General features: G+C 71.7%; 47 protein-coding genes (2 of these 47 cut by a window edge). 39 read left to right on the top strand and 8 right to left on the bottom strand.

Going from position 1 to position 57,671, the window contains the following annotated elements; genetic code table 11:
* The 11 genes from ACWGPE_RS05420 to ACWGPE_RS05370 all read left to right on the top strand — a co-directional run.
* Positions 1-4,829 carry the 3' portion of an Ig-like domain-containing protein gene (locus tag ACWGPE_RS05420; protein WP_452048291.1) on the top strand. 526 nt of this gene lie to the left of the window's left edge, so the window shows 4,829 of its 5,355 coding nt (coding positions 527-5,355); the start codon falls outside the window, past its left edge; it ends in the stop codon at positions 4,827-4,829.
* 46 nt (positions 4,830-4,875) lie between these two features.
* Complete coding sequence (locus ACWGPE_RS05415) at positions 4,876-5,844, top strand: AAA family ATPase (protein ID WP_231430706.1); 969 nt, start codon at positions 4,876-4,878, stop codon at positions 5,842-5,844.
* Positions 5,841-7,151, top strand: a complete 1,311-nt coding sequence (locus ACWGPE_RS05410) for a DUF58 domain-containing protein (protein WP_452048290.1) — start codon at positions 5,841-5,843, stop codon at positions 7,149-7,151. Before ACWGPE_RS05415 ends, ACWGPE_RS05410 begins: the two co-directional genes overlap by 4 nt.
* Positions 7,148-9,454: a transglutaminase family protein gene (locus tag ACWGPE_RS05405; RefSeq protein WP_231430708.1), complete on the top strand. Its 2,307-nt coding sequence runs from the start codon at positions 7,148-7,150 to the stop codon at positions 9,452-9,454. The genes ACWGPE_RS05410 and ACWGPE_RS05405 overlap by 4 nt, the downstream gene beginning before the upstream one ends.
* Before the next feature lie 9 nt (positions 9,455-9,463).
* Complete coding sequence (locus ACWGPE_RS05400; protein WP_452048289.1) at positions 9,464-10,027, top strand: FHA domain-containing protein; 564 nt, start codon at positions 9,464-9,466, stop codon at positions 10,025-10,027.
* A gap of 199 nt (positions 10,028-10,226) precedes the next feature.
* Positions 10,227-11,675, top strand: coding sequence for a 3-isopropylmalate dehydratase large subunit (leuC, locus tag ACWGPE_RS05395; protein WP_231430710.1), 1,449 nt, complete (start codon positions 10,227-10,229; stop codon positions 11,673-11,675).
* The gene (leuD, locus tag ACWGPE_RS05390; RefSeq protein ID WP_376931476.1) at positions 11,675-12,295 is read left to right on the top strand and encodes a 3-isopropylmalate dehydratase small subunit; all 621 of its coding nucleotides are present in this window, start codon (positions 11,675-11,677) and stop codon (positions 12,293-12,295) included. Before leuC ends, leuD begins: the two co-directional genes overlap by 1 nt.
* Entirely contained in the window at positions 12,292-13,662 is a 1,371-nt protein-coding gene (gene murA / locus ACWGPE_RS05385; RefSeq protein ID WP_231430712.1) for a UDP-N-acetylglucosamine 1-carboxyvinyltransferase, read from the top strand. Before leuD ends, murA begins: the two co-directional genes overlap by 4 nt.
* A 7-nt stretch (positions 13,663-13,669) precedes the next feature.
* Positions 13,670-14,446 carry a lysophospholipid acyltransferase family protein gene (locus ACWGPE_RS05380; protein ID WP_231430713.1) on the top strand — a complete coding sequence of 259 codons (777 nt, stop codon included), beginning with the start codon at positions 13,670-13,672 and terminating at the stop codon, positions 14,444-14,446.
* Positions 14,436-15,569: an NAD(P)H-dependent glycerol-3-phosphate dehydrogenase gene (locus ACWGPE_RS05375; protein ID WP_231430714.1), complete on the top strand. Its 1,134-nt coding sequence runs from the start codon at positions 14,436-14,438 to the stop codon at positions 15,567-15,569. Before ACWGPE_RS05380 ends, ACWGPE_RS05375 begins: the two co-directional genes overlap by 11 nt.
* Positions 15,469-16,557 carry a D-alanine--D-alanine ligase family protein gene (locus ACWGPE_RS05370; RefSeq protein ID WP_452048288.1) on the top strand — a complete coding sequence of 363 codons (1,089 nt, stop codon included), beginning with the start codon at positions 15,469-15,471 and terminating at the stop codon, positions 16,555-16,557. Before ACWGPE_RS05375 ends, ACWGPE_RS05370 begins: the two co-directional genes overlap by 101 nt.
* A gap of 28 nt (positions 16,558-16,585) precedes the next feature.
* Here ACWGPE_RS05370 and ACWGPE_RS05365 read toward each other — a convergent pair whose 3' ends face one another.
* Both ACWGPE_RS05365 and ACWGPE_RS05360 read right to left on the bottom strand, forming a co-directional pair.
* A complete protein-coding gene (locus ACWGPE_RS05365) occupies positions 16,586-17,113 on the bottom strand; it encodes a DUF3515 domain-containing protein (protein ID WP_231430716.1) in 528 nt (175 codons plus the stop codon).
* A gap of 144 nt (positions 17,114-17,257) precedes the next feature.
* Positions 17,258-18,934, bottom strand: a complete 1,677-nt coding sequence (locus ACWGPE_RS05360; protein ID WP_231430717.1) for a substrate-binding and VWA domain-containing protein — start codon at positions 18,932-18,934, stop codon at positions 17,258-17,260.
* A gap of 200 nt (positions 18,935-19,134) precedes the next feature.
* Between ACWGPE_RS05360 and thiL the strand changes: the two genes are divergently transcribed.
* Positions 19,135-20,142, top strand: coding sequence for a thiamine-phosphate kinase (thiL, locus tag ACWGPE_RS05355; RefSeq protein ID WP_231430718.1), 1,008 nt, complete (start codon positions 19,135-19,137; stop codon positions 20,140-20,142).
* On the opposite strand, the gene rsmD is transcribed toward thiL, so the two are convergent.
* Complete coding sequence (gene rsmD / locus ACWGPE_RS05350; RefSeq protein WP_376931480.1) at positions 20,112-20,702, bottom strand: 16S rRNA (guanine(966)-N(2))-methyltransferase RsmD; 591 nt, start codon at positions 20,700-20,702, stop codon at positions 20,112-20,114. The two genes, thiL and rsmD, sit on opposite strands and share 31 nt — an antisense overlap.
* Positions 20,703-20,804: 102 nt before the next feature.
* Between rsmD and ACWGPE_RS05345 the strand changes: the two genes are divergently transcribed.
* The 10 genes from ACWGPE_RS05345 (at position 20,805) to mutM (ending at position 31,565) form a co-directional block, all read left to right on the top strand.
* Positions 20,805-21,635: a tetratricopeptide repeat protein gene (locus ACWGPE_RS05345; RefSeq protein ID WP_231430720.1), complete on the top strand. Its 831-nt coding sequence runs from the start codon at positions 20,805-20,807 to the stop codon at positions 21,633-21,635.
* The gene (locus ACWGPE_RS05340; RefSeq protein ID WP_231430721.1) at positions 21,632-23,851 is read left to right on the top strand and encodes an ATP-dependent DNA helicase RecG; all 2,220 of its coding nucleotides are present in this window, start codon (positions 21,632-21,634) and stop codon (positions 23,849-23,851) included. The genes ACWGPE_RS05345 and ACWGPE_RS05340 overlap by 4 nt, the downstream gene beginning before the upstream one ends.
* Before the next feature lie 51 nt (positions 23,852-23,902).
* On the top strand, positions 23,903-24,394 hold the full coding sequence (coaD, locus tag ACWGPE_RS05335; protein WP_231430722.1) for a pantetheine-phosphate adenylyltransferase: 492 nt from the start codon (positions 23,903-23,905) through the stop codon (positions 24,392-24,394).
* A 47-nt stretch (positions 24,395-24,441) separates the two neighbouring features.
* The gene (locus ACWGPE_RS05330; protein WP_231432311.1) at positions 24,442-25,416 is read left to right on the top strand and encodes an AAA family ATPase; all 975 of its coding nucleotides are present in this window, start codon (positions 24,442-24,444) and stop codon (positions 25,414-25,416) included.
* 1 nt (position 25,417) lies between these two features.
* On the top strand, positions 25,418-26,782 hold the full coding sequence (locus ACWGPE_RS05325) for a DUF58 domain-containing protein (RefSeq protein WP_231430723.1): 1,365 nt from the start codon (positions 25,418-25,420) through the stop codon (positions 26,780-26,782).
* Entirely contained in the window at positions 26,769-29,099 is a 2,331-nt protein-coding gene (locus tag ACWGPE_RS05320; protein ID WP_231430724.1) for a transglutaminase family protein, read from the top strand. The genes ACWGPE_RS05325 and ACWGPE_RS05320 overlap by 14 nt, the downstream gene beginning before the upstream one ends.
* Before the next feature lie 11 nt (positions 29,100-29,110).
* Positions 29,111-29,680 carry a YceD family protein gene (locus ACWGPE_RS05315; protein ID WP_231430725.1) on the top strand — a complete coding sequence of 190 codons (570 nt, stop codon included), beginning with the start codon at positions 29,111-29,113 and terminating at the stop codon, positions 29,678-29,680.
* A 2-nt stretch (positions 29,681-29,682) separates the two neighbouring features.
* Positions 29,683-29,886 (top strand): 50S ribosomal protein L32, encoded by a 204-nt coding sequence (gene rpmF / locus ACWGPE_RS05310; protein ID WP_106564619.1) that lies wholly within the window; start codon positions 29,683-29,685, stop codon positions 29,884-29,886.
* Positions 29,887-29,962: 76 nt separating this feature from the next.
* The gene (gene rnc / locus ACWGPE_RS05305; RefSeq protein ID WP_376931531.1) at positions 29,963-30,628 is read left to right on the top strand and encodes a ribonuclease III; all 666 of its coding nucleotides are present in this window, start codon (positions 29,963-29,965) and stop codon (positions 30,626-30,628) included.
* 1 nt (position 30,629) lies between these two features.
* Positions 30,630-31,565: a bifunctional DNA-formamidopyrimidine glycosylase/DNA-(apurinic or apyrimidinic site) lyase gene (gene mutM / locus ACWGPE_RS05300; RefSeq protein WP_452048287.1), complete on the top strand. Its 936-nt coding sequence runs from the start codon at positions 30,630-30,632 to the stop codon at positions 31,563-31,565.
* 31 nt (positions 31,566-31,596) lie between these two features.
* Here the strand turns inward: mutM and ACWGPE_RS05295 are convergent, their stop codons facing one another.
* The gene (locus tag ACWGPE_RS05295; RefSeq protein WP_452048286.1) at positions 31,597-32,664 is read right to left on the bottom strand and encodes a GNAT family N-acetyltransferase; all 1,068 of its coding nucleotides are present in this window, start codon (positions 32,662-32,664) and stop codon (positions 31,597-31,599) included.
* 182 nt (positions 32,665-32,846) lie between these two features.
* Here ACWGPE_RS05295 and smc point away from each other — a divergent pair, with 182 nt between their 5' ends.
* Positions 32,847-36,365, top strand: coding sequence for a chromosome segregation protein SMC (smc, locus tag ACWGPE_RS05290; RefSeq protein WP_452048285.1), 3,519 nt, complete (start codon positions 32,847-32,849; stop codon positions 36,363-36,365).
* Positions 36,366-36,399: 34 nt separating this feature from the next.
* Here the strand turns inward: smc and ACWGPE_RS05285 are convergent, their stop codons facing one another.
* Both ACWGPE_RS05285 and ACWGPE_RS05280 read right to left on the bottom strand, forming a co-directional pair.
* Positions 36,400-38,061, bottom strand: coding sequence for an alpha-amylase family protein (locus tag ACWGPE_RS05285; protein ID WP_231430731.1), 1,662 nt, complete (start codon positions 38,059-38,061; stop codon positions 36,400-36,402).
* Positions 38,058-39,026 (bottom strand): TIGR03885 family FMN-dependent LLM class oxidoreductase, encoded by a 969-nt coding sequence (locus ACWGPE_RS05280; RefSeq protein ID WP_231430732.1) that lies wholly within the window; start codon positions 39,024-39,026, stop codon positions 38,058-38,060. Before ACWGPE_RS05280 ends, ACWGPE_RS05285 begins: the two co-directional genes overlap by 4 nt.
* Positions 39,027-39,172: 146 nt before the next feature.
* On the opposite strand from ACWGPE_RS05280, the gene ftsY reads away from it, so the two are divergent.
* The 3 genes from ftsY to ffh all read left to right on the top strand — a co-directional run bounded on the left by ftsY (position 39,173) and on the right by ffh (position 42,236).
* On the top strand, positions 39,173-40,048 hold the full coding sequence (gene ftsY / locus ACWGPE_RS05275; RefSeq protein ID WP_231430733.1) for a signal recognition particle-docking protein FtsY: 876 nt from the start codon (positions 39,173-39,175) through the stop codon (positions 40,046-40,048).
* Positions 40,049-40,073: 25 nt separating this feature from the next.
* Positions 40,074-40,562, top strand: coding sequence for a DUF2004 domain-containing protein (locus tag ACWGPE_RS05270; protein ID WP_231430734.1), 489 nt, complete (start codon positions 40,074-40,076; stop codon positions 40,560-40,562).
* Positions 40,563-40,655: 93 nt separating this feature from the next.
* Positions 40,656-42,236: a signal recognition particle protein gene (gene ffh, locus ACWGPE_RS05265; protein ID WP_231430735.1), complete on the top strand. Its 1,581-nt coding sequence runs from the start codon at positions 40,656-40,658 to the stop codon at positions 42,234-42,236.
* 47 nt (positions 42,237-42,283) lie between these two features.
* Here the strand turns inward: ffh and ACWGPE_RS05260 are convergent, their stop codons facing one another.
* Positions 42,284-43,429: a glutamate--cysteine ligase gene (locus tag ACWGPE_RS05260; RefSeq protein WP_231430736.1), complete on the bottom strand. Its 1,146-nt coding sequence runs from the start codon at positions 43,427-43,429 to the stop codon at positions 42,284-42,286.
* Positions 43,430-43,612: 183 nt separating this feature from the next.
* On the opposite strand from ACWGPE_RS05260, the gene ACWGPE_RS05255 reads away from it, so the two are divergent.
* From ACWGPE_RS05255 to ACWGPE_RS05195, 13 genes are all read left to right on the top strand, one after another.
* Positions 43,613-44,275, top strand: coding sequence for a GntR family transcriptional regulator (locus ACWGPE_RS05255; RefSeq protein ID WP_376931487.1), 663 nt, complete (start codon positions 43,613-43,615; stop codon positions 44,273-44,275).
* 188 nt (positions 44,276-44,463) lie between these two features.
* Positions 44,464-45,648: a branched-chain amino acid ABC transporter substrate-binding protein gene (locus tag ACWGPE_RS05250; protein ID WP_231430738.1), complete on the top strand. Its 1,185-nt coding sequence runs from the start codon at positions 44,464-44,466 to the stop codon at positions 45,646-45,648.
* A 77-nt stretch (positions 45,649-45,725) separates the two neighbouring features.
* The gene (locus ACWGPE_RS05245) at positions 45,726-46,613 is read left to right on the top strand and encodes a branched-chain amino acid ABC transporter permease (RefSeq protein WP_231432314.1); all 888 of its coding nucleotides are present in this window, start codon (positions 45,726-45,728) and stop codon (positions 46,611-46,613) included.
* A 1-nt stretch (position 46,614) separates the two neighbouring features.
* Positions 46,615-47,814, top strand: coding sequence for a branched-chain amino acid ABC transporter permease (locus ACWGPE_RS05240; protein ID WP_231430739.1), 1,200 nt, complete (start codon positions 46,615-46,617; stop codon positions 47,812-47,814).
* Entirely contained in the window at positions 47,811-48,689 is an 879-nt protein-coding gene (locus ACWGPE_RS05235) for an ABC transporter ATP-binding protein (RefSeq protein WP_231430740.1), read from the top strand. Before ACWGPE_RS05240 ends, ACWGPE_RS05235 begins: the two co-directional genes overlap by 4 nt.
* Entirely contained in the window at positions 48,686-49,396 is a 711-nt protein-coding gene (locus ACWGPE_RS05230; protein ID WP_275506841.1) for an ABC transporter ATP-binding protein, read from the top strand. Before ACWGPE_RS05235 ends, ACWGPE_RS05230 begins: the two co-directional genes overlap by 4 nt.
* 40 nt (positions 49,397-49,436) lie before the next feature.
* On the top strand, positions 49,437-50,597 hold the full coding sequence (locus tag ACWGPE_RS05225) for an NAD(P)/FAD-dependent oxidoreductase (protein ID WP_231430741.1): 1,161 nt from the start codon (positions 49,437-49,439) through the stop codon (positions 50,595-50,597).
* Positions 50,594-50,836, top strand: a complete 243-nt coding sequence (locus tag ACWGPE_RS05220; RefSeq protein ID WP_231430742.1) for a (2Fe-2S)-binding protein — start codon at positions 50,594-50,596, stop codon at positions 50,834-50,836. Before ACWGPE_RS05225 ends, ACWGPE_RS05220 begins: the two co-directional genes overlap by 4 nt.
* Entirely contained in the window at positions 50,833-52,212 is a 1,380-nt protein-coding gene (locus tag ACWGPE_RS05215; RefSeq protein ID WP_231430743.1) for an FAD-dependent oxidoreductase, read from the top strand. The genes ACWGPE_RS05220 and ACWGPE_RS05215 overlap by 4 nt, the downstream gene beginning before the upstream one ends.
* An 87-nt stretch (positions 52,213-52,299) precedes the next feature.
* Complete coding sequence (locus tag ACWGPE_RS05210; protein ID WP_231430744.1) at positions 52,300-53,616, top strand: MFS transporter; 1,317 nt, start codon at positions 52,300-52,302, stop codon at positions 53,614-53,616.
* A 78-nt stretch (positions 53,617-53,694) separates the two neighbouring features.
* A complete protein-coding gene (locus ACWGPE_RS05205; protein WP_231430745.1) occupies positions 53,695-54,627 on the top strand; it encodes a dihydrodipicolinate synthase family protein in 933 nt (310 codons plus the stop codon).
* Positions 54,627-55,628 carry a proline racemase family protein gene (locus ACWGPE_RS05200; RefSeq protein WP_231430746.1) on the top strand — a complete coding sequence of 334 codons (1,002 nt, stop codon included), beginning with the start codon at positions 54,627-54,629 and terminating at the stop codon, positions 55,626-55,628. The genes ACWGPE_RS05205 and ACWGPE_RS05200 overlap by 1 nt, the downstream gene beginning before the upstream one ends.
* A gap of 28 nt (positions 55,629-55,656) precedes the next feature.
* A complete protein-coding gene (locus ACWGPE_RS05195; protein ID WP_231430747.1) occupies positions 55,657-57,156 on the top strand; it encodes an aldehyde dehydrogenase (NADP(+)) in 1,500 nt (499 codons plus the stop codon).
* Between the two features lie 116 nt (positions 57,157-57,272).
* Here the strand turns inward: ACWGPE_RS05195 and ACWGPE_RS05190 are convergent, their stop codons facing one another.
* Positions 57,273-57,671 carry the 3' end of a proline racemase family protein gene (locus ACWGPE_RS05190; protein WP_275506845.1) on the bottom strand. The gene runs 585 nt beyond the window's last position, so 399 of the gene's 984 nt are visible here — the last part of the coding sequence; its start codon lies off the right edge, out of view; its stop codon occupies positions 57,273-57,275.

Raw genomic sequence — 57,671 nt, 5'->3', positions numbered from 1 at the left:
CCCGACCGGGCAAGAAGGCGCTGTACACGATCGCCGTGGGCGCCGACCCGCAGAAGCGCAGCACGCCGAAGCTCGGCGAGCACCAGCTCGCCGCCGTGGGCGAGCGCGCCGTCATCCTCGACGAAGACCAGAACCGCCTGATCTCGGGCGACGTCGCCGTCGACCTGCCCGAGCAGGGCCTGCGACTGCAGCAGTCCGGCGCCGAGCACGACGTCGCCCTCGTCGCGAGCGCGGGTGCACTGCTCGAGGCACCGCTCGCCGGGGGAGAGGTCCGCGTCATCCCGAGCGGTGGCGAAGTCGAAGCCGAGAAGGCGTCGCAGGTCGCGGCACCGGTCTGGCTCAACGGCTGCGCGCACGGCGCCTGGGCGAATTCGGCGAGCTACCTCGCCTCCTGCGACGGCGAGGACCCCCGGTCGCAGGAGATCGAGCAGAAGACGGCGGGCGGGCGGCTCGAGTTCCGCGTCAACCGCAACGTCATCGTGCTCAACAACCTCTCGAACGGCAACGCCTGGCTGGTCGACTCCGACCTCCGACTCGTCGACAACTGGGAGGAGGTCACCCCGCCCGAGGAGTCGGACGACGAGGAGGGCGAGGAGAAGAGCTCCCGCCAGAACTTCGAGGACACGCTCGCGGAACGGGGGCCCGTCAACCGTCCCCCGGTCGCGCGCGACGACGAGTTCGGCGTACGGCCAGAACGCACGACGATCCTCGAGGTGCTCGAGAACGACACCGACCCCGACGGCGACGTGCTCACCGTGGCCGAACTGCCGGCCGTGAGCGGTGCGCAGGGCCGACTTGAACTCATCGACGGCGGGCGAGCGCTCCAGTTCACCCCCGATGACGGTGCGGCGGGCACCGCCTCGTTCCGGTACTCCGTCGACGACGGACGCGGGGGCGTCGCCGAGGCATCCGTGAACGTGCGCATCACGCCCGAGAGCGAGAACGAGGCGCCCGTGTCGATGCGCACCGCGGCGACGAGCGTCGAGCAGAACCGGCAGATCTCGTACAACGTGCTGGCCGACTGGAACGACCCCGACGGCGACGACGTGTACCTCGTGAACGCGTCGCCGACGAGCGGCGACTCCGTGCGGTTCAGCCCCGACGGCCAGGTCACCTTCGGGCACCGCTCGGGCGAGCTCGGCACGAAGGAGGTGCAGTACGTCGTCTCCGACGGGCAGACCGAGTCCGCCGGCACCCTCGAGGTCGAAGTGAAGCCCACCGGCACCCTCAACCCGGTCGGCACGCCCGACTTCGCGCAGGTCTTCGTCGGCGAGGCGGTCGCGATCGAGCCGCTCGCGAACGACCTGACGCCCTCGGGCGCGCCGCTGTCGCTCGCCGGCGTCGAGGAGGTGCCCGACGGTGCGACGGTGACCCCGAACCTCGAACGCGGCACCATCACGTTCTCGGCCGACGAGCCGGGCGAGTACGTCTTCCTCTACGACCTCGCCGCCGACACCGCCGTGAGCGTCGGCCTCATCCGCGTGCAGGTCGCCGAGACGCCCGACGACGAGCCGAAGCCCATCGCCGTGAAGGACACGGCCTACCTCCGGCCGGGCGAGCCGACCACGGTGCCGCTCCTGGCGAACGACGTCTCGCCGTCGGGCCGGGTGCTCGCCGTGCAGTCCGTCGACGACTCGGCGACCGACGACCTCGTCTCCGTCGAGATCCTGACGAACACGGTCGCACGCGTCACGGCCTCCGAGGCGATCGACCGCCAGCTCGAGTTCGAGTACACGATCTCCGACGGCGTGAACACCGCGACCGCGAGCGTCGCCGTCGTGCCCGTGCCGCCGCTCGTCAAGCACCAACCGCCCGTCGCGGCCGACGACAGCGTGAACGTGCGCGCGGGCGACATCGTCACCGTCCCCGTGCTGCGCAACGACTACCACCCCGACGCCGCGGCGATCCACGTGCTGCCCGAGCTGTCGAAGGTCGACGCCGAGGGCGGCCTCGCGTTCGTCAACGGCGACGAGGTGCGGTTCCAGGCTCCGAAGACGCCGGGCGTCTACAGCGCGGTCTACACGGTCGGAGACGACTTCGAGCAGACCGCGCGCGCGACGGTGCACTTCACGGTGGTCGGTCCCGACCCCGCCAACAACCGTGCGCCGCTTCCGACGCCGCTCACCTCGCGCACCTTCGAGGGTTCGGCGGTCAAGATCGACGTCCCGCTCGACGGCATCGACCCCGACGGCGATTCGGTGACGCTGACGGGCATCGCCTCGGCGCCGTCGCTCGGGCGCATCCTCGAGCGCACGAGCACGTCGATCACCTACGAGGCGTTGACCGGATCCGCGGGCACCGACACCTTCCAGTACGAGGTCGAAGACACGCAGGGCGCGAAGTCGAAGGGCACCGTGCGCATCGGCGTCATCCCGCGGCCGGCGGTGCAGCTGCCGCCGAAGGCGGTCGACGACACGATCGAGATGAAGCCCGGCCGCACCGTCGGCGTCGAGGTGCTGCTCAACGACTCCGACCCGTCCGGCTACCAGCTGCGCGTCGCGGGGCTCCCCGACGTCGACGAGGGCATCGAGGCCGAGGTCCGCGACCGGCGGCGCGTCGTCGTGACGGCCCCCGAGACCGAGGGCGCGTACACCGTGCGGTACGAGATCTCGAACGGTCACGGCGGCGCCGATGCCGCCTTCCTGCAGATCGCGGTCTCGAAGGACGCCGTGATCCCGCCGCCCACCGCCGAGGACCAGGTCATCGAACCCGAAGAGGTCGTCGACGTCGACAAGGTCAACGTTCGCCCGCTCAACGATGCGACGAACCCCGGAGGACTCGTCGAGGACCTCAAGGTGAGCGTCGAGGGCCCCAACGCCGATCGCGCCGAGGTGCTCTCCGACGGCAGCATCGACGTGAAGCCGGGCCGCGATCGGTTCGCGGTCGCCTATCGACTGACCAACGAGCTCGACGAACTCGATGCGATGGCGTTCGTCATCGTGCCGCCGATCCCCGGCGGAGACGAGGAGCCCGTCGTCGAGGAGACCCAGCGGCCGAAGACCCCCGAAGAGCTCGCCGCCGAAGAGAAGGCGAAGTTCCCCGCACCGCACCTCGCCGACATGGAGCCGGTCGTCGTGCCGATGAACGGCAGCATCACCTGGGACGTCGACGACATCGTCGTGGTGCCCTCCGGCCAGCCGCCGCTCATCCTCACGGCGTCGGCGACGAACGCGGGCGAGGCGCCCATGGTCGACGGCCAGACGCTGCAGTACGTGCCCGAGCAGGATTACCGGGGCTCTGCCGCCGTGACGTTCCAGGTGACCGACGGCAAGAGCGCGACCGACCCCATCGGCCGCGTCGCGATCCTCACCATTCCCATCACGGTCGGCGATCCGAACTTCAACGACACCCCGCCGACGTTCACGCCGCGCACCGAGACGATCGAGGCCGGTGAGGCGCCGCTCGACGTCGACCTGCGCTCGTCGACCTACCAGCCGAATCCCGACAACATCGAGCGCGTCGAGTACACGAACCTGTCCGGGACGACGGACGAGATCCAGGCGTCGATCGACGGCGGAACGCTGAAGGTCTCGTCGGAGCTCGGCGTGCAGCCGGGCACCTCGACCCGCCTGACCTTCGACCTCAAGTTCGAGTCGTTCACGGTTCCGGGCTATGTCGACGTGAAGGTCGTCTCCTCGACGCGCGCGAAGCCCATCGCCAAGGACGACGGTCCGATCGAGATGGTGCGCAGCGACTCGAAGCTCGTCGACGTCCTCGAGAACGACTTCAACCCGTTCAACGCGGAGGGCGAGAAGCTGCGCGTCGTCGCAGCCGAGATCGACTCGGCGAGCGTGGGCTCGAACGCGTCGGTGAGCCACACCGAGTCCGACATCACGGTGCGCACCGGTGCATCGTTCACGGGCGAGCTCAGCGTCATCTACCGCATCGGCGACGCCACGATGGACCCGGCGCGCGAGGTGCAGGGACGCGTCACCGTGATCGTCAGGGATCGGCCCGACCCGCCGACGCTCACCGCCGCGACGAGCGGAGACGGCAACATCCAGGTGACATGGCGCGCCAACGCCACGAACAACTCGCCGATCACGGGCTACATCGTGAGCTACGACGGCGGCTCGAGGGAGTTCGGCGAAGCCGCAGCCGGCACGCCGCAGACGATCGACGGCCTCCGCAACGGTGCGGCGTACACGTTCACCGTGCGCGCGGTCAACGCGAAGGGCACGTCCGACGCGTCGAACAGCATGACCCAGACGCCGTACGGCACGCCGACCCAGCCTACGAACCTGCGCACGGGCGGCATCGGCTACGCGCCCGCCGACGTCACGGTCGCGTGGGATCCGCCCGCCGACACGGGTGGCGGAGGCGTGCAGTACTCGTGGCGCATCGACGGCGGCGGCTGGTCGGATTGGTCGACCGCGCAATCCCACACGTTCGGCAACCTCGGCGCCGGCAGCCACACGGTCGACGTCAAGGCGAGGAACAACGGCAGCGGCAAGGAGGGCCCCGCGAACTCCATCAGGTTCAGCGTCGAGAACCGTCCGCCGCCCCAGGCTTCGGGCTCGATCGGCAAGGGCGGGAGCCGCGCCTGCGACAGCGGCGGCAGCGGTTGCGCCAACGTGCGCATCAGCTGGAGCAACATGGACCCGGGCCGCTACCAGGTGTACGTGACCGTCAACGGCTCGTGGGGCAACTACAAGGGGACCTACGACGTCGGCGCGGACGGCCGACTCGAGCTGCAGAACCACCTCGGCCGGCGTGCCGCGGGCGAGACGATCGCGGTGCGCTTCGAGAACGTCAGCGGCGGCACCTCGAAGACCCTCGGCGCGATCAGCGGCAGCCAGTGGAACAGCATCCCGTACAACACGTGGTGACGCGTGTGACCCGACGGCAACGAAGCAAGAGAGAGACGAAACCCGCATGTCAGTGACCCAAGAACAGGCCCTGTGGTTCCAGGACGCGTTCTCGAAGCTCGTCGACAACGTCGACCGCGCCATCCTCGGCAAGCGCGAGGTCATCGAGCTCGTCGTGACGGCACTGCTCTCCGACGGGCACGTCCTGCTCGAGGACTTCCCCGGCACGGGCAAGACGGTGCTCGCGAAGGCCCTCGCGAACACCCTCGACGGCACGAACTCGCGCATCCAGTTCACGCCCGACCTGCTGCCGTCGGACGTCACCGGCGTCACGATCTACGACCAGGGCAAGGGGCAGTTCGAGTTCCATCGTGGCCCCATCTTCGCCTCGATCGTGCTGGCCGACGAGATCAACCGGGCGAGCCCGAAGACGCAGTCGTCCCTCCTTGAGGTGATGGAGGAGGGCCGGGTCACGGTCGACGGCGTCTCGTACGAGGTGGGGTCGCCCTTCATGGTGATCGCGACGCAAAACCCGGTCGAGCAGGCCGGCACGTACTCGCTGCCCGAGGCGCAGCTCGACCGGTTCCTGATCAAGACCTCGCTCGGGTACCCCGACCACGACACCGCCGTGACGTTGCTGCTCGACTCGGCGAACCGTGCGCGGGCGTCGAAGGTGTCGCCGATCATCGCCCCCGAGTCGATCACCACGATGTCCGCGCTCGCGAGCGACGTGTACGTCGACGCGGCCGTGCTGTCGTACCTGAACGAGCTCGTCGCGGCGACCCGGGACGACCGGGATTCGGCCTTGGGCGTGAGCATGCGCGGCGCACTGGCCCTCGCACGGGCGGTGAAGACGCGAGCGATCTCGCGTGGCCGCACGTTCGCCACGCCCGATGACGTGCGCGACCTGGCCGTGCCGGTGCTGGCCCATCGCATCATCGTGGATCCCGAGTCGGAGTTCGCGGGCGTGACCGCGACGGACATCGTGAACAGGGTCCTGGTCGAGGTCGCTCCGCCGGCGTACCGGGCGGCATGAGCGTACCGGCCGGCACGCGGGAGGCCCAGGCGCAGGCGCCCTCGCAGACACGCATCGCACTCAGGACGGTCTCGCGTTCGCTCGGGACGTCGCTGACGGCGGCTCGGCGCGCCGTCGTGCGCGCGGCGCGCGCGGTGGCCGCCTTCTGCGAGCCGGTCACGGGCGTGATCTCGACGACGGGATGGCTCGTGCTCGCCGCCGCCGTCGTCTCGCTCGTGCTCGCGTGGGCCTTCGGCTGGATCGAGTTCGCGTTCCTCGGGTTCACCCTGCTCGCGGCGGTGCTCGTCTCGATCGCGTTCGTGTTCGGTCGGATGCACTTCGACGTCGGCATCGAGCTGCAGCCCGCCCGAGTCGTCGCCGGTGAACGCGCACTCGGACGGCTCGCCGTCCGCAACGCGGGCGGCGCGCCGTCGGCGCCCGCGCGCATCGAGCTCCCGGTCGGCGCCGGGCTCGCCGAGTTCGTCGTGCCGCAGCTGGCACCGGGCGAGGAGCACGAGGAGCTCTTCGCCGTGCCGACGAACCGCCGCGCCGTGATCGTCGCCGGCCCTGCGGTCTCCGTCCGCGGCGACCAGCTCGGCATGCTGCGCCGGACGGTGCGCTGGACCGACCCGGTCGAACTCTTCGTGCACCCGGTGACCGCGCGCCTGCTGCCGTCGGCCGCGGGCCTCGTCCGCGACCTCGAGGGCGAGATCACGAAGGTCATCACGAACAACGACATCTCGTTCCACGCCCTGCGCGCCTACGAGCCGGGCGACCCGCTGCGCAACGTGCACTGGCGCACGTCGGCCCGCACCGGGCAGCTCATGGTCCGCCAGTACGAGGAGACGCGTCGTTCGCAGCTCGCGCTCCTGCAGTCGACCGAGCGGGCGCACTACGCATCCGAGGACGAGTTCGAGCTCGGGGTGTCGGTGCTCGCCTCGATCGGCGTGCAGGTCATCCGCGACAAGACGCGGCTCTCGGTCGCGACCGAACGGGTCTCCCTGCGCACGGCGACGCCGACGACCTTGCTGGATGACTCGTGCCGCATCGAGCCGGTCGACCGCGCCTACCCGACGATGCGCGACTTCGTGCGCGAGGCGACGAAGCGCCTGCCGGCCCCGAGCGTCGTGATCGCGGTCGGCGGTTCGCAGCTCCCGCTCGCCGAGTTCCGCGCCGTCGAGACGGTGTTCGGCAACGACACCCAGACGGTCGCCGTGCGCATCGACCTCGGCGCGCCGAGCTCGCTCACGAAGATCGCGGGCATGACCGTCGCAACCATCGGCGAGCTCGCCGACCTTCCTCGGCTGATGCGGAGGGTGCGCCCATGAGACGCCTGCCCCGCAACGTCGTCAGCGACCTGCTCGTGCTGAGCCTCCTGTCGCTGCTCGGCATCGTCGGCTACGAGACGAGCTTCGGCGACCTCAACTTCCTCGTCGCGGCGATCGCCGGGCTCGTCGTCGGCACCCTCGCGGCCGTCGCCGGCGCGGTCTGGCGGCTCGGCGTGCTCACGACCGTGCTCGTCGCCGTCGCCGCCTACTTCATCCTCGGCACGCCGTTCACGATGCCCGAGACCGGACTCTTCGCCGTGCTGCCCTCGCTCACGTCGCTCGCCGGGCTCGCCTACGGGGCCGTCTTCGGCTGGGCCGACATCGTCACGATCGGCACACCGGTCGAGGCGCCGTACTACATCGCGGCGCTGCCCTACTTCGCCGCCTGGCTCGTCTCGCTCGTCGGCACGATGCTCGCGACCCGATGGCTGCCCAAGCGTCGAACCGCACTGCGTGCGAGCGTGCTCGTCATCGGCCCAGCCCTCCTCTACCTCTCCGGCATCCTGCTCGGCACCGACGAGCCGTACTTCGCGGGTGTCCGCGGCGTCGCCTTCGCGGTCATCGCCCTGGTCTGGATCGCGTGGCACCGCGGGACGACCGTCGAGGCGACGGGAGAGGGGGCGAAGCGCCTGCGCCGGCAGAAGATCACCGGCACGAGCGCGGTCGTCGCCGGAGCCGTCGCCATCGGCGCGATTGCGGGCGTCGCGTTCGCACCGGTGAGTCCCGAGCGCTTCGTGCTGCGCGACGAGGTCGTGCCGCCCTTCGACCCGCTCGAGTTCCCGAGCCCGCTGTCGGGATTCCGCAAGTACACGAAGGACCTCGCCGAGGAGACGCTGTTCACGGTGCGCGGCCTCCAACCGGGCGACACCCTGCGGCTGGCCACGATGGACTCCTACACCGGCCGCCTTTGGAACGTCGCCGGTCCCGAGGACGCCGGGTCCGACGCGGGGTACGGCATCGTGGGCGAGTCGCTGCCCGAGCCCGGACTCGCCGACCTCGGCTCGAAGCGCGACGTCGAGATCGAGGTCGGCGCCTACTCCGACGTCTGGCTCCCGACCGTCGGTTACGGCAGTAGCCTGCACTTGCAGGATGCCGCCAGCGCCGCCCGCGCGGGCGACCTGCGCTACAACCCCGACGCGGGCACCGCTGTGCTCACGAGCGGCATCGGCGAGGGCACCCGGTACGAGCTCACGGCGAACGTGCAGCGCGAGCCCGACACCGACGACATGCTCGACGTGCCCGTCGCCGACCTCACCCTGCCGATCGTCGAGAACTCGCCCGACGTGGCCGAGGCCAAGGCGAGCGAGCTCGCCGGCGACGCCGCGAGCCCGATCGAGCAGCTGCGCGCGATCGAGAAGGCGCTCAAGACGAACGGATTCCTGAGCCACGGCCTCGCCTCCGACGAGGTGGCGTCGCGCGCGGGGCACGGCGCCGATCGCATCACCGAGCTCTTCACGCGATCGCAGATGGTCGGCGACGCCGAGCAGTACGCCGCCGCGATGGCGCTCATGGCCCGCGATCTGGGCTATCCGGCGCGCGTCGTGATGGGGTTCGCACCCGACGTCGCGGAAGGACAGGACGAGGTGGAGGTCGTCGGCGACGACGTCACCGCGTGGGTCGAGGTCGCGTTCGACGGCATCGGCTGGGTGAGCTTCCACCCCACGCCCGACCAGGTCGACGTGCCGAAGGAGGAGACCCCGAAGCCGAAGTCGGAGCCGCAGCCGCAGGTGCGCCAGCCGCCGCGCGCCGAGCAGACCGAGGACGAGCTGCTCGCCACCGTCGAGATCGACGACACGGACGACGACGACAAGGATCGGCCCTTCCAGATTCCGGGATGGGTGTGGATCGCACTCGGGTCGATCGCGATCCCCGCGGCGCTCGTCTTCCTGCCGATGCTCGCCGCGGCGCTGATCAAGGCGGCACGGCGCCGGCGGCGTCGCTCCGGCCCCAACGACCGGCAGGCCGCGGCCGCCTGGGACGAGCTCGTCGACCGCTACGCAGAGCTCGGCTTCGAGCCGCCGACGCGAGCGACGCGCCTGCAGTCCGCGAGGGCCCTCGAGCAGCAGGTCGTCGAGCAGGGGCTCGGCGATGCGATGCAGGGCGCGGATGCCGCGGCCGAAGGCGTGCCGTTGTCGACGCTCGCCTCCACGATCGACCGGGACGTCTTCGACGGCCGCCCCGTGTCCGACGAGGTCGTCGCCCGTCGCTGGACCGAGGCCGAGGCGGCGACGGCCGCGGTGACCGCGGCCGTCGGCAGAGCCCGGCGATTCATCAGTCGCTATCGGATCCGTCGTCGTCGGTAGGCTGGGACGGTGGGTGAATCGGACTTCATCGTTCCCCCGCCGGGGATCGTGCCCTCGGCGCCGCAGCCGCATGCGCCCGATCGCACGGTTCGGGCCGTCCCGAGGACGCTGCCGACCTTCGCCCCGGGCGGGCCGGTCATCGGCGCGCCCGGAACACCGCTTCCGGCGCCGCCGCAGCATCCCGCACCGGTGGTGGCGGCGGGGCCGGCGGCTCCGCCTCCGCGGCCCGGTGCGCCCGCACGGCGTCTCGTCGCGGCATCCGGGTTCGAAGCCGTCATCGACCAACCGGTCGTGCTCGGCCGCGACCCGGCGCCGTCCGCGGTGCCCGGCGCTCGCGCCGTCGCGGTCGACGATCCCGCCCGTACCGTCTCGAAGACGCATGCGTACGTCGAGCCCGTCGAGGCGGGCGTGCGCGTCACCGATCTCCGGTCGACGAACGGGGTGCGAGTCGAGGCGCCGGGCGCACCGGTGCGTGAGCTGCCACCGGGCGAGGCGACGGTGGTGCCCCTCGGGTCGGCGCTGTACCTCGGCGAGTTCGGGCTGCGGGTCGACGGCGCCGGGACGCACCGCTGATCGCGGATCCCTCGGCGTGACGCCCGATGACCGCCACATGTCCGCTCGCGGCCGAAGCGCCGGCGGCGAGGTGTTAGCCTGATGGGCATGCGCGCGCCACGACTTCTCCTTCGTCGCCGCGACGGGGCTTCGATCTGAGGCCGTCCCCGTCGCGGAGTCCGTCGTCGGCCGAAACCGATCCTCGAAGGAAGACGAACGAATGAACGCTGCGCACGACGCTGTCGCACGTCCCCGCACCCTGGCCGAGAAGGTCTGGACCGACCACTTGGTCAAGCAGGGCGAAGACGGCACCCCCGACCTCATCTACATCGACCTGCACCTCGTGCACGAGGTCACGAGCCCCCAGGCGTTCGACGGCCTGCGGATGGCCGGGCGCCCGGTGCGCCGCCCCGACCTCACGATCGCGACCGAAGACCACAACACGCCGACGCTCCAGATCGACCGACCCATCGCCGACCCGACGAGCCGCACGCAGATCGAGACCCTCCGCAGGAACGCGAAGGAGTTCGGCATCCGCCTGCACTCCCTCGGTGACAAGGAGCAGGGCATCGTCCACGTCGTGGGGCCCCAGCTCGGCCTCACGATGCCCGGCATCACGGTCGTCTGCGGCGACTCGCACACGTCGACCCACGGCGCCTTCGGCGCGATGGCGTTCGGCATCGGCACGAGCGAGGTCGAGCACGTGCTCGCCACGCAGACGCTGCCGCTGAAGCCGTTCAAGACCATGGCGATCAACGTCGACGGCGCCCTGCGGCCGGGCGTGACCGCGAAGGACATCATCCTCGCCGTCATCGCGAAGATCGGCACGGGCGGCGGCCAGGGCTACGTGCTCGAGTACCGCGGCTCGGCGATCCGCGAGCTGTCGATGGACGGTCGCATGACGATCTGCAACATGTCGATCGAGGCCGGCGCGCGCGCCGGCATGGTCGCCCCCGACGAGACCACCTTCGCGTACCTGAAGGGTCGCGCGCACGCGCCCGAGGGGGCCGAGTGGGATGCGGCCGTGGAGTACTGGAAGACGCTGCCGACCGACGAGGGCGCCGAGTTCGACGCCGAGGTGTTCATCGACGCCGACGCGCTCGAGCCGTTCGTCACCTGGGGCACGAACCCGGGCCAGGGCGTGTCGCTCTCCGAGTCGGTGCCCGATCCCGCCGCCATCGCGGACCAGCACGAGCGGGCGGCCGCCGAGCGCGCGCTCGAGTACATGGACCTCGAGCCGGGCACGCCGCTCAAGGACATCAAGGTCGATGCGGTGTTCATGGGCTCGTGCACGAACAGCCGCATCGAAGACCTGCGCGCGTTCGCGTCGGTCATCGAGGGCAAGCAGAAGGCCGACGGCGTGCGGGTGATGGTCGTGCCCGGCTCGGCACGCGTGCGCCTCGAGGCCGAGGCCGAGGGGCTCGACAAGGTGTTCGAGGCGTTCGGCGCCGAATGGCGCTTCGCCGGCTGCTCGATGTGCCTCGGCATGAACCCCGACCAGCTCGCCCCGGGCGAACGTTGCGCCTCGACCTCGAACCGCAACTTCGAGGGCCGGCAGGGCAAGGGCGGCCGCACGCACCTCGTCTCGCCGCTCGTCGCGGCCGCGACCGCCATCAGGGGCACGCTCTCGAGCCCCTGGGATCTGCAGACCGAAGGGGAGGCCCGCTGATGCAGAAGCTCACGACCGTCACCGGCGTCGCCGTGCCGCTGCGCCGCTCGAACGTCGACACCGACCAGATCATCCCCGCGGTCTTCCTCAAGCGGGTCACGAAGACCGGCTTCGACGACGCGCTGTTCCACGCCTGGCGCCAGGACCCCGAGTTCATCCTCAACCGGCCCGAGTACGCGGGCGCGAAGGTGCTCATCGCCGGCCCCGACTTCGGCACCGGATCGAGCCGAGAGCACGCCGTCTGGGCGTTGCGCGACTACGGTTTCGACGTCGTGATCAGCTCGCGGTTCGGTGACATCTTCCGCGGCAACTCGGGCAAGCAGGGCCTGCTCGCCGCACAGGTCGCCTACGAGGACATCGAGCGCCTGTGGGCGGTCGTCGAAGCCGACCCGGGAATAGCGGTGACCGTCGATCTCGTTGCACGAACGGTGAGCGCGGGCGCGCTCACCGTGCCGTTCGACATCGACGACTACACTCGGTGGAGGCTTCTGGAGGGCCTGGACGACATCGGCCTCACCCTCCGGGACGAAGCGGCCATCGCCGAGTTCGAGACACATCGAGCGGCATGGCGGCCCAAGACGCTCCCCATCAGGGAGCCGGCGGAATCAGGGAGTCTGTGAACACACTCGGGCAAGATGCCAAGAACCATGGAACGGCAGTCGGGTTGAACGTCGACAAGATCACGATCAACGGAGGCAAGCCGCTCCGCGGCAGGATCGAGCTGAAGGGCGCCAAGAACCTCGTCACGAAGGCGATGGTGGCGGCGATCCTCGGCGACACCCCGAGCGTGTTGAAGAACGTGCCGAACATCAGCGACGTGCGCATCGTGCGGGGGCTGCTCGAGGTGCACGGCGTGAGCGTCACGCACGGCATCGAGGAGGGCGAGCTCATCCTCGACCCGTCGGGCGTCGCCACCGCGCACATGGCCGACATCGATGCCCACGCGGGCTCGAGCCGGATCCCGATCCTGTTCTGCGGACCGCTCCTGCATCGCCTCGGCGAGGCGTTCATCCCCGATCTCGGCGGCTGCCGCATCGGCGACCGGCCGATCGACTACCACCTCGAGGTGCTGCGCAACTTCGGTGCCATCGTCGAGAAGCTGCCGAGCGGCATCCGCATGTCGGCGCCCGGCGGCCTCCACGGCGCCAAGGTGTCGCTGCCGTACCCGAGCGTCGGCGCGACCGAGCAGGTCCTGCTCACCGCCGTCCTCGCCGACGGCATCACCGAACTCTCGGGTGCCGCGATCGAGCCCGAGATCATGGATCTCATCAACATCCTGCAGAAGATGGGCGCGATCATCACGGTCGACACCGACCGCGTCATCCGCATCGAGGGCGTCGACAAGCTCGACGGCTACACGCACCGCGCGCTCTTCGACCGCAACGAGGCCGCGAGCTGGGCGGCCGCGGCACTCGCGACCGACGGCGACATCTTCGTGGGCGGTGCCCGACAGGCCGAGATGCTCACGTTCCTCAACGTCTTCCGCAAGGTCGGCGGCGCCTTCGAGATCGAGGAGGAGGGCATCCGCTTCTACCACCCCGGTGGTGAGCTGAAGCCCGTGATCATCGAGACCGACGTGCACCCCGGCTTCATGACCGACTGGCAGCAGCCGCTCGTCGTCGCCCTCGCGAAGGCCAAGGGCGTCTCGATCGTGCACGAGACGGTCTACGAGCAGCGTTTCGGCTTCGTCGACGCCCTCGTCGAGATGGGCGCGTCGATCGAGGTGCACAAGGAGTGCCTCGGCGGTCGGCCCTGCCGCTTCGGCCAGCGCAACTTCAAGCACTCCGCGGTCATCTCCGGCCCGGCGACCCTCACCGGCGCCGACATCGAGGTGCCCGACCTGCGCGGCGGTTTCAGCCACCTGATCGCGGCACTCACGGCCGAAGGGCGTTCGACGGTCTCGAACGTCGGCATCATCGCCCGCGGGTACGAGGACTTCATCACGAAGCTCGAGCTGCTCGGGGCGGATTTCGAACTCGAAGGATAATAGGGGCGTGCCACACGACACCTCCGAGGCGATCACCCCTGCCAAACCGCGGTCCGAGACCCGTCGACCGTCGTTCTTCTGGGTGCTCGCCGTCCTCATCCTGCCGATCATCAACCTCGGCATGCGCTTCCGGTTCCACCATCGAGAGCGCATGCCCGCTTCGGGTGCGTTCGTGCTCGCGCCGAACCACTACAGCGAGATCGACCCCGTCGTGATGGGCGCCGCGAGCTGGAAGCTCGGTCGCGCGCCGCGGTTCCTCGCGAAGGCGTCGCTCTTCAAGAACCCCGTGCTCGGCTGGTTCCTGCGCACCTCGGGCCAGATCCCGGTCGAACGAACCGGAAGCAACGGCCACCAGGCGCTGCGTGCCGCCGAGGAGCTCGTCGAGAAGGGCCGGATGGTCATCGTCTACCCCGAGGGCTCGCTCACCCGCGACCCCGACCTCTGGCCCATGCGCGGCAAGACCGGCGCGGTGCGCATCGCACTTGAGCGAGGCATCCCGATCGTGCCGGCCGCCCACTGGGGCACCCAGGCCGTGCTGCCCCGCTACGGCAAGAAGATCAGCCTGTTCCCTCGCAAGACGATCGACGTCATCATCGGCGAGCCCTTCGACCTCAGCGCCTACCGCGACAAGCCCATCGACCAGGCGATGCTCGTGAAGGCGACCGGCGAGCTCATGGACGCGATCGCCGAGCTCCTCGCCGAGGTGCGCGGCGAGCCCGCACCCGCCGAGCGCTGGAACCCGGCCGCCCACGGCCAGAAGGAGACGGGGCGCCTTGAAGAGTAGACAGAAGCCGCCGCACGGCACTCGTGTGGCCGTGCTGGGCGCCGGCAGCTGGGGCACGACCTTCGCGAAGATCCTCGCCGACGGCGGTGCCGACGTCGTCCTGTGGGCCCGGCGGCCCGAGATGGCCCGCGAGATCCAGGAGGCGAAGCGCAACAGCGACTACCTCCCGGGTGTCAATCTGCCGCTGAACCTCCGTGCGACGAGCCGGCTCGACCTCGCCCTCGCCGGGGCCGAGCAGGTGTTCGTGTCGGTGCCCAGCCAGTCGCTGCGCGACAACCTGAAGACGATCGCGCCGCACCTGCACGCCGAGGCGAAGGTCGTCTCGCTCATGAAGGGCGTCGAGAAGTCGACGGGCCTTCGCATGAGCGAGGTCATCGCCGAGGTGCTGCACATCGACGAATCGCAGATCGCCGTCATCTCGGGCCCCAACCTCGCGCTCGAGATCGCGAAGGAGCAGCCGACGGCCGCCGTCGTGTCGTCGACGAGCCTCGAGACCGCGCAGGCCGTCGCCAGCGTCGCGCGCAACCGCTACTTCCACTCGTTCGTCAACACCGACGTCATCGGCACCGAGTTCGGCGGCGTGCTGAAGAACCTCATCGCCGTGGCGATCGGCATCGTCGACGGTGCCGGCTACGGCGACAACACGAAAGCGTCGATCATCACGCGCGGCCTCGTCGAGATGAGCGACTTCGCCGTCGCCTTCGGCGCCCACCCCGAGACGCTGTCGGGCCTCGCCGGACTCGGCGACCTCATCGCGACGAGCCAGTCGCCCCTCTCGCGCAACAACACGGCCGGGCGGTTGCTCGGCCAGGGCTACCACCTCAACGACGTGGTCAACCGCATGCAGCAGACGACCGAGGGCCTCGCCTCGGTCGGGCCGATCCTCGAACTCGCGCGGGCGAAGGGCGTGGAGATGCCCATCGTCGAGCAGGTGCGACAGGTGCTCGCGGGCACCCTCGACCCCAAGGACATCGCGCCGCACCTCACGACCGACGACGAGCCGCAGGGCGAAAGGACGAAAGATGGACAAGCTCACGGTGGTTCTGCTGTTCGGCGGGCGCTCAAGCGAGCATTCGATCAGCTGCGCCACGGCGGGCGGGGTGCTGGGGGCGATCGACCGTAGCCGGTTCGAGGTGATCCCCGTCGGGATCACGCGCGACGGCGCCTACGTGCTCGAGGCCGACGACCCGACGCGATTCGCGCTCGATCCGGCCCACCTGCCCGAGGTCGTCGACAACGGCACCCGGGTGCGTTGGCCCGAGTCGGCCTCGTCGCGCGAGCTCACCGTGTCGGATGCCTCGGGCACGCGCTCGCTCGGCGACGTCGACGTGGTCTTCCCGATCCTGCACGGCCGGTTCGGCGAGGACGGCACCGTCCAGGGCCTCCTCGAGCTCGTCGGCCTGCCCTACGTCGGCAACGGCGTGCTCGCCTCGTCGCTCGGCATGGACAAGCACTTCACGAAGACGGTGCTCGAGGGTGCCGGCATCCCCGTCGCGCCGTGGGTGACCGTGACGCGCGCGGCGATCGACCGCGACCCCGAGCTGTGGCATCGCCGGGTGCACAGCCTCGGCCTCCCGGTGTTCGTGAAGCCGGCCCGGGCCGGCTCGTCGGTCGGCGTCACGAAGGTCGACGACTGGGCGAAGCTGCACGAGGCCCTGGACGTGGCGTTCGCCGAGGACGGCACCGTGCTCGTCGAGTCGGGCGTCGTCGGCCGTGAGATCGAGTGCGCCGTCCTCGAGGGGCGCGACGGAACGCCGCAGGTCAGCGTCGCCGGCGAGATCGTCGTGACCGGGCGGGAGTTCTACGACTTCGAGGCGAAGTACCTGGACGCGCCGGGCGTCGAACTCGTCTGCCCGGCCGACCTCGGCGACGGCGAGCTGTTCGAGCTGCAGCGCGTCGCGCGCCGAGCCTTCGAGGCGATCGGCGGCCAGAGCCTCGCCCGCGTCGACGTCTTCCTCACCGGCGAGGGGTTCGTCGTCAACGAGATCAACACCATGCCGGGGTTCACGCCGATCTCGATGTTCCCGACGTGCTGGCTGAACTCGGGCCTCAGCTATCCCGAGCTCATCACCGAGCTCATCGAGGTCGGGCACGCGACCGGTGCCCGGTAGCACGCGAAGTGCGGCCCCCGGTTCCGGCTCAGCCGTCGGTGCCGGGCGCGGTGGTCGCGTCGTCGACCGACGTGCACTCGGTCTCCGAGGGGATGACCGAGACGGCGGATGAGAGTTCGGTGATGGCCGTGGTGCCCGAGACGACGTCGTTGTCCACGAGCACCTCGACCGCCGGGGTGCGCCCGTAGGTGGTGAAGCGGTAGTTCGGGGCGTCGGTCTCGTCGATGATCCAGTCGACGCCGTTGACGGTGACGCAACGGTCGGTCGTCGGCCCGGGAGGCTCGACGCCGCAGCGCAGCAGCACCGAGGCGGGGGAGCCCCAAGCGCCCGTGCCCTGGGCGTTCGTCTCGCGCTCGGCCTGCTCCTCGCCGGTGCCCTTCGCGAGCACGTCGGGCAGGCGTACGACGACGGCCGCGCAGTCGGGCGAGCTCGCCTCGTCGGCGGGGTCGATCGGCACGGGCTGGCTGCAGCCGGTGAGCGAGATCGCGAGCGCGGCGGCGCAGGCGGCGACGAGGGGCAGGCGGGCGCGACGCAGACGCGCGTTCGGGTGGTCCATCCCCTTCAGGTTAGCCGCGCGCGGCCCACCGCGCCCGACGGCGGTCGCCCGTCGCCCGAGCGTGGCCGTTCGAGCCGAGCGTCGCCCGCCGCACGGCAACACCCGGTCGGAACGGCAACATTCGATGGGTTCGACGTGCATGACTCAGCAGTTCGGACGGCAGGCCCGCTGCGAGAGGGCGTCGGTGAGCACGGTGCTCAGGTCCTGCGGCTTCGCGGCCGAATAGGCGGCGCCGCCCGTCGCCTTCGCGATCGCTCGCATGGCCTTCACGTCGGTGTCGGGCCCAATGCCGACCATGACCACGGGCACGGGCTTCGACGGGTCGTCGAGCTGCTTCAGCTTCTCGAGCAGCGTCTCGAGCGAGATGCCGTGCTCGTCCTCGTTGCGGCCGTCGGTGAGCAGCAGCACGGAGTTCACGCGATCGGCGTCGTAGGTCGAGCGCACCTGCGCGACGGCCGCGAGCACCGTGTCGTAGAGCCCGGTCGCCCCGCCGAGCCGGCCCGGGAGGGACGCGATCGCGCTGTTGATGCGCGCCCGATGGTCGTCGGTGCCGAGACTGTCGATCGGGACGAGCGGCTCCCAGTCGCGATCGCCCGCGCGCGCGGTCGAGAAGATCCACATCCCGAGGTCGACGTCGCCCGAGAACTGCGAGAGCGTCTTGGCGGCGGCCTGGGTGAGCAGGTCGATGCGGCGGAGGCCCGTGACCGTCGGCTCCTCCATCGAACCGGAGACGTCGATGACGCCGAGGATGCGGGAGCGAAGGCTCAGCACGCCCCAGGTGCGCAGGATCGCGACCTGCGCGCCGGCGGCGGCCGAGTCGACCGGCACGGCGTCGACGAGCACGCCCTCCTGTTCGAGCTCGCCCGAGCCGGTACCGTCGCGGAACCCGTCGGCGGCGAACGCGTCCTTCGCCGACCAGAGGGCGAGCTTCAGCGCGTCGAGCTCGCGCGCGTGCAACGCCCGGGCTCTGGCGTCGGCGCTCTCGTCGGTCTCGGCGTCGGCGGCGGGCAGGTTCTTCGCGAGCTCCGATTCGTCGAGCACCCGGAGGAACGGGTAGCTGAGCGCGAGCGTGCCGTCGGCGGGGTAGAGGGCGACGAGCGGGGTCGAGCCGCCCTCCCGGTTGTGGCGGGCGATCTGCTGCTCGCTCGCGATCACGACGGTGCCGTCGGCGGCGCCGTCGAGGGCGGCGAACGCGTCGTCGATCGAGGACGGCATCGTGTCGTTGAGCTCGATCATCGCCTGCTGGAACTGGCGGGTCGTCCCGATGTCGACCCGGCGTTCCATCGCCTGCAGTGCGCTGAGGCTGGCCGACGAGGCCTCGGGGTCGGGCAGCAGCGCCGAGAACGCGTCGTTGAGCAGGCCGTTCCAGCTGAGGTCCTCCCCGTCGACCGCGTCGGGCCGGTCCGCGCGTGCGGCGAACACGACCGGGCTCGAGGCGATCGATCGCTCGAGGGCGAGATCCGGCACCGGGCGGCCGAGCGACCGGGCGGTGCTCGACATCCGCACGAGCCAGACGGGGGAGTCGGGGATCCAGGCGTCGACGTCGGAGGCGTTGCCCGAGGCGAGCATGGCGGCCGTGTCGGCCGAAGCCTGCGCGACCACCTCGGTGCGCGAGCACGAGTCCTCGGCTGCGTCGTAGTCGGCCGCGATCGCCTCGACGGTCGATGCGATCGCCGGGTCCGCCGCGACGGTCAGCTCCACCGGCTCGGTGCAGGGGATCTCGGGGTGCAGCCAACGATCGAACTGGCCGCCGGCCCAGGCGACGCCGGCGCCGCCGACGAGCGCGACGACGGTCGCGGCGGCGGACAGTCCGATGATCACCCGGCGGCGACGGCGGCGGCCCGCTGTTCGTGCTGCTCTCTCGCTCCGACGGCTCACGCGTGCTCCATTGCAGGGGCGGTGAGCGGGGTGGACTCACCGCATTCGGGTCTCGTACCGAACCCACCGTACGTCAGCGAGGCGGGGTTCGTAAGGACCCATTACACACCATTCGCGAGTCCGGCGCTCGTTACGCTGGACGGATGCCCGACTCGACCGCCTCCGCGACCAACGACGACCGCCCGATCGGCGAACTCGGCGAACAGGCCGTGCTGGCGCGGATCCTTCCGCGGCTCGACCCCGGCGACTCGGCGCTCCTCGGCGCCGGCGACGATGCGGCGGTCGTCGCCGCGGCCGACGGGCGGTTCGTCGTCACGTGCGACCTCATGGTGCACGGCCCCGACTTCAGGCTCGCGTGGTCGAGGCCCTTCGAGCTCGGCTGGAAGGCCGCTGCGACGAACCTCACCGACATCGCCGCGATGGGCGCCCGGCCCACGGCGCTCGTCGTCGCGATCGCCGCCCCGAACGACCTGTCGGTGAGCGTGCTCGAAGGCATCGCCGACGGACTGCGGGAGGGCCTCGCGACGCTCGCCCCGGGCTGCGGGGTCGTCGGCGGCGATCTGTCGGCCTCGAAGGTGCTCACGATCTCCGTGACGGCGTTCGGCGACCTCGAGGGCCGCGCGCCGGTCACACGCTCGGGCGCGCGGGTCGGCGACGTCGTCGCGCACGCAGGCGCGCGCGGTGCCGCGGCACGCGGGCTCGCACTGCTCTTCGCCGAGGGGGTGGATGCCTCGGGCCGGCCCGACCCCGGGCGCACCGCCGCGCTGCGCGACCGGCACGGGGAGCTCATCGCGGCGCAGCTTGCTCCGAGCCCACCCGTCGGGGCGGGCCGCGACGCGGCCATCGCCGGCGCGACCGCGATGCTCGACGTCTCCGACGGGCTCGCGCGGGACGCCCGCCGGCTCGCCGAGGCGAGCGGGGTGGGTCTCGACTTCGAGCGGAAGGCGCTCGGCCCCGACGTGCGCCTCGCGCTCGCGGGCGCGGAGGACCACGGCCTGCTCGCGACCTTCCCGCCGGGCGCCGCACTGCCGGCGCCGTTCCAGGCGATCGGTCGGGTGGTCGACGCCCCCGGTGCCATCCTGCTCGACGGCGGCCCGGTCGACGCCGACGGCTGGGACCCCTACTCGGGCTGGGACGGCGCGGCGGGCTGAACGGCGTCGGCCCACCACAGGGTCGTCTCGCCGTAATCGCGCCGGCGGGAGGCTTCGATGCCCGTGGGCCAGGTCGGCTCGGGCGAGCGGCTGCTGCGCTCGACCACCACGATCGCGTCCTCTGCGAGCAACGGCGCGAGCAGTTCCAAGTCTCTCGCCAAGGCGGGTTCGCCGAGGTCGTACGGGGGGTCGATGAAGACGAGATCGAATCCCGCCGCCGCGCCCTCGAGGTAGGCGGCGACGGCTCGTTGCACCACCCGAACGCGGGCGCCGGCGCCCCGGGCCGCGCGACGCACCGCGTCGGCATTGCGCCGGCAGATCTCGGCCGCGGCCGACGCGCGCTCGACGAGCACGACCTCGCCCGCGCCGCGGCTCGCCGACTCGAGCCCGAGGGCTCCGGATCCGGCGTACAGGTCGAGCACGCGCGCGCCGTCGATCGCGTCGCGCGATTCGAGCGCCGAGAAGATCGCCTCGCGCACGCGGTCGCTCGTCGGGCGGGTGCCCGAGCGGGGCACCTGCAACGTGAGCGAACCGGCGGATCCGGCGATGATTCGGGTCATGACTCCGGCAGCCTATCGGCGGCGGCGCGGCGGTGCCACGAGGCCGGCGACGCATAACCTTCCGGCACGGCGATGTCGGCCCGGCACTGCCATGATGGGAGTGTGCCTGCCCCGATTGATGAAGAGACCGGCTCGACCGACCGCGTACCCGCCGAACCGTCCCGGCATCGAGGGGGCGAGCAGCAGCTGCTCGACCGCCTCTGGGACTTCTCCGATCCCGAGGCGAGTGCCGAGCGCTTCCGCGCGGCCGCGGCCGACGAGGGGAGCCCGGCGCACACCCGCGCGGTCATGACCACGCAGCTCGCCCGAGCGCTCGGCATTCTCGGCCGCGGCGACGAGGCGCTCGCACTGCTCGACGAGGTCGCCGCCCTCGGCCCCGTGGCCGGTGAACCCGAGGCGTACGCGGCCGAGCTGCGAGCGAGGGTGGCGATCGAGCGGGGCCGGCTCGCGGCATCCCATCATCGCCCTGCCGACGCCGTGCCCGACCTGACCCGCGGCGTCCGCGAGGCCGCCGTCGCCGGATCGCCGTTCCTCGTGCTCGACGCGCTGCACATGCTCGCCCTGAACGACGCCGGTCACGAGGAGGAGTGGGCGACGGAGGGCTTCGACGTGCTCGACGGCTCGCGCGACCCGCGGGTGCTGCGCTGGGGCGTCGCGCTGCACAACAACCTCGGCTGGACCCTGCACGACTCGGGTCGGCTGACCGGTGCGCTCATGCACTTCGAGCAGGCCGTCGAGGCCGCCGACGCGTACGGCACCCCCGAGCAGCGCCATGTCGCGCGCTGGTCGGTCGGTCGCTGCCTGCGCAGCCTCGGCAGGCACGACGAGGCGCTCGAGCTGCAGCGCGCGCTCGCGGCGGAGCGGCCCGACGATCCCTACGTCAAGGCCGAGCTCGCGGCGCTGACGGAGGCGGAGCCTACGATCGAGGCATGACGGCGCGACCTGCTGAGACCGAGGGCGGGGCTCCGGCCGTGCCCGGCAGCCTCACCCTCGACTCGAAGCTGTCGGGCGCCCTCGGCGGTCGCACGGCACAGGCGGTCGAGCGCGCCTTCGGCTACACGACGGTCGGCGAGATGCTCGCCCACTACCCGCGGCGCTACGCGCTCCGCGGTGAGCTCACGGCGCTCGCCTCGCTCCCGCTCGACGAGAACGTGACGATCGTCGCCGAGGTGCTCGAGGTGCGCGTGCGCGAGATGCGCCAGCGTCGCGGCTCGATCGTCGAGGCGAAGATCTCCGACGGCACCGGGGTGCTGACGCTCACCTTCTTCAACCAGCGCTGGCGCGAGAACGACCTGCGTCCGGGCCGGCGGGGCATCTTCGCGGGCAAGGTGGGCGACTACAAGGGCAACCGGCAGCTCGCGCATCCCGACTACGAGCTCTTCGACGACCTCGCACCCGTCGACGTCGGCGACGCGGCCGCGAAGCGCTGGGCCGAGTCGCCCATCCCGATCTATCCCGCGACCTCGACGCTCGCGAGCTGGCAGCTCGCCAAGGCGATCGGCGTGCTGCTCGACGGGCTGGGCGCCGTCGACGATCCCCTCCCGTCGTCGGTGCGCGAGGGGCGGGGGCTCCTCGCGCACCGCGAGGCGCTCGAACGCGTGCACCGGCCCGAGCACGAGTCGGAGTGGAAGGCCGCCCGGCGCACGCTCCGGTTCACCGAGGCCTTCGTGCTGCAGACGGCGCTCCTCGAACGGCGTGCCGCGCTCCGCACGACGCGGGCCCTGGCCCGGCGCCCGACCGCCGGCGGACTGCTCGAGCGATTCGACGCTGCGCTGCCGTTCGCGCTCACGGGCGACCAGGTGCAGGTCGGCGACGAGATCGCGCGCGACCTCGGCGAACCCGTGCCGATGAACCGACTCGTGCAGGGCGAGGTCGGCTCGGGCAAGACGCTCGTCGCGTTGCGGGCGATGCTCGCCGTCGCCGATTCGGGCGGGCAGTCGGCACTGCTCGCGCCGACGGAGGTGCTCGCCGCGCAGCATCTGCGTTCGATCGTGAAGATGCTGGGCCCCGAGCTCGCCGCGGAGCTGATCCCGACCCTGATCACCGGGCAGCTGCCGGCCGCCGAACGCAAGCGGGCGCTGCTGCGGGCCGCCGCCGGCCAGTCGCGACTCGTCGTCGGCACGCACGCGCTCATCGGCGATCGGGTGTCGTTCGCCGACCTCGGGCTCGTCGTCGTCGACGAGCAGCACCGCTTCGGCGTCGAGCAGCGCGAGGCGCTGCGCCTCAAGGGCGCCGAACCGCCGCACGTGCTCGTGCTCACCGCGACGCCGATCCCGCGCACGGTGGCGATGACGGTGTTCGGCGACCTCGACGTCTCGACGATCGCCGAGCTGCCCGCGGGCCGCGCCGGCATCGAATCGCAGGTCGTGCCGCTCGCGATCCGTCCCGCCTGGCGGCCGCGGGTATGGGAGCGGCTCGCCGAGGAGGTCGCCCTCGGGCGCCAGGGATTCGTCGTGTGCCCGGCCATCGAGGCTCGCGTCGCCGAAGACGACGGCGAGCCCGTCGAGGCGGACGGCGAGGGCGAGACCGCCGGACCGGTCGCATCCGTCGCCTCGGTCCTCGCGGAGCTCGAGGCGAACCCGCGCTTCGCCGACCTGCGGGTCGCCCCGCTGCACGGGCGGATGAGCGCCGACGAGAAAGACCGCACGATGCGCGCCTTCGCGGCGGGCGAGCTCGACGTGCTCGTCTCGACCACCGTCATCGAGGTCGGCGTCGACGTGCCGAACGCGAGTGTCATGGTCGTCGTCGACGCCGACCGCTTCGGCGTCTCCCAGCTCCACCAGCTCCGCGGCCGGGTCGGCCGCGGGGCGGTCCCGGGGCTCTGCCTGCTCGTCACGCAGGCGGTGCCCGGCTCGCTCGCCCTGCAGCGCGTCGAGGCGGTCGCCGCGACGCTCGACGGCTTCGAACTCGCCCGCGTCGACCTCGAGCTGCGACGCGAGGGCGACGTGCTGGGCGCCACGCAGTCGGGCGGTCGCTCGTCGCTGAAGCTCCTCCGCGTCGTGCGCGACGGCGACGTCATCGCCGACGCCCGCGCCGAGGCCGAGCTGCTGCTCGGGTCCGACCCCGGGCTCGCCGACCATCGGGCGCTCGCGGCCGCCGTGCGGCGCCGGCTCGACGACGAGGCGAGCGGGTACCTGAGCAAGGGCTGAGACTCTCGGCCCGACGCCGCGGGGCTCCGCAGAGACACTACGCTGTTGCGTATGCAGCGGATCGCCGTCGTCCCAGGATCGTTCGACCCCGTCACGCGCGGCCACCTCGACGTGATCGCCCGGGCGGCGGGCCTCTACGACGAGCTGCACGTGGTCGTGGTGCACAACCCCGACAAGTCGGCGCTGCTGCCCATCGCCCAGCGCGTCTCGCTCATCGAGCAGTCGATCGCCGACGCGGGCATCCAGGGGCGCATCGTCGTCGCCTCGTGGAGCATGGGGCTGCTCGTCGACTACTGCACCGACGTCGGCGCGACCGTGCTCGTGAAGGGCATCCGCTCGCAGGTCGACGTGGCCTACGAGACGCCGATGGCGATCGTGAACCGGCACCTCGCCGGCGTCGAGACCGTGTTCCTGCTGCCCGACCCGGCGAATGCGCACGTGTCGAGCTCGCTCGTCAGGCAGGTGGCGGCGCTCGGGGGCGATGTCGCGCCCTACGTGCCGACGGTCGTCGCCGACTACCTCGAGACGGCGATGACGCCATGAGCGAGGCGGTCGCGGTGACGGGCGGGCCCGGGGCCGGCTCCTCGATCATGGGCATCGACGAGGTGGGCGCACTCGCCGCCGGGATCGTCGCGAACGTCGAGACCGTGATCGCCGGCAAGCGCGACGCCGTGACCGCGTCGCTCACCGTGCTGCTGGCCGAAGGGCACCTCCTCATCGAAGACGTGCCCGGCGTCGGCAAGACCATGCTCGCCAAGGCGCTCGCCCGCTCGGTCGACGCGACCGTCAGCCGCATCCAGTTCACTCCCGACCTGCTGCCGAGCGACGTGACCGGGGTCTCGGTGTTCGACCAGTCGAGCCGTCGGTTCGAGTTCAAGCGGGGGCCGGTGTTCGCGAACCTCGTCATCGGCGACGAGATCAACCGCGCGAGCCCGAAGACGCAGTCGGCGCTGCTCGAGTGCATGGAGGAGCGCCAGGTCACGGCCGACGGCACGACGTATCGGCTCGATGCGCCGTTCACCGTCGTCGCCACGCAGAACCCGGTCGAGATGGAGGGCACGTATCCGCTGCCCGAGGCCCAGCGCGACCGCTTCATGGCCCGCATCTCGATGGGCTACCCGGCATCGGCCGACGAGCTCGCGATGCTCTCGACGCGCGAGACGAAGAGCCCGCTCGATGACCTCTCCGCCGTCGTCTCGCTCGAGGAGCTGCGATCGATGATCGAGGCGGTGCAGCACGTCTTCACGTCGCAGCCGGTCAAGGAGTACGCGGTCGATCTCGCCCGTGCGACCCGTGACGATCGTCAGCTCCGGCTGGGTGCCAGCCCGCGCGCAACGCTGCAGCTCGTGCGGGCGGCGAAGGCGCATGCCGCGATGCACGGCCGCGACTTCGTGCTGCCCGACGACATCGACGCGCTCGCCGTTCCGGTGCTCGCGCACCGGCTGGTGCCGACGAGTCGCGCCCTCGGCGCGCACGACCGCGACGCGGGTCCGCTCATCGACGCCATCGTCCGACGCATCGTGGGGGAGACGCCGGTTCCGGTCGGCAGCGCACGAAGGAACTGAGATGCAGCGCCTGCGCCCTCCTCGCTTCGCCGCCTGGCCGCGGCTGACCCGGCGTGGCGGTGCGCTGCTCTTCGTCGGCGTCGTGCTGCTCGCGGTCTCGCTGTGGTTCGACCTGCGCGACATCATGCTGCTCGCGTTCGTCGGCATCGCCATGCCCGGCGTCGCGGCCCTCTTCGTGGCGCTGCGCGCGCCGAAGCTCGGCGTCACGCGCACGTTCACCCCGCCCGTGGTCAGCGCCGGGTCGGGCGCGAGCGTGGCGATCACGGTGCGGAACCGTGCACGGCGCACCTTCGACGGCGCCCACTGGCGCGATCGCGTTCCCGAGGGGCTCGATGCGCCGCCCGAGGCGGTGCTGCCCGCGATCGGTCCGTACGAGGGCGTGCTGCCGTCGGGCGACGACACGGTGCACCTGGAGTACCGGCTCCGCCTCCCGCGGCGTGGCGTGTACGGCATCGGCCCGCTCCGCGTCGGCGTCTTCGACCCGTTCGCCCTCGCGCGCATCGATCGCGACGCCGGAGCACGCCACGAGGTCGTCGTCACCCCCCGGGTGACGCCGCTCGAGCGGGCGCTCGGTTCGGCCGCCAGTGTCGACGGGGTGCTGCACGGCCTGCAGCGGCGCACGCACCCGAACTCCGACGAGCTCATCGCACGGGAGTACCGCTACGGCGATCCGATGCGCCGCGTCAACTGGGCGGCGACCGCCCGTCGCGGCGAGCTCATGGTGCGCGAGGAGGAGCAGCGGGGGGATCCCGAGGTCCGCATCCTGGTCGACACCACCCTCGCCGGCCGGCCGCGCACCGGCGCGTTCGCCCACGGGAACGCAGAGCACGGGCACGCCGGCTTCGAACTCGGCGTCGAGGTCGTGGCCTCGATCGGCGTCCACCTGCTCGAGCGGGGATTCCGAGTGCGCTGCGATCCGGTCGCCGACCCGGCACGCGGGTCGATCGCGACGGCGAACTCGAGCGGCCCGTACCACATGCCCGGCGGCGACCGGCTGCTGCTCGAAGACCTCGCGCGCCTCGAGGTCGCGAATCGCGACGACGCAGCCGACCGTGCGCCGCGAGGTGGGGGAGACCGCGGCGAAGCGCGCGCCCGGGAGGCCAGGATGCCGGGGTTCGCGGTGCTCGTCGAGCCCGACGAGCGCGACGCCGCGGGGCTCGTGGGGCTCCGGCAGACGATCGAGCCCGCGATCGCGTTCGTCGCGGAGACGGTGTCGCATCGCGTCGTCGAGGCGCTCGAGGAGGCCGACTGGCGCGTCGTCCGAGTGCGTCGGCCCGCCTCGATCGGCGACGCGTGGGCGGGCATCGCACTGCGTGCCGACGTCGGGGCGCCGGGAGACGGGGGCGAGCGCGATGCATCCCGATGACCGCCCGCTGAGCCGCGCGCAGCGCCTCGCGCTGACGGCAGCATCGTTCCTGCTCGTCGCGGTCGCCTCGATGGCGCTCGGCCCCCTCATCTCCGGCAGCGGCTGGTGGTGGCTCTGCGCCTTCATCGCGGCCGGCACGATGTTCGGCGGTTCCGGGCTGCGCGCCCTCCGCGTGCCCGGCTCGCTCGTACCGCTCGGCGAACTCGTGATCCTGCTGCTGCTGCTCACCCTCGTCTTCGGCGGGGGGACGAGCTTCGCGCTCATCGTGCCGACCGCTGACACCTTCCCGCTGTTCGGCGACCTCTTCGACGGCGCGCAGCGCACGATCCAGCAGCAGGCGGTGCCGGCGATCGCCGTGCCCGCCCTGTCGTTCGTCCTCGCGCTCGGCGTCGGGGTGCTCGCCATCTGCGTCGACGTGCTCGTGCAGACCGTGCGCATGCCGGCGCTCGCCGCGGCGCCCGCACTGGTGCCCATCCTCATCCCCGGCTTCATCATCGAGTCCGGCGCCGAGGTGTGGGCACTCGTCTTCTCGGCGGCGGCCTACCTGCTGCTGCTCCGCGTCGACGTGCGGGTCCGTCGGCGCGCGAACCTCGCGGGCGGCGACGACGACGAGCGAGCCGCGACGGTGGTGCCGCCGGCGCGCGTGCCCGCCGCCTCGGGCCTCGCCACGACGCTCGGCCTGACGACCGTCGGCATCCTCGTCGCGACCGTCCTCGCCGCCTCCACGCCGAGCATCTCGACGAGCCTGCTGCTCGGCACCGGATCCCAGGGCGCGATCTTCGGTCGCGGGGTGACCCCCTTCATCGATCTCGGGCGCGACCTGCGCAGGCCCGAGCCGCGACCCGCCTTCCACTACTTCGCCCGCGACAACGACCGCCCCTACTTCACCCTGCTCACGCTCGACCGGTTCGAGGGCGCCGCGTGGGGCGTCACCGAGTCGCCCGTCGATGCCGACAACACGGTGGACGCGCTGCCGTTGCCCGATGGCCTCGACGGCGAGGTGGAGGCGAAGGAGCACCCGATCGACATCGTCGTCGACGAGGTGCGCACCACCTGGCTCCCGCTGCCGTACCCGACGCGCAGCGTCGAGGGGCTGAGCGGCTCCTGGTTCTGGGATCCGGGCGCGCTCACCGTGCGCAGCGTCGACACGGACACCGGCGGTCAGCGGTACCGGGCGACCTGGCTCGACCGGCAGCCCACGCCCGCGCAGTTGCGCTCGGCCCGCCCCACCGGGGGCGACGACCTCGCCCCGTACCTCGCACTGCCCGACGATGTGCCGTCGATCATCTCCGAGACCGCCGACACGGTGACGGCCGCCGAGGCGACCCCGTACGACGCCGCCGTCGCGATCCAGTCGTACCTGCGCTCCGACCGGTTCGAGTACTCGACCGAGGCGCCGGTCGAAGAGGGCTACGACGGCGGCGGATTCGAGGTGATCGCGAAGTTCCTGGAGAACAAGTCGGGGTACTGCGTGCACTTCGCCTCGACGATGGCGGTGCTCGCCCGCGAGGCGGGGATCCCGTCGCGCATCTCGGTCGGCTACACGCAGGGCACCGCGACCCAGGAGCGGGTGGGCGGTGTGCAGCGCATCGAGGTCGACTCGCACGACCTGCACGCCTGGCCCGAGCTGTACTTCGAGGGCGTCGGCTGGGTGCCGTTCGAACCCACGCCCGGCCGGGGCAGCGTGCCGGACTACTCGCGCCCCGGTGCCGGCGAAGCGGCGGAGACCCCCACCCCGACGCCGGGTGCGTCGAGCGGCGCGCCGAGCGGGCGACCCGAGCTCGATCCCGACCGCGGCCTCGGTGCGTCGGCCGGCGGTTCGGTCGGCGTCGACGGGTGGTGGTGGCGCGGCGGCATCGTCGTGCTCCTCGCGGTCGTGGTCCTCATCGCACCGGCCGTGCTGCGCGCCGCTCAGCGCTCAGGCCGGTTGCGCCGGATCCGGCGCGGCGAACGACCCGCGGATGCCGCGTGGGACGAGCTCGTCGCGAGCGCACGCGACCTGGGGGTGCGACTCGATGCGACCGCCACCCCGCGCGGCGCCGCAGTGGCGCTCGCCGAGCGCGAGGGCTTCCGTGAGCCCGCGGCGGCCGCGGCGCTCCTCGTGCTGCGCGACGCCGTCGAACTCGAGCGATACGGTCCCGGGCGGCACGCCGACGAGGCATCCGTCGCACGTCTGGCAGGGGCGCTGTCGACGGCGCGTGCCGCGCTCGCGGTCGGCGAACCGCTCGCGGGACGTTACCGCGCGGTGCTCGTGCCGCGTTCGCTCGTCGACCGGGTCCGCCCGGCGTTCGGCGAACGCACTGCCACCGGCGCGTAGAATCGTCGATCGTGGCCATCAAGCAGTCCCCTTTCAGCGTGAACGTGCGCGACCTCGTCAACCGTCCCGGCGAGATGCGCGAAGCGTTCATCACCGTGCCCGCGCCCGAGCAGTTCGGCGAGGGGCTCGTCGCCGTCGCCGCCGGTTCGGAGGTCGAGCTCGACGTCCGGCTGGAGTCGGTGCACGAGGGCATCCTCGTCACCGCCGAGGTCGACGCGACCGCCGAGGGCGAGTGCGGTCGCTGCCTGACCGACATCGCGCTGCCCGTCCGAGTCGAGTTCCAAGAACTCTTCGGGTATCATGGCGGGGAAGCAATCGAGTATGAGGTTCAAGACGACCACGTGGATCTTGAACCACTCATCCGAGATGCGGTGGTGCTGGCACTGCCGTTCCAGCCGGTGTGCCGACCGGATTGCCCGGGTCTCGACCCAGAGACCGGGCTCCGACTGGCCGATCATCCGGAACTCGTCACCCCTGAGCACAGCGATCCTCGCTGGGCCGCGCTCGCGGGGTTCCAGGCTTCCGAAGACAACGGTCCGGATGCGTCATCCGGCGCCGATCAGCAGAGAGAAGAGAGATAGTCATGGCGGTTCCCAAGCGGAAGCAGTCACGCGCCAACACCCACGCGCGCCGTTCGCAGTGGAAGGCCGAGGTCCCCACGCTCGTCAAGACCGTCGAGAACGGCAAGGTCACCTACAGCCTTCCGCACCGCGCGAAGGTCGTCGAGGACTCGGCGGGCACCCCGCTCTTCCTCGAGTACAAGGGCCGCAAGGTCGCCGACGTCTAGTCGGCCCGAGACGCACCGACGACCGGTCGTGACGCGAACGGAGCGCACGGGTAGCGAGAATCGCACGCTCGACGAACTGCAGCAGACGCTGCAGATCGAGATCGATCCCGCCCTGCTCCAACTCGCGCTCACGCACCGGTCGTTCGCGTACGAGAACGGCGGCATCCCGACGAACGAGCGCCTCGAGTTCCTCGGTGACTCGATCCTCGGGCAGGCCGTCACGGTCAAGCTCTTCCGCGACCATCCCGACCTCGACGAGGGCGAGCTCGCGAAGCGCCGCGCCAGCCTGGTGTCGAGTGTCGCACTGGCCGAGGTCGGTCGTGCGATCGGCGTCGGTCGGTACATCCGGCTCGGCCGCGGCGAGACCCTCACCGGGGGAGCCGACAAGCCGTCGATCCTCGCCGACACGGTCGAGGCGATCATCGGCGCCGTCTACCTCGACGCCGGCGGCGACATCGCGACCGGTCTCGTGCTGCGCCTCATCACGCCGCTCATGCAGGACCCCGAGCGATTCGGCGCGGCGATGGACCCGAAGACGAGCCTGCAGGAGATCGCGGCGCGGCGCAGCGCCCCTGCACCCGCGTACTCGGTGGCCGAATCCGGCCCCGACCACAACAAGCACTTCGTCGCGACCGTGACGGTCGGCGAGCTCGTGCAGGCGTCGGGCGAGGGATCGAGCAAGAAGCAGGCCGAGATGGCCGCGGCGCTCGAGGCGTGGACCCTGCTCAACGGCGCGAACTGAGTTGCCCGAGCTTCCCGAGGTCGAGGTCGTCCGCGCAGGGCTCGCGCCCGCGGTGACCGGCGCCGTCATCACCGCCGTAGAGGTGCTCGACCGGCGTTCGCTGAAGCGCCACGATCCGGCCGTCGGCGACTTCGAGCGCCTGCTGGCGGGTGCACGGGTGAGCGCGGCCGTGCGTCGCGGCAAGTTCCTGTGGCTGCCGCTCGACGACGGGACCGTCGCGAGCGACCGGGCGGGTGCCCGCGCGATCGTCGGCCACCTCGGCATGAGCGGGCAGATGCTGCTGCGCACGCCCGATCACCCTGGCGACGACCGGCACGCCCGCGTACGACTGAACGTCGAGCACCCCGAGCACGGCGAACTCCGAATCGACTTCGTCGACCAGCGCATCTTCGGCTCGCTCGCCGTCGACCGTATGGGGCCGACCGACGACGGCGAGATCGCCGGGTTCTCGGCGTCGGTCACGGGGGAGTGGGCGCGCTCGATCCCGAGCCAGGTGTCGCACATCGCCCGCGACCCGCTCGACCCGGCGTTCTCCGACGACCTGTTCGCCGCACGGCTCGCACGTCGCGCCAGCGGCATCAAACGCGTGCTCCTCGACCAGGGTGTCGTCAGCGGCATCGGCAACATCTACGCCGACGAGTCGCTCTGGGCGGTGCGACTGCACCCCGAGCAGCTCGCCTCGTCGCTCAGCCGGCGCCGCACGACCGAGCTGCTCGCCGCCGTGCGCGACGTGCTCGGGCGCGCCCTCGTCGAGGGCGGCACGAGCTTCGACGCGCAGTACGTGAACGTCAACGGCGCATCGGGCTACTTCGCGCACTCGCTCAACGCTTACGGGCGCGCGGGCGAACCGTGCTCGCGCTGCGGCACGCCGATCGTGCGCGAGCCGTTCATGAACCGGTCGTCGCACCGGTGCCCGCGGTGCCAGCGGCGGCGATGACGTCCGGCGCGGCTGACCGCCCCTGCCCCGCTCAGCCGCGCTGCCACTCGGCGGAGATCCCGCGGAGTCCGAAGCCCAGCGCGATGTTGATCGCGAGCATGTGCTCGTTCTCGTCGGCGTTCCACGTGTAGACATCGGTGCGTTCGGGGGCGAACTCGCCGAGCAGCACGAGGTTCGCGAGTTTCACGCGCATGCCCAGCCCGTGACCGCGGTGCGCCGCGACGACCAGCGTGTCCGATTGATAGGCGACCGTCTTCCCGGGCGGCAGCAGCAGCTCGGTGTACCCGGCGACGGTGCCGTCGGGGGCGACCGCCGCCTGCACGAGCAGGGAGCGCCCGCCGTCGAGCGAGCGATCCTCGTGGGCGCGAACGCGGGCCGCGTCCCACTCCTCCTCGTCGATCGTCAGGCCGCCCGCAGGCACGTCCAGCGCCATGCGCGCGCGGGCGGCCGCATAGCTCTCGACGAGTTCGTCGGGCGTTCGGTCGACCCAGCCGACGAGCCGATAGCCGGATGCCTCGGCCTCGCGCTCCTCGGACGCGGCGCGGAACTCCTCGAGACGCCCCGCGACCGTGAGTCCGCTCTGCCGCTCGAGCTGTCGCAGCGTGTACCCGTGCCGGGTCGCGAACCGCACGCTCGGCAGGTCGGCCGGGATCGAGGCATCGCCCTGGGGGGCTCGCAACCGCTCGCCGGCTCGCTGGGTCACGGCGATCGGGAAGTCGTCGAAGCCGGCGAACGCCTGGCGTCCGAGCCCGCGGATCACGGCCTCCGCGCGTTCGATCAGCCGCGAACCGATGCCGGCCCGTCGGTACGCCGGGTGCACCTCGACGATGAGATTGCCCACCGTTGCGGCCGGGTCGGCCTCCCAGAACGTCACCACGCGACCCACGCAACGCTCGCCGTCCCACGCGGCGAAGAGCCGTCGCGGCAGGTACTCGTCGCGGTACATGGCGAGGAGCTCCGGGGCGGTGAATGCGAACCGGTCGTCGCCCCAGCGTTCGACCTCGATGGCGGTCATGAACTCGACGACGCGTTCGAACTCGATGGCCTCTGGTGCGCCGAGCGTCGCGGGGAGGGCCACCTCGCGGATCTCGACCGGCATCGGCTGCTCCTCTCGTGCGGGTTCCGACGCATCGGGCCGCCGACCGGGCAGCCGCCCAGACTATCGACCCCGCCCGGCGGCGGCAAGGGCCGATCACCGAAGCGCGGCGCGCGTGCGCGGATCGGCCCCGAACCTCGGATACCGTAGTCGGCAGCGTTCGTGCGGCGAGGAGAGGGTGGAGCGTGTACCTGAAGAGTCTGACGCTCAAGGGCTTCAAGTCCTTCGCACAGCCGACGACCTTCGCCTTCGAACCCGGCGTCACCTGCATCGTCGGCCCGAACGGATCGGGAAAGTCGAACGTCGTCGACGCGCTCGCCTGGGTCATGGGCGAGCAGGGCGCGAAGACCCTCCGCGGCGGCAAGATGGAGGACGTCATCTTCGCCGGCACCTCGACCCGTGGACCGCTCGGACGCGCCGAAGTGAGCCTCACGATCGACAACACCGACGGTGCGCTGCCGATCGAGTACACCGAGGTGACGATCTCGCGCACCCTGTTCCGCAACGGCACGAGCGAGTACGCCATCAACGGCGACCAGTGCCGGTTGCTCGATGTGCAGGAGCTCCTCAGCGACTCGGGCCTCGGTCGCGAGATGCACGTCATCGTCGGCCAGGGACAGCTCGACCAGGTGCTGCGCGCCACTCCCGAGGACCGCCGCGGCTTCATCGAGGAGGCCGCCGGCATCCTCAAGCACCGTCGTCGCAAGGAGAAGACCCTCCGCAAGCTCGACGCGATGCAGACGAACCTCACTCGCCTCTCCGATCTCGCGGGCGAGATCCGCCGGCAGCTGAAGCCGCTCGGCCGGCAGGCCGAGGTCGCCCGCGAGGCGGCCACGATCGCCGCGGTCGTGCGCGACGCGAAGGCGCGCCTGCTCGCCGATGAGGTCGTCGGGCTGCGACGCGCACTCGAGGAGCACGGCAAGAGCGAGCACGAGCGGCACGCCGAGCGACTCGTGCTGCAGGAACGGCTCGAGCAGCATCAGGCGAAGGTGACGGCGCTCGAGCAGGCGCAGGGCGGCGACTCCGTCGACCGTGCCCGTTCGACGAGCTTCGCCCTCGAGCAGGCCCAGGCGAGGCTCCGCTCGCTCGATTCGCTCGCCCGTCAGCGCATCGCGCTCCTCGAGGGCGCCTCGGAAGAGGCGGATGCCTCGCCGAGCGTGACCCGCGAGATGATCGACGCCGCCGTCGCCGAGCTCGAGGGCCTGCGCGACGGCATCGGCGCCGCGGCATCCGCCCTCGACGAGGCGCACGAGACGACGATGCGCACCCGCGCCGAGCTCGACGCCGTCGACCAGGAGATCGCCCGGCAGTCGGCCGAGGTGTCGGCCTACGACCTCGAACTCTCGAAGCTGTCGGGGCAGGCCGACTCGGCCGCCTCGAAACTCGCCGCCGTGCGCGGCGAGGTGCTGCGGCACGCGAATGCGCTCGAGGCGTCGGCCGGCCGACGTGCGGCGGCGGCCACCGCGCTCGCCGAGGCCGAGGCCGCGGCAGGTGTCGAGGAGTCGGCCGAGACCGACCTCGACGAGGCCTACGAGCTGGCCCAGGCCGCGGTCTTCGAGGCGGAGGCCGAGATCGAGCGCATCCGCGAGGAGCTGCACGGCCGCGAGCGCGAGCAGGGGGCGCTCAGCGCCCGCACCCAGGCGCTCTCGCTCGCCCTCGACCAGAAGGACGGCTCGGCCGCGCTCGTCGCCGCGGGCGTCGACGGCGTGCGCGGACTCCTCGCCGAGTCGATGCAGGTCGAGCCCGGCTTCGAGGCAGCGATCGCCGCCGCGCTCGGGTCGCTCGCCGACGCCGTGCTCGTCGACGACCGTGATGCCGCGTACCGGGCGCTCGACCGCGCCGAGTCGGGCGAACTCGGCCGGGTGGCGCTCGCCGTCGCCGAGCCCGGGGTCGAGGCCGCGGCGACGCCGGCCCTCGCCGGGCTCACGCCGGCCGCGTCGGTCGTCACCGCGCCTGCCGGCGTGCGCGGCCTCCTCGCCGAGGTGTTCATCGCCGACGACCGCGACTCGGCTCGCGCCGCCGAACCCGCGCTCGGTGGGCTCGACCGGCCCGCGACCGTGATCACGCGCGAGGGCACCGTCATCGGCCGATACGTCGTGCGCGGCGGCTCCGGGCGCAAGCAGAGCCGCATCGAACTCATCGCCGAGCGCGACCGCGCCGCCGCCCGCCTCGAGGAGGTGCGCGGCGAGATCGAGCGCAGCCGCACCGAACTCGCCGAGCAGCGCCGGCTCGTCGAGCAGTCCAAGGAGCAGTCGAAGCGCGCTCTCGCGGCGCTGCGCGAGTTCGACGCGCAGCTCGCACAGCGCACCGAGCGCCTCAACCGCGCGCGCGTTCAGGCCGAGGCCGCCGAGGCCGAGTCCGAGCGACTGCAGCAGGCGTCGGCGAATGCCGAAGAACGGGTCACGGACGCCGAACGCGCCGCCGACGAGGCGAAGGCCGCCCTCGAGGCGGCACGCGCCGTGCCGCGTCCCGTGCTCGACGTCGCAGCGCGCGACGGGGCGCTCGCGTCGGTCGAGGCCGCCCGCGAGGCCGAGGTCGAGGCGAAGCTCAGGCTCGAGACCGCGAAGGAGCGGGTCCGCGCCGAGGAAGCGCGGATCCGGGCGATGGAGGCCCAGTTCGACCAGGAACGGCGCGCCGCCGACGAGGCGGCGCGGCGCGCCGTCATCCGCCGCGCGCAGCTCGACGCCGCCCGACGCGTCGCCGAGGCGCTGCCGCCCGCGCTCGCGTCGGTCGACGCGTCGGTCGCCGAGGCTCGCGTCGCCCTCGGCCGCGCCGAGGCCGAGCGTGCGAGCCGCAACGAGGAGTTGCAGGCGGTTCGGCGTGAGGAGTCGGTCGTGCGCGAGCGGCTGCACGCGGTCACCGAGGACGTGCACGGCCTCGAGCTGCGCATCTACGAGAAGAAGCTGCACGTGACGGGGCTCGTCGAGCGCGCCGAGTCGGAGCTCGGGCTCGACGAGACCGTGCTCATCGACGAGTACGGTCCCGAGCAGCCGGTGCCGGCCGAGACGGAGGACGGCGAGGCCGTGCCGTTCCGTCGTGAGGAGCAGCAGCGACGGCTCGCCGCCGCCGAGCGCAAGTACGCCCAGCTGGGTCGGGTCAACCCGCTCGCGCTCGAGGAGTTCGCCGCGCTCGAGCAGCGCCACCAGTTCTTGAGCGAGCAGCTGACGGACCTCGCGAACACGCGCAAGGACCTGCTGACGATCATCGAGGAGATCGACGGCAAGATGGAGTCGATCTTCCGCAGCGCCTTCGACGACACGAAGGCCGCGTTCGCCGAGGTCTTCCCCGTGCTCTTCCCGGGCGGCGCGGGCAGCATCTCGCTCACGAACCCCGACGACATGCTCACGACCGGCATCGAGGTCAGCGTCAAGCCCGCCGGCAAGAAGATCGAGCGGCTCTCGCTGCTCTCCGGCGGCGAGCGCTCGCTCGCGGCCGTCGCGCTGCTCATGGCGATCTTCAAGGCCCGCCCCAGCCCGTTCTACATCATGGACGAGGTCGAGGCCGCGCTCGACGACGCGAACCTCGGGCGCCTGCTGACGACCTTCGAGGACCTGCGCGACTCGAGCCAGCTCATCGTGATCACCCACCAGAAGCGCACGATGGAGATCGCCGACGCCCTCTACGGCGTCTCGATGCGCCAGGACGGCGTCTCGGCCGTGGTCGGGCAGCGCGTGCGAGAGGAGCGCGAGCAGCAGGCGAGCTGAGGCGGTCGGGCCCGGGCCCGGCCGATGGGGCCGCTCACGTGAGCCGGCGGTCGTCGGGCTCCACGATGCGGAACCAGCGATAGCCGTACGCGTCGAGGTGGACCTCGATTCGCCCGCGCTCGTCGAGCGGGTAGGTGTCGGGCGCGAACAGGTCGCTCAGCACGGCGTCGGGCGCGACCCTGCCGAGCTCGAGCGGCACGACCGTCGGCGTCGGGGCGAAGTTGTGGACGGCGACGAAGCGGCCGACATCGGCCGTGATGCGGTGCGCGAGCACCTCGTCGAGACCCGTCGACAGCACGTCGAGCACGCCCCAGCCGATCTCGGGGGAGCTCCGGTACCTGGTCGCGAGCTGCTTGATGAAGGCGAGCAGCGAGTCGGGGTCGTGCATCTGCGCCTCGACGTTCACGTGCTCCGGCGCGTAGCCGTCGGCCGGAGGTGCCGCGGCGAGCCGTGAGGGCGTCGCCCGCGAGAATCCGCCGTTGCGCTCGTCGGTCCACTGCATGGGGGTGCGCACGGCCTGCCGGCCCTTCTGCGCGCCGTTCTCGCCCATGCCGATCTCCTCGCCGTAGAACAGCACGGGTGTTCCGGGCAACGAGAAGAGCAGGCTGTAGACGAGCCTGATCCGGCGCGGGTCCCCGTCGAGCATCGGCGGGAGGCGTCGGACGATCCCCCGACCGTAGACGCGCATCCACTCCTCGGGCGCGAACGCCTCGAAGACCTCGTCGCGCTCGGCGTCCGAGAGCTTGTCGAGGGTGAGCTCGTCGTGGTTCCGCACGAAGTTCGCCCACTGCGCCTCGGGCTCGATGCTCGGCCGCTTCGCGAGCGATGCCGCGAGCGGGCGGGCGTCCTCTCGGGCCAGCGAGAGGTAGAGGGCCTGCATGCCGAGGAAGTCGAACTGCATCGTGAGCTCGGCCGCGTCGCCGACCCGCCCGAAGTACTCGAGCTGCTCGGAGTAGGGCAGATTGACCTCGCCGAGCAGGACCGCCTCGCTCGAGCGCCGCTGCAGGAATCGCCGGAGATCGCGGAGGAACTCGTGCGGGTCGCCGACGTCGACGCCGTCTGGCGGCTCGATGAGGAACGGCACCGCGTCGACCCGGAAGCCGGAGACGCCGAGCTCGAGCCAGAAGCCGACGGTCTTGGCGATCTCGTCGCGCACCGCGGGGTTCGCGATGTTCAGGTCGGGCTGGTGACGGTAGAAGCTGTGCAGGAAGTACTGGCCGGCGCGCTCGTCGAACTCCCAGATCGAGTCCTCCTCGCCCGGGAAGACCGCGTTCGGCGCCTTCGGCGGGTCGTCCTGCCAGACGTACCAGTCGCGGTACGGCGACCTCCGGCTCCGCCTGGCCGACCTGAACCAGGGATGCCTCGCCGACGTGTGGTTCATCACGAGATCGACGATCACGCGCATGCCCCGGTCGCGGGCGGTGCGCGTGAACTCGGCGACGTCGCCGAGCGAGCCCAGCCGCGGGTCGACGCCGAGGAAGTCGGTGATGTCGTACCCGTCGTCGCGGTCGGGGGTCGGTTGGAACGGCATGAGCCAGATGCAGGTCACGCCGAGCTCGGCGAGGTGGTCGAGTCGGTGGGCGAGCCCCTCGAAGTCGCCGAACCCGTCGTCGTTCCAGTCCATGAAGGTCTCGACGTCGAGGCAGTAGACGACCGCGGTCTTCCACCAGAGGTCGCTGCGATCCGTGATCCTCATGCTGAGACCGCCTCGAGGTCGGGAACGACGCGCTCGCCGAAGGTGTCGATGAACGCCTCCTGCTCCGTGCCGACGTGGTGCAGGTAGATCCGGTCGACGCCGAGCTCGGCGATGCGCGCCAGGTGCGCGAGGTGGCGCGCCGGGTCGGCCGAGACGAGCAGCGTGGCGGCGACCTCCTCGGGCGTCGCGTCGGCGGTGCGGGCGTCGAAGTCCTCGGGCCGATCGAGCTCCCACGAGAGGTGCGCCGGCACGAGCCCCTGCCGCCACTGGTCGTGGGCGATCGCCAGCGCCTCCCCGTCGGTGCGAGCCCAGCTCAGGTGCACCTGCACGCCGACCGGCCCGCGACCGCCCGCGCCCCGATAGGCGTCGATGAACTCGCGGAGCGCGTCCCGCGGCTGGTCGACCGTGATCACGCCCTCGGCCCAGCCGGCGGCCGCGCGCGCGGTGTCGGCGCTCACCGCGGCGGCGAGGAGCGGCGCCGGCACCACCGGCAGGCTCCACACCCGCGCGCGATCGACGCGGATCCGCCCGTTCGCGGTCACCTCCTCGCCGGCGAGCAGGCGCCGCATGACGTCGACGGCTTCGACGAGCCGCGCGTCGCGATCGTCCTTCGCCGGCCACGGGTCGCCGGTGACGTGCTCGTTGAGCGCCTCGCCGCTGCCGAGCGCCGCCCAGAATCGACCCGGGTACATCTCGGCGAGGGTGGCGATCTTCTGGGCCGCGACGGCCGGGTGGTACCGCTGTCCTGGAGCCGTCACGACGCCGATGGAGAAGCGCGTGGCCTCGAGCGCCGCGCCGAGCCAGCTCCAGGCGTACCCGGACTGCCCCTGTCGGACGCTCCACGGCTCGAGGTGATCGCTGCACATCGCCGCCCCGAAGCCGGCCTCCTCTGCGCGCTTGACGGCGTCGAGCAACCGCCCGGGCGGCAGCTGCTCGTGCGAGGCATGGAATCCCACCGAGGTCATCTGCATCCTTCCGATGCCCCGAGACTCCCGTGGCCCGTCCGTCGTGGCAACCCCTTGCGCGGTCCCGGCCCGCCGGGTAGCGGCTCACGCCCCCGCGCTCCGGGGCACGGCAGTCGCCGAGGCATCCGCCCCCGTAGGCTGGAGCCATGGCAGAACGCGCTTCATGGTCGCTCGGCAACGCCCTGCGTGGCATCTTCGGGGCGAAGACGATCGACGAGGACACGTGGGACGACCTCGAGGCGGCGCTCATCACCGCCGACTTCGGTCCCGCGGTCACCGAGGAGATCGTCGACCAGATCAGGGCCCAGGTCGAGCGGTTCAAGACGACCGACCCGAAGGACGTGCAGCGGATGCTGCGCGAGATCGTCGAAGAGCGGTTGGCGAAGTACGACCCGACGCTGAAACTCACCGAGCGCCCTGCGGTCGTGCTCGTGGTCGGCGTCAACGGCGTCGGCAAGACCACGACGATCGGCAAGTTCGCACGCTTCCTGCGCACGTACGACCGCTCCGTCGTGGTCGGCGCCGCCGACACGTTCCGCGCCGCAGCGGTCGATCAGCTCGCCACCTGGGCCGATCGCGCGGGCGTCGGCATCGTGCGGCCCGAACGCGAGGGCCAGGACCCGGCCTCGGTCGCGTTCCAGACCGTCGACAAGGCCAAGCAGGACGGCACCGAGATCGTCATCATCGACACGGCCGGCCGGCTGCACACGAAGGGCGGGCTCATGGACGAGCTCGGCAAGATCAAGCGCGTCGTCGAGAAGCAGGCCCCCATCAGCGAGGTGCTGCTCGTGCTCGATGCGACGACCGGGCAGAACGGTCTCGCCCAGGCCGAGGCGTTCATCGAGCACGGGGGAGTGACGGGGCTCGTGCTCACGAAGCTCGACGGATCGGCGAAGGGCGGCTTCGTGCTCGCCGTGCAGGAGAAGACCGGCCTGCCGATCAAGCTCATCGGGCAGGGCGAGGGCATCGGCGACCTCACCGGCTTCACGCCGCACGTCTTCGCCCAGAAGCTCGTCGGATAGCGCAAGGACTCGGGAGGAGAGCCCCATGTCGATCGAACACGACTACTTCGGACTCGTCGGCGACTACTGGTCGGAGACGTTCGAGTACGCCGACCAGCGCGTCGAGGTCGTCCTCGACGCCGACGCCGACCTGGTGTCGACGGCGGCGCTCGACGTCGCGTCGGCGATCGTCGGCGAGCTCGAGCTCGTCGACGACGAGCTGCGGCAGGCGTTCGTCAGCCAGCTCGACACCCGCTCCTCGCCGATCGTGCGATTCCTCGACACGATGCTCGACCCCGAGCTCGAGCAGGCTGACGAGATCGAGGCGGCGATCGGCCGCGAGTCGGGCGACCGCCAGGTCGACGCGCTGCGTTCGCTCAGCCTCGTGCGCGTCGACCTGCGGCCCGACGCCGACGAACCCGGCGACGCGTTCGCCGAGTTCGAGTACGCCCTCGCGCCCGACGACACCGACGAGCGACTCATCGCCGCGATCGACCTCGAGCGCGAGATCGTCGACGTCCGCTTCGAGGGCTGAGCGCCCCGCTCGAGGGCCGAACGCCCGGCCGGAGGAGCCGCGTCGGCCCGCGCAGCGGGGAGGCATCCGGACTCGCTTAGAATCGAAGGCACCATGGCTACCTTCGGAAACCTGTCTGACCGCCTCGCCGAGACCTTCAAGAACCTCCGCACCAAGGGCAAGCTGTCCGCGTCCGACGTCGACGGCACCGTTCGCGAGATCCGTCGCGCGCTGCTCGACGCCGACGTCTCGCTCGACGTGGTCAAGCAGTTCACCGCGCACGTGCGCGAGCGCGCGCTCGGCGACGAGGTCAACAAGGCGCTCAACCCGGCCCAGCAGGTCGTGCAGATCGTCAACGAAGAGCTCGTGGCGATCCTCGGCGGCCAGCAGCGCCGCCTGCAGTTCGCGAAGACCCCGCCGACCGTGATCATGCTCGCAGGCCTCCAGGGCGCCGGAAAGACGACCCTCGCGGGAAAGCTCGCGAAGCACCTCGCGAAGGAGGGGCACACGCCGCTGCTCGTCGCGAGCGACCTGCAGCGCCCGAACGCCGTGAACCAGCTCCAGGTCGTCGGGTCGCAGGCGGGCGTGCCGGTGTACGCACCCGAGCCGGGCAACGGCGTCGGCGACCCGGTGAAGGTCGCGAGAGACGGTGTCGCCGAGGCGCGTCGCGCCCTCCACGACGTCGTCATCATCGACACCGCCGGCCGTCTCGGCGTCGACGCCGAGATGATGAAGCAGGCGTCGAACATCCGCAAGGCGACCGATCCCGACGAGGTGCTCTTCGTCATCGACGCGATGATCGGCCAAGACGCGGTCGCGACCGCCAAGGCCTTCCAGGAGGGCGTCGACTTCACGGGCGTCGTGCTCTCGAAGCTCGACGGCGACGCGCGCGGCGGTGCCGCGCTCTCGGTCGCGTCGATCACCGGGCGCCCGATCATCTTCGCGTCGACGGGCGAGGGGCTCGACGACTTCGAGCCGTTCCACCCCGACCGCATGGCGAGCCGCATCCTCGACCTCGGCGACATCCTCACCCTCATCGAGCAGGCCCAGCAGGCCTTCGACGAGGAGGAGGCGATGAAGGTCGCCGAGAAGCTCGCGAAGGAGCAGTTCACCCTCGAGGACTTCCTCGCGCAGATGCAGCAGCTGCGCGGCGCCGGCTCGATCAAGAAGATGCTCGGCATGCTGCCGGGCGCGGGCGGCATGAAGCAGCAGCTCGAGAACTTCGACGAGCGCGAGATCGTGCGCACCGAGGCGATCATCCAGTCGATGACCCCGGCCGAGCGGCAGAACACGAAGCTCCTGAACGGCTCGCGACGCCTGCGCATCGCGAAGGGCTCCGGCATGACCGTGACGGACGTGAACCAGCTCGTGCAGCGGTTCGAACAGGCCGCGAAGATGATGAAGACCGTCGCGCGCGGCGGTGTGCCGCAGATTCCCGGCATGGGGCCGATCCCGGGTGCCGGCGGCTACGGCGGCGGCAAGCGGCAGGCGGCCAAGAACAAGAAGAAGTCGGGCGGCTCGCGTTCGGGCAACCCCGCGAAGCGTGCCGCCGAGAACGCGGCGATCGCACAGGGCGTCACGCCCGCCGGCCAGGGCGCGCCCGCGGGTTCGGGCTTCGGGCTCGGCGGCGCGAAGCCCGACGGGCCGAGCGAGCAGGACCTCGCTGCGATGCAGAAGCTGCTCGGCGGCCGGTAGGCGCCGGCTGCGCGGCCGGCAGGCGCCGACCGGCGCCCGCACGGGCGTCAGCGGCCGTCCATGCCCTCGCGCAGCTCCCGTGCGAGGTGGGCGACGACGGCTCGCAGGTCGCCCCCGGATGCCTCGGCGACGTGCACCTGCCGCTGCGCGCTGGCCCCCGCCGCGACCATGTGCGCGACCTCCGCGAGTTCGTTCGCGCAGCCGAGGCGCGCTGCGACGGGGGCGAGGGTCTCGACGAGTTCGACGAGATCGGCGGAGACGGGGCGCTCCGAGCCCGAGGCATCCGTGATGACCACGGCCTCGAGCCCGTAGCGGGCGGCCCGCCACTTGTTCTCCCGGGTGTACCAGGGCTGCAGCACCTCGAGCGGCTCGCCGTGGTCGAGCCGGGTCGACATCCATTCGACGAGGCACTGCACGAGGGCGCCGATCGCGCCGAGCTCGCGGGCGGTCGAGACGCCGTCGCACACGCGCACCTCGATCGTGCCCCAGCGCGGCGACGGCCGGATGTCCCAGCGGACCTCGCTGTGGTCCTCGATGACGCCCGTGCGCTGCAGGTCGTCGACGAAGCGCTCGTACGCGGCCCAGTCGTCGAGCCGGTAGGGGAGCCCCGCGGTCGGCAGCTGTTGGAACATGAGCGCCCGGTTCGACGCGTAGCCGGTTTCGACCCCGGCCCAGTACGGGCTCGAGGCGCTGAGCGCCTGCAGGTGCGGCAGGTAGGTGAGCAGGCCGTCGAGCAGGGGCAGCGCCTTGTCGCGATCCTCGACGCCGACGTGCACGTGCACGCCCCAGATCATCATGTTGCGACCCCACCACCGGGTGCGCTCGATGAGCTTGTGGTAGCGCGGCTTGTCGGTGAGATGCTGGTCGTACCACTGGCTGTACGGGTGCGATCCGGCGCAGATGAGCTCGTAGTCGCCGAGCTGCTCGACGACGGTCCGCACCTCGGCGAGCTGGTGCTCGAGGTCGGCGACCGCGGCGGCCACCGTCGCGTGCACGCTCGAGACGAGCTCGACCGTGTTCGTCAGCAGCTCCGAGGTGATGAACGGGTGCTGCCCGCCGGGGCTGATCGCGTCGAGCATGGCGAGCACGCGATCGCCGACAGAGGCGAGCTCGCCCGTGCTGCGATCGACGATCGCGATCTCCCACTCGAGACCGACGGTCGAGCGCGGCGACCGGGCGAACTCGATCGACATGGACGGCCCTCCTCGGGCGGGTCGCCCGACCCGCCCCGTGCGGCAATCATGACACGGTCGAGACGGTCGGGGCGGGGTGCGACGCCGCGTGACGCGCCGATCGCCGAGGGCGCTCGGTTCGATGGCACGAGGCGCCGATTGGCATACGATGTGGCACATGATGTATCACGTGCGCGGTGCGCGATGAGTCCGGAGCCGATCCGGCTGCTCGAGGTGCAGAGCCTTCGCGAGCAGGTCGAGCGCACCCTGTCGTCGCGCATCGTCGCGGGCGAGTTCGCGCCCGGCACGGTGCTCACGGTACCGACCCTCGCGAACGAGTTCGGCGTGAGCGCCACGCCCGTGCGCGAGGCGATGCTGAACCTCGCACGGCGGGGATTCCTGAGTCCCATCCGCAATCGCGGCTTCCGGGTGACCGAGGTCTCCGACGACGAGCTCCGCGAGCTCCGCGAGGTGCGGGTGCTGCTCGAGGCCCCGCCCATGCGCGCGATCGCCGGCAAGGTGCCCGCCGGCACGGTCGGCGAACTCCTGGCGCTCGCCGACGAGATCGTGAGCGCCGGACGCGAAGGGCGCTTCGAGGACTACCTCGAGGCCGACACCACGTTCCACCTGACGCTGCTCGAGCTCACGGGCAACCGGCACCTCGTGCGCCTCGTGCGCGAGCTGCGGCAGCAGACTCGTCTCGTCGGGCTCGTGGACCTCGCCGAGACCGACGCGCTCGCGGCGTCGTCGCTCGAGCACGCCGAGCTCGTGCGGCTGCTCGTCGACGGCGACGGCGAGGCGGCCGAGCAGCTCATGCGCCGCCACATCGGGCATGTCGCGGGGCTCTGGAGCGGTCGCGACGAGTAGTCGCACTGGCGACGACCGATTACCGGGCCGTGGGATGCCTCGCGGTCGGCGAGGCTGCCGGGAGGCCGTTCGGCGTCGTGGTTTGCGCGATGGTCGATCATGAGTAATATGTCACGTACCGCACGGCGGCGTGGCACCAGCGACGCGAGCCCGAGGTCATGCAATGACGCAGACAGAGGAGAGTCCCCATGTCCCACGCTCCACGGCGCCGTACGCGCCTCCTGCAGTTCGCCGCCGCGGCGAGCCTCGTGATCGCCACCGCCGGTTGCTCCGGCGGCCTTGGTGGTGGGGGCGATGACGGCGGCTCCGACGACGGCCCGATCAAGCTCGGCATGCTGGCGCCGTTCTCGGGCAGCGAGTCGGCCTTCGGCGAGTACATGCAGAACGGCGCCCAGCTCGCCGTGGACGAGCTCAACGCCGACGGAGGCGTGCTCGGCCGCGACCTCGAGCTCGTCGTCGAAGACGACGCCTGCGACGCGACCACCGCCGTCGCCGGTGCGAACAAGCTCGTCACCGACGGCATCGCCGCCTCGGTCGGCGGCTACTGCTCGGGCGCGACGCTGCCCACGCTGCCGATCTTCGACGAGGCGGGCATCCCCATGGTCATCCCCGCGGCGAACTCGAACGAGCTCGTCGAGCAGCAGCTCCCCGGCGTCTTCCTCATCAACGGCACCGGCACCCAGCAGGCTCAGGCCGCCGTCGCCTACTCGGAGAAGATCGGCGCCTCCTCGGTCGCCGCGATCGACGACGCGACCGCATACTCCGCCGACCTCGCGGCATCCTTCGTCGAGCAGGCGACCGACGCCGGCCTCGACGTCGCGTTCGAGGCGACCATCACGCCGGGCGAGAACGACTACTCGGCGGTCGCCACGCAGCTCGCCAACGAGCAGCCCGCCCTCGTCTACTGGACCGGCTACTACCAGGAGGGCGGCCTGATCGCCCGCCAGGCGAAGGACGCCGGCTTCGACGGCGTGTTCCTCGTCGGCGACGGCTCGGTCGACGCCAAGTTCGCCGAGATCGCGGGCGACGGCTACACCGACAACGTCGTGGGGACCTTCACCCAGACGCCCGACATGATCGAGGGTGCCGACGAGTGGATCGCCGACTACACGGAGCTCGCGGGTGCGGCCCCCGGTCCGTACTCGACGCAGTCGTACGACGCCGTCCGCGTCATCGCGCAGGCCATGGAGGACGCCGGGTCGACCGACTTCGACGAGGTCGTCGCAGGCCTCGAGGGGCTCGAGGACTTCGACACCTTCGCCGGCCCCCTGACCTTCACCGACGACCACACCCTCTCGGGCGGCGGCTTCGTGATCGTCGCGATCGACCCGGCCACCGGTGCCTTCGTGCTGAAGGACGACCTGCAGGGTTGAGCCGCCGGGGCGGGGGCGCGAGCCCCCGCCCCGCCTCGAACCCCCAGGCCCCCGGCGGAAAGGACACCGCTGTCGTGATGCAACTCATCTGGAACGGGCTCATCGTCGGCTCGTTCTACGCACTCGTCGCGCTCGGCTACAGCATGGTCTACGGGATCATCAAGCTGCTGAACTTCGCGCACGGCGACATCTACATGCTCGGCGCCTTCGTCGGGTTCTTCACCCTCTCGGCGTTCGGCATCTCGAACGAGACCTCGATCCCGCTGCTGCTCGTCATCATGCTGCTCTCGATGGTGACGACGGGCCTCATCGGCGTCGGCATCGAGCGGATCGCCTACCGGCCGCTCCGCAACAGCCCGCGGCTCGCCGTGCTCATCACCGCGATCGGCGTGTCGTTCACGCTCGAGTACGGCGTGCGCCAGCTGTTCGGGCCCAACCCCGAGGCGTTCCCGATCCGGCTCGCCTCGACCGGGTTCGACGTGCTCGGCATGCGCATCACGGCCTCGCAGCTCGTGCTCGTCGTCATCGCGGCCGTGCTCATGCTCGTGCTCGCGCACATCGTCGAGCGCACGAGCCAGGGCCGAGCGATGCGTGCGATCGCCCTCGACCCCCAGGGCGCCCAGCTCATGGGGGTCAACGTCAACCGGGTCATCGCGACCGTCTTCTTCATCGGCTCCGCCCTCGCGGGCGCGGCCGGCGTCATGGCGGGTGCGTACTACGGCTCGATCGACTTCCTGATGGGCTTCATCATCGGGCTCAAGGCGTTCACCGCCGCGGTCATCGGCGGCATCGGCAACCTCTACGGCGCCATGCTCGGCGGGCTGCTGCTCGGCCTCCTCGAATCGTTCGGCGCGGCGTGGTTCGGCGGCGAGTGGCGCGACGTGTTCTCGTTCGCGTTCCTCATCCTGTTCCTCACCTTCAAACCCACCGGGCTCCTCGGCGCCCGCGTCGTCGAGAGGATGTGACATGGCCGGCCGACTCGACCAGGCGCTCAAGCACGCGCCGCTGCGCGCGCCGTCGCCGCTCTTCGATCGTCCGCGCGCCCCGCGCGGCGTGTTCACCTCGCAGACCGGCTTCCTCCGGGCGCTCGGCGGCCTCGCCGTCGTGCTGCTCCTCGTGCTCCCGTTCATGGACGCGTCGCGGTACACGATGTCGATCGCGACGAGCGCCCTCATCTACGTCATGCTCTGCATGGGCCTCAACGTGGTCGTGGGCTTCGCGGGACTGCTCGACCTCGGGTACATCGCCTTCTTCGCCGTGGGCGCCTACGTCTCGGGCATCTTCACGACGGTGCTCGGCTTCCCGATGTGGCTCTCGCTCATCGCCACGATCTGCGCGTGCATCATCGCGGGAATCATCATCGGCGCCCCCACGCTGCGCCTGCGCAGCGACTACCTCGCGATCGTGACGCTCGGCTTCGGCGAGATCATCCGGATCACGGCGAACAACCTCGACATCACGGGCGGCCCGAGCGGCATCCACGGCATCCCGTCGTGGGAGTTCGGCGGCTGGAGCTTCGACGACGGCTTCTCGATCGGCGGCATCGAGTTCCCCGGCTACGTGGTGTTCTACTACTTCGTCGCGCTCGTCGTCGTGGTCGTCGGCGTGATCGGGGCGGGCCGCCTCGGCAAGGGCAAGATGGGCCGCGCCTGGAAGGCCGTGCGCGACGACGAGGACGCCGCCGAGGCGATGGGCATCAACACCTACATCGCGAAGATCTCGGCGTACATCATCGGCGCCGTGTGGGCCGGCATGGCCGGACAGCTCATGGCGACGCACCTGTCGGCGATCAGCCCGAACAGCTTCCAGTTCCTGTACTCGGCCCTCATCCTCATGGCGGTCGTGCTCGGCGGAATGGGCTCGACGCCCGGCGTCATCATCGGCGCGCTGTTCGTCTCGCTCGCCCCCGAGCTCCTGCGCGACTTCGCCGAGTGGCGGTTCCTGATCTTCGGCGTGCTGCTCGTCGTCGTGATGCTGTTCCGACCGGCCGGGCTCTGGCCGGCGACCGCGGTGCTGCCGTGGCTGAAGCGGCAGAAGCCGCAGCCGCCGCCCTTCACCTCCGCCGTGTCGGCGGTCGACCACGGCGAGCCGACCGTGCCGCCGAGCGTGATGGAGTCGGTCGACGGCCTGCCGGCGACCGACGCCGAGGAGGGGAGGCAGCCGTGAGCGCGCTCCTGGAGGTCCGCGACCTGCGACTGCAGTTCGGCGGCGTGAAGGCCGTCGACGGCCTCAGCTTCGAGGTCCGGACCGGTGAGATCCTCGCGGTGATCGGCCCGAACGGCGCCGGCAAGACGAGCGCGTTCAACTGCATCTCCGCGTTCTACCTGCCGACGTCGGGCTCGGTCGAGTTCGACGGCAATCGCATCGTTCGCGAGGTGCCAGGGTTCTGGCGGCGGCTCGGCCTCACCCATCTGCTCCAGAGCTTCGGCTTCTACCGGGTGCTCCCGTCGAGGGTCACGAAGTGGGGCATGGCCCGCACGTTCCAGAACCTGCGGCTCTTCCGGGAGCTCAGCGTGCTCGACAACGTGAAGACGGCGATGCACGCGAACCTGCGCGAGGGGTTCTGGTCGACGCTGCTGCACACGCCCGGATACCGCAGGGCGGAGGAGGCGTGCGCCCGCGAGGCGCGCGGCTGGCTCGACTTCGTCGGCTTCGCCGAGGACGAGAACCTCTACGTGACGCAGCTGCCCTACGGCGAGCAGCGTCGGGTCGAGATCGCCCGCGCGCTCGCGACGAGCCCGAAGCTGCTGCTGCTCGACGAGCCCGCCGCGGGCCTCAACTTCAACGAGAAGCAGTCGCTCATGGAGCTGATCCGCAAGATCCGAGACATGGGGGTGGCGGTCGTCCTGATCGAGCACGACATGGGCCTCGTCATGGAGCTCGCCGAGCGCATCGTCGTGCTGAACTACGGCAAGGAGATCGCCGACGGCACGCCCGAGGAGATCAAGAACGACCCGGTCGTCATCGAGGCCTACCTCGGCGTCGACGAGGATGAGGGCGGCGCCACGAGCACCGCCCGTGCGGACGGAGGCCGATCGTGAGCGTGCTCGAGGTGAACGAGGCCGACGTCTACTACGGCCGGGTGCATGCCCTGCGAGGGCTGAGCTTCGCGGTCGAGGAGGGCGAGATCGTGTGCCTGCTCGGCAACAACGGCGCGGGCAAGTCGACGACGATGAACATGCTCTCCGGCCTCGTACGGCCGAAGTCGGGAGAGGTGCGCTGGAACGGCCTCGACCTGACGACCGCGAAGCCGTGGAACATCGTCTCGGCGGGGCTCCTCCACGTGCCTGAGGGGCGGCGCATCTTCTCGACGATGACCGTGCACGAGAACCTGCTGCTCGGCGGCTACACCGTGCGCGACAAACGGGCGATCCAGACCAGGCTCGACGAGGTGTACGGCCTCATGCCGCGCCTCGCCGAGCGGCGCAGGCAGCAGGGCGGAACGCTCTCGGGCGGCGAGCAGCAGATGGTCGCGATCGGCCGGGCGCTCATCGGCGGGCCGAAGCTGCTGCTGCTCGACGAGCCCTCCATGGGGCTCGCACCGCTCATCGTGAAGCAGGTGATGGAGATCATCCAGCAGGTGAACGCCCAGGGCACGACCGTGCTGCTCGTCGAGCAGAACGCCCGTGCGGCCCTCAAGATCGCGCATCGCGCGTACGTCGTCGAGACCGGTGCGGTGACCCTGTCGGGTCCCGCCGCCGAGCTCGCCGCCGATCCGCGCGTGGTCGAGGCGTACCTCGGCGCGTGAGCGCACGCCGCATCGAAACGACAGGGAAAGGGGTGGCGCGGTGCGCGTCATCGTGATCGGCGCCGGGGCGATCGGCGCGGCCAGTGCACTCGCGCTCGCCGAGGCGGGTGCCGAGGTGGTCGTCGTCGATCGGGCCGGCGTCGCGGGGGAGACCTCGAGCCGGTGCGAGGGCAACATCCTCGTCTCCGACAAGGGCCCGGGCGCCGAGGCCGAGCTCGCGATCGTCGCGAATCGCGCCTGGCGTGCACTCGCCGAGCGGCTCGACGCCGACCGCGGGCCGGGACAGCCGGCGACCGAGTTCGAGGCGAAGGGCGGCGTCGTCGTCGCATTCCCAGGCGGCGAGGCAGCGCTCGGCGCGTTCGCCGCGTCCCAGCGCGGCATCGGCATCACGGCGAACGAGGTGGATGCCTCGGCGCTGCGCGCGCTCGAGCCCCACCTGTCGCCGGAGGTCGTGCGAGGCATCCACTACCCCGACGACGCGCAGGTGCAGCCGAGCCTCGCGACCCAGGCGATGCTCGCCCGGGCCGTGCGCCTCGGGGCGACCGTCCGCGTGACGGAGGCGACCGGAGCCCGGGTGCGCGCGGGCCGGGCCATCGGCGTCGAGACGCCGGAAGGCCCGATCGAGGGCGACGCCGTCGTGAACTGCGCGGGGCCGTGGGCGGGCGAGGTCGCGGCACGCTTCGGCGCCCGGCTCGACATCCGGCCGCGCCGCGGCCTCATCCTCGTGACGGTGCCGATGCCGCAGCGCGTCTTCCACAAGGTCTACGACGCCGACTACGTCGGCGCGGTCGGCTCCGCGGATGCTGCCCTGCAGACCTCGACCGTCGTCGAGTCGACCCCGGCGGGCACCGTGCTGATCGGCTCGAGCCGCGAACGCGTCGGGTTCTCGGAGTCGAACACGCTGCCGGCGCTCGCCGAGATCGCGGCGAAGGCGGCTCGGCTGTTCCCGTTCCTCGCCGACACGATGCTGCTGCGCAGCTACCACGGCTTCCGCCCGTACGCCCCCGACCACCTGCCGGCGATCGGCGCCGACGGCGAGGTCGCCGGGCTCTTCCACGCGGCCGGCCACGAGGGCGCGGGCATCGGGCTCGCGCCGACGACCGGCGACCTCGTCGCGCACGCCGTCCTCGGCGTGCCCGCGCCGATCGACCCGGCGCCGTTCCTGCCCACGAGGGCCGCACTGCGGGAGGAGGCCGCATGACCATCCGCATCAGCTTCGACGGCGACGAGGTCCTCGGGCGCGAGGGCCAGACGATCGCCGGGGTGCTGCTCGCCTCCGGGCGCCGGAGCTGGCGCACCGCCGACGGGGAGGAGCGCGGCGTGTTCTGCGGCATCGGCGTCTGCCAGGACTGCGTCGTGACCGTGAACGGGGTCGGGAGCGTGCGCGCCTGCCAGCGCACGGCGTGCGACGGCGATGCGATCGAGCGGGAGGTGCGATGAAGCGACGGGTCGTCATCCTCGGGGCGGGGCCGGCCGGCCTCGCCGCCGCGCAGGCCGCGCTCGCCCACGGGGCCGACGTCGTCGTGATCGACGAGGGCGAGCGGGTCGGCGGGCAGTTCTGGCGCCACCACGACACGCTCACCGATCGTCGCCTCCAGCATCAGTGGGCGAGGTTCGAGCGGTTGCGCGGCGCGCTCGAGCGGGCGACGGTGCACGCCTCGACGAGCGTCTGGCGCGTCGACACCGAGCACGGGGTGCGCGTGCACGCGCTGCACGGCCCGGTGGACGCCGTCGATCGCGAACCGCTCGTGATCGACGCCGATGCCCTCGTGATCGCGACGGGCGCGCACGACCGTGCCCTCCCGGTTCCGGGCTGGACCCTGCCTGGCGTCACGACCGCCGGTGCCGCCCAGGCGCTGGCCAAACGCGACGGGGTCGCGCTCGGCGGGCGCACGGTGGTCGCAGGTGCTGGCCCGTTCCTGCTGCCGGTCGCGGCGAGCCTCGCGCAGGTCGGCGGCGAGGTCGTCGAGGTCGTCGAGGCGGCCGGCGCCCGTGCGATCGCACGCGGTTGGGGTCGGGCCCCGTGGCAGTTCGCCGGGGTCGCGGGCAAGGCGGGGGAACTGGGGGAGTACGCGCTCTCGCTCGCACGCCACCGCACGCCCTACCGGATCGGGCAGGCCGTGACCCGGATCCACGGCGAGCGCGCCGTCGAGGGAGTCACGATCCAGCGCGTCGACGCCCGTTGGCGCCCGATCGCCGGCACGGAACGCCACGTCGAGTGCGACGCGGTCGCGCTCGGGCACGGGTTCACGCCGCGGATCGAGGCCGCGATCCAGGCCGGCTGCGCGATCTCGCCCGACCGGTTCGTCGTGGTCGACGCACGTCAGGGCACGAGCGTCGCGGGGGTCTTCGCGGCCGGCGAGGTCACCGGCATCGGGGGCGCCGACGCCGCACTCGCCGAAGGTGCCGTCGCGGGCTTCGCCGCCGCCGGGGGAGACCCGGCCGACGCGAGGATGCGAGGGCCGCTCGCGGCGCGCCGGCGCATGCACGCGTTCGCCGCGCGCCTCGCGACGCACGACATCGCACCGGGGTGGACCGCCTGGCTCGACGACGAGACGATCATGTGCCGGTGCGAGTCGGTCACCGTCGCCCGCTTGACCGCGGCGGCCGGGGCGGCGGGCTCGAGCCGAGGCATCCGCCTCGCCACGCGCGCAGGACTCGGCGCCTGCCAGGGGCGGACCTGCGGACGCAGCGTGGAGGCCCTGCTCGGCCGGCCGCTCGGCCTCGACCGGCGACCGGTCCTCTCGTCGGTGCGGATCGGCGAGCTCGCCGCCTGCGCCGATGAAGCACCCGCCGCGTCGGCCGACGCCGGCTGAGGCTCGACGATGCGCTCGGCAGCCACCCGTTCCTAGGAGTAGTGTGTGATATATTACATAGCACGTATCGCGACAAGGGAGCCGCCAATGACCGCCACCGCAACCGGAGAACGCATCGCCCCGCCCGGCGACGACGAGGCGCGCCGCGTCCGCAAGGTCATGCGCTCCTCGGCAATCGGGCATTTCGTCGAGTGGTTCGACTTCGCGGTCTACGCGTACGCGGCTCCGGTGATCGCGTCGCTCTTCTTCCCCGACTCCGACCCGGCTGCGGCCCTCATGGCCGTCTTCGCGATCTACGCGGTCGGCTTCGTCGCCCGCCCGATCGGCGCGTTCCTGCTCGGCCACCTCGGCGACCGGTTCGGCCGCAAGCGCGTGCTCGCCGGCGTCATCCTCGTCATGGGCGTCTCCACGACGCTCATCGGCCTGCTGCCGACCTACGCCGTCATCGGGGTCGCCGCGCCCGTGCTGCTCATCCTGCTGCGCATGGTGCAGGGCCTCTCCGCCGCAGGCGAGACGATCGGCTCGAACTCGTTCGTCGCCGAGCACTCGCCGACCGCGCGCCGCGGGCTCAACGTCGGCCTCGTGTACACGTGGTCGAACCTGCCGCCCGTCATCGCCGCCCTGCTGGTGCTCGCGCTCACGACCGTGCTCTCGCCCGAGGCGTACGAGACCTGGGGCTGGCGCGTGCCGTTCCTGCTCGGCGCGCCCCTCGCCGTCGTCGGCCTCTACATCCGCTCCCGCGTCGACGAGTCGCCCGCCTTCCTCGAGATGCGCGAGAGCCGCCAGGTCGAGTCGGCGCCGATCCGCACGGTGTTCCGCGAGCAGTGGCGCAACATGGTCGTCTGCTTCAGCATCGCCGCCGTCGCGAGCCTCGGCTACTACTCGCTCACCGGCTACTTCTACTCGTACATGACCGTGACCATCGGCCTCGACTCGTCGGCCGCGCTCATCTCGAACAGCATCGCCCTGCTCATCACCTTCTTCACCGTGCCAGTCGCGGCGTACTGCTCCGACCGCATCGGCCGACGCCGAATGCTGCTGATCGCCGGCCTCTTCGGCGCGCTCGTCGCCGTGCCCGCGTACCTGCTCGTCGGCGTCGGCACGCTCGGCGCCGCGGTCGTGAGCCAGGGCCTGCTCGGTCTCGCGCTCGGGCTCTTCTTCGGCCCGGCGGGTGCGGCCTTCGTCGAGCTCTTCCCCGCGCGGGTGCGGTACACGGGAGCCTCGATCAGCTACAACCTCGCGTTCACGATCTTCGGCGGCACCGCACCGCTCATCGCCACGTGGCTCATCGGGCTCACCGGCTCGACCGTGGCGCCGGCCTGGTACGTCGTCGCGGTCACGGTGCTCGCGCTCCTCGTCGTGCTCACGATGCCCGAGACGAACCGGCGTTCGATGCGCGACTGACCACCACCTCCGGCATCACCCGCGGACTTCACCAACCCCGTCGCCCTCAGGGGCGAGAACGATCAGAATGGAAAGCAGATGACCACGAACAACATGGACCTGGGCGGCGTCGTCGTCGCCACCACGCTCGCCTTCAAGGAGGACGCGCAGGCGCCCGCCGGGCTGGCCGTCGACTACGACAGGTTCGCCGAGCACGTCGACTTCCTCATGGCGAACGGCTGCCGCGGCGTCGGGCCCAACGGCTCGCTCGGCGAGTACTCGTCGCTCACCGACGAGGAGCGCCGCAAGGTCATCCAGGTCGCCGTCGAGGCGGTCGACGGGCGCGGCATCGTGATCGCCGGCGTGCACGGCGTCGGCAGCCACCAGGCGCGCCTCTGGGCCGAGTACGCGAAGGAGGACGGCGCCGACGGCGTGCTGCTGCTGCCGCCCACGATCTACCGGGCCAACGAGGGCGAGGTCATCGCGCACTACCAGGAGGTCGCGAAGGTCGGCCTGCCGATCATGGCCTACAACAACCCCTTCGACACCAAGGTCGACCTCGTGCCGTCGCTCGTCGCGAAGCTCGCCGAGATCCCCGAGGTCGTCGCCATCAAGGAGTTCTCGGGCGACGTGCGCCGCGTCTACGAGATCAAGGAGCAGTGCGACATCGACGTCATCGCCGGTGCCGACGACGTGCTCTTCGAACTCATGGTGAACGGTGCCGTCGGCTGGTTCGCCGGCTACCCGAACGCCTTCCCGCGCGAGGCCGTCGAGCTCTACAACCTCTGCGCCGAGGGCAAGTGGCACGAGGCGAAGGCGCTCTACGAGCAGCTCGTCGCCGTGTTCCGCTGGGACTCGCGCACCGAGTTCGTGCAGGCCATCAAGCTGTCGATGGACATCTGCGGCAACTCGTACGGCGGCCCGACCCGCCCGCCGCGCGGCCCGCTGTCGGCCGAGCAGCGCGCCCAGGTCACCGCCGACACCGAGCGGGCGCTCGCGGCGCTCGCGGCGCGGCGGGCGGCGGTCGCCTGATGCGTGCGCGCCGGGTCCTCTCCGCCGTCGACTCCCACACCGAGGGCATGCCGACCCGTGTCGTCACGGGCGGCGTCGGCCGGATCCCCGGCGCGACCATGAACGATCGCCGGCTCTACGCGATGGAGCACCTCGACGGGCTGCGGGGCCTGCTCATGAACGAGCCCCGCGGCCACGCGTCGATGTCGGGCGCGCTGCTGCAGCCGCCTGCGCGCGACGACGCCGACTGGGGGGTCGTCTTCATCGAGGCGAGCGGGTTCCTGCCCATGTGCGGGCACGGCACGATCGGCGTCGCGACCGTGCTCGTCGAGACCGGCATGGTCGAGGTGACGGAGCCGGTCACCGAGGTCCGTCTCGACGTGCCCGCGGGACTCGTGATCGCGCGCGTCGCGGTCGAGGGCGGCCGCGCGAAGCACGTCACGATCGAGAACGTCCCGAGCTTCGTCGACCGGCTGGATGCCTCGATCGAGGTGCCCGGCTACGGCGAGGTGCCCTACTCGGTCGCCTTCGGCGGCAACTTCTACGCCCTCGTCGATCTCGACGCGGTCGGGCTGCCGTTCGATCGCGCCAGGCAGGGCGACATCCTGCGCGCCGGCCTCGCGATCATGGATGCGATCAACACGCAGGCGCCGCCGCAGCATCCCGTGATCGCTGGGGCGAACCACGTGCACCACGTCGAGTTCATCGCGCCCGGCTCAGACGCCGTGCGCTCGCGACACGCGATGGCGATCCACCCGGGGTGGTTCGACCGGTCGCCGTGCGGCACCGGCACGAGCGCGCGCATGGCCGAGCTCTTCGCCCGCGGCGAGCTCGCGCTCGACACCGATTTCGTCAACGAGTCGTTCATCGGCACCGAGTTCACGGGGCGCCTGATCCGCGAGACCGAGGTGGGCGGCGTCCCGGCCGTGGTGCCGACGATCACGGGCCGGGCGTGGGTCACCGGCCTCGGACAGTACTTCCTCGACGACGACGACCCCTTCCCCGAGGGCTTCGTCTTCTGACGAACCCGACCACCTGGAGGACCTCCTGATGACCACCGCTTCCGACGTCGACACCGACGCCGTCGCCGCCCGCGCGGCCCGCGCCGCCCGCCCCTTCGCCGAGACCGACCCGCGCGCCAGGGCCGCGGCGCTCGTCGCGGTCGCCGACGCGCTCGATGCGGCCGGCCCCGAGCTCATCGCCATCGCGATGCGCGAGACCGGCCTGACCGAGGCCCGGCTCACCGGCGAGGTGCGTCGCACCACGAACCAGCTGCGACTCTTCGCCGAGGTGATCGTCGACGGCGGCTACCTCGACGCCCGCATCGACGACGCCGATCCCGCCTACGTCATCGGCCCGCGCCCCGACGTGCGGCGCGTGCTCGAGCCGGTCGGCCCCGTGCTGAACTTCGCCGCATCGAACTTCCCGTTCGCCTTCTCGGTGGCCGGCGGCGACTCGGCCGCAGCCCTCGCGGCCGGCTGCCCGCTCATCGTGAAGGCGCACTCGGGTCACCCCGAGCTCTCCCGCCGCACGGGCGAGATCGTCGCCGAGGCACTCGCGACCGCCGGCATGCCCGACGGCGTCTTCCAGGTCGTGGCGGGGCAGCAGGCCGGCGTCGAGCTCCTGAAGGACGACCGCATCCGCGCCGGTGCCTTCACCGGGTCCACGCACGTCGGGCGCCTCCTCGCCGACATCGCGGCGTCGCGCCCGCGTCCGATCCCGTTCTACGGCGAGCTCGGCAGCGTGAACCCGGTCTATGCGACGGCGGGCGCCGTCGCGGGCGACCCCGAGTTGCTGCAGGGCTTCCTCACGTCGGTCTCGGGCTCGGCGGGCCAGCTCTGCACGAAGCCCGGATTCCTCTTCGTGCCGCGCGAGGCCGAGCTCGGTGCGGTCGGCGACACCGCCGCCTCGGTGTCCGAGCATCGGCTGCTGAACCCCGGCATCGGCCGGGCGTTCGAGGAGCGCCGGAGTGCCGTCCTCGGCGCGCCCGGTGTCGCCGTGCTCGCCGAGGGCGCCGTCCGCGTCGACGACGCCGAGCAGCGCTTCGCGACGCCGACGGTGGTCGAGGTCGACCTCGACACCCTGCGCGCGCACCGCGACGAGCTGCTCGAGGAGTCGTTCGGCCCGCTCTCGATCATCGTGCGCTACGACGACGCCGGCGAGCTGCCCGACGTGCAGCGCGAGCTGTTCCCGGGCAACCTCACCTCGACGCTGCACGCGAGCGACGCCGAGCTCTCCGGCGGCGGGCTCGCCGACCTCGTCGACGCCCTCGCCGAGACGAGCGGCCGGGTGCTCTTCGGCGGATGGCCGACGGGGGTGTCGGTGACGAGCGCGATGCAGCACGGCGGCCCGTACCCGGCGACGACGAGCGACGCGACGAGCGTCGGGACCGCGGCGATCACGCGGTTCCTCCGCGGCGTCGCCTACCAGAACGCGCCGCAGGCGCTGCTGCCGGCACCGCTCCGCGACGAAAACCCGTGGGGCGTGCCGCAGCGCCGCAGCGCGGCGGGCCGGTCCGCCGAGTGGGGAAGCCTCACGGGCTCGCACTGACCGGGCCTGCACGTCGACCGCCGCTGGAGCCCGTGCAGTCGCTGGAAACGGTCCTTCGACGCGTGAGGAAGGGCTGTTTCCAACGACTCGCGCCGCCTGATGGGTGCGGGAAGGCGTCAGCGCAGGCTGAAGCCGTCGGCGAGCGGGTCGGCGGGGTCGAGCTCGAACTCGCAGCGGCCGACCCGGTACGCCTGCCCGGTGACCTCGGGGACGACCCCGCCCTCGGTGCGAGCGGCCACCCGCGCGAGGAACCGCGTGCCGATGATCGAGTCGTGCGTGAGCGTCTCGCCGTCGGCGAGCGCACCCGTCTCCGCGAGGAATGCGACCCGCGAGGCGGTGCCCGAACCGCACGGGCTGCGGTCGACCTCGCCGTCGGCGAAGACCGTGACGTTGCGCTGCCACGGGCCTTCGTCGGTGCGGCCCAGGTCGTCGACGAGGATCGTGCCGTAGACGCCCGAGAGCCGGTCGTCGTCGAGCTGCGCGGCCGGGTGGTCGTTCAGGGCCCACTTGATCTC

The organism is Agromyces sp. NPDC055658, assembly GCF_053618155.1.
The sequence above is the reverse complement of the archived record's forward strand: the minus strand, read 5'-3'. Positions and strand labels throughout refer to the sequence as shown.

Bases quoted from the DNA above. Each gene is read 5' to 3' on its own strand.
- ACWGPE_RS05415 (WP_231430706.1), top strand. From the start codon at position 4,876: ATGTCAGTGACCCAAGAACAGGCCCTGTGGTTCCAGGACGCGTTCTCG.
- ACWGPE_RS05410 (WP_452048290.1), top strand. From the start codon at position 5,841: ATGAGCGTACCGGCCGGCACGCGGGAGGCCCAGGCGCAGGCGCCCTCG.
- ACWGPE_RS05405 (WP_231430708.1), top strand. From the start codon at position 7,148: ATGAGACGCCTGCCCCGCAACGTCGTCAGCGACCTGCTCGTGCTGAGC.
- leuC (WP_231430710.1), top strand. From the start codon at position 10,227: ATGAACGCTGCGCACGACGCTGTCGCACGTCCCCGCACCCTGGCCGAG.
- leuD (WP_376931476.1), top strand. From the start codon at position 11,675: ATGCAGAAGCTCACGACCGTCACCGGCGTCGCCGTGCCGCTGCGCCGC.
- ACWGPE_RS05370 (WP_452048288.1), top strand. From the start codon at position 15,469: ATGGACAAGCTCACGGTGGTTCTGCTGTTCGGCGGGCGCTCAAGCGAG.
- ACWGPE_RS05365 (WP_231430716.1), bottom strand. From the start codon at position 17,113: ATGGACCACCCGAACGCGCGTCTGCGTCGCGCCCGCCTGCCCCTCGTC.
- thiL (WP_231430718.1), top strand. From the start codon at position 19,135: ATGCCCGACTCGACCGCCTCCGCGACCAACGACGACCGCCCGATCGGC.
- rsmD (WP_376931480.1), bottom strand. From the start codon at position 20,702: ATGACCCGAATCATCGCCGGATCCGCCGGTTCGCTCACGTTGCAGGTG.
- ACWGPE_RS05340 (WP_231430721.1), top strand. From the start codon at position 21,632: ATGACGGCGCGACCTGCTGAGACCGAGGGCGGGGCTCCGGCCGTGCCC.
- coaD (WP_231430722.1), top strand. From the start codon at position 23,903: ATGCAGCGGATCGCCGTCGTCCCAGGATCGTTCGACCCCGTCACGCGC.
- ACWGPE_RS05330 (WP_231432311.1), top strand. From the start codon at position 24,442: ATGGGCATCGACGAGGTGGGCGCACTCGCCGCCGGGATCGTCGCGAAC.
- ACWGPE_RS05325 (WP_231430723.1), top strand. From the start codon at position 25,418: ATGCAGCGCCTGCGCCCTCCTCGCTTCGCCGCCTGGCCGCGGCTGACC.
- ACWGPE_RS05320 (WP_231430724.1), top strand. From the start codon at position 26,769: ATGCATCCCGATGACCGCCCGCTGAGCCGCGCGCAGCGCCTCGCGCTG.
- rpmF (WP_106564619.1), top strand. From the start codon at position 29,683: ATGGCGGTTCCCAAGCGGAAGCAGTCACGCGCCAACACCCACGCGCGC.
- ACWGPE_RS05295 (WP_452048286.1), bottom strand. From the start codon at position 32,664: ATGCCGGTCGAGATCCGCGAGGTGGCCCTCCCCGCGACGCTCGGCGCA.
- ACWGPE_RS05285 (WP_231430731.1), bottom strand. From the start codon at position 38,061: ATGAGGATCACGGATCGCAGCGACCTCTGGTGGAAGACCGCGGTCGTC.
- ACWGPE_RS05280 (WP_231430732.1), bottom strand. From the start codon at position 39,026: ATGACCTCGGTGGGATTCCATGCCTCGCACGAGCAGCTGCCGCCCGGG.
- ftsY (WP_231430733.1), top strand. From the start codon at position 39,173: ATGGCAGAACGCGCTTCATGGTCGCTCGGCAACGCCCTGCGTGGCATC.
- ACWGPE_RS05270 (WP_231430734.1), top strand. From the start codon at position 40,074: ATGTCGATCGAACACGACTACTTCGGACTCGTCGGCGACTACTGGTCG.
- ffh (WP_231430735.1), top strand. From the start codon at position 40,656: ATGGCTACCTTCGGAAACCTGTCTGACCGCCTCGCCGAGACCTTCAAG.
- ACWGPE_RS05260 (WP_231430736.1), bottom strand. From the start codon at position 43,429: ATGTCGATCGAGTTCGCCCGGTCGCCGCGCTCGACCGTCGGTCTCGAG.
- ACWGPE_RS05255 (WP_376931487.1), top strand. From the start codon at position 43,613: ATGAGTCCGGAGCCGATCCGGCTGCTCGAGGTGCAGAGCCTTCGCGAG.
- ACWGPE_RS05250 (WP_231430738.1), top strand. From the start codon at position 44,464: ATGTCCCACGCTCCACGGCGCCGTACGCGCCTCCTGCAGTTCGCCGCC.
- ACWGPE_RS05245 (WP_231432314.1), top strand. From the start codon at position 45,726: ATGCAACTCATCTGGAACGGGCTCATCGTCGGCTCGTTCTACGCACTC.
- ACWGPE_RS05240 (WP_231430739.1), top strand. From the start codon at position 46,615: ATGGCCGGCCGACTCGACCAGGCGCTCAAGCACGCGCCGCTGCGCGCG.
- ACWGPE_RS05220 (WP_231430742.1), top strand. From the start codon at position 50,594: ATGACCATCCGCATCAGCTTCGACGGCGACGAGGTCCTCGGGCGCGAG.
- ACWGPE_RS05215 (WP_231430743.1), top strand. From the start codon at position 50,833: ATGAAGCGACGGGTCGTCATCCTCGGGGCGGGGCCGGCCGGCCTCGCC.
- ACWGPE_RS05210 (WP_231430744.1), top strand. From the start codon at position 52,300: ATGACCGCCACCGCAACCGGAGAACGCATCGCCCCGCCCGGCGACGAC.
- ACWGPE_RS05205 (WP_231430745.1), top strand. From the start codon at position 53,695: ATGACCACGAACAACATGGACCTGGGCGGCGTCGTCGTCGCCACCACG.
- ACWGPE_RS05200 (WP_231430746.1), top strand. From the start codon at position 54,627: ATGCGTGCGCGCCGGGTCCTCTCCGCCGTCGACTCCCACACCGAGGGC.
- ACWGPE_RS05195 (WP_231430747.1), top strand. From the start codon at position 55,657: ATGACCACCGCTTCCGACGTCGACACCGACGCCGTCGCCGCCCGCGCG.